This is a genomic window from Microbulbifer variabilis, assembly GCF_052468405.1.
Map to the genome: position 1 here is coordinate 3,945,758 of NZ_CP174343.1, position 57,671 is coordinate 4,003,428.

At 52.4% G+C, this 57,671-nt stretch carries 57 protein-coding genes (2 of these 57 running past the window's edge); 33 read left to right on the forward strand and 24 right to left on the reverse strand.

Features of this window, described 5'->3' with window-relative positions; translation table 11 throughout:
• The 8 genes from ACJJJB_RS17825 to ACJJJB_RS17860 form a co-directional block, all read left to right on the forward strand.
• Positions 1-1,077: the 3' portion of a tetratricopeptide repeat protein gene (locus tag ACJJJB_RS17825; RefSeq protein WP_445365252.1), read on the forward strand. 1,020 nt of this gene lie to the left of the window's left edge; 1,077 of the gene's 2,097 nt are visible here — the last part of the coding sequence; its start codon lies beyond the left edge, outside the window; its stop codon occupies positions 1,075-1,077.
• A complete protein-coding gene (locus ACJJJB_RS17830; protein WP_445365253.1) occupies positions 1,070-3,937 on the forward strand; it encodes a tetratricopeptide repeat protein in 2,868 nt (955 codons plus the stop codon). The genes ACJJJB_RS17825 and ACJJJB_RS17830 overlap by 8 nt, the downstream gene beginning before the upstream one ends.
• A complete protein-coding gene (locus ACJJJB_RS17835; protein ID WP_020414160.1) occupies positions 3,924-4,574 on the forward strand; it encodes a tetratricopeptide repeat protein in 651 nt (216 codons plus the stop codon). Before ACJJJB_RS17830 ends, ACJJJB_RS17835 begins: the two co-directional genes overlap by 14 nt.
• Positions 4,574-4,852 (forward strand): hypothetical protein, encoded by a 279-nt coding sequence (locus ACJJJB_RS17840; protein WP_020414159.1) that lies wholly within the window; start codon positions 4,574-4,576, stop codon positions 4,850-4,852. Before ACJJJB_RS17835 ends, ACJJJB_RS17840 begins: the two co-directional genes overlap by 1 nt.
• A gap of 239 nt (positions 4,853-5,091) precedes the next feature.
• A complete protein-coding gene (locus ACJJJB_RS17845; protein WP_020414158.1) occupies positions 5,092-5,760 on the forward strand; it encodes a MotA/TolQ/ExbB proton channel family protein in 669 nt (222 codons plus the stop codon).
• Between the two features lie 11 nt (positions 5,761-5,771).
• Positions 5,772-6,299 carry an ExbD/TolR family protein gene (locus ACJJJB_RS17850; RefSeq protein WP_020414157.1) on the forward strand — a complete coding sequence of 176 codons (528 nt, stop codon included), beginning with the start codon at positions 5,772-5,774 and terminating at the stop codon, positions 6,297-6,299.
• 1 nt (position 6,300) lies between these two features.
• The gene (locus ACJJJB_RS17855) at positions 6,301-6,822 is read left to right on the forward strand and encodes a biopolymer transporter ExbD (RefSeq protein WP_020414156.1); all 522 of its coding nucleotides are present in this window, start codon (positions 6,301-6,303) and stop codon (positions 6,820-6,822) included.
• A gap of 1 nt (position 6,823) precedes the next feature.
• Positions 6,824-7,828: an AgmX/PglI C-terminal domain-containing protein gene (locus tag ACJJJB_RS17860; protein ID WP_020414155.1), complete on the forward strand. Its 1,005-nt coding sequence runs from the start codon at positions 6,824-6,826 to the stop codon at positions 7,826-7,828.
• Positions 7,829-7,911: 83 nt separating this feature from the next.
• On the opposite strand, the gene ACJJJB_RS17865 is transcribed toward ACJJJB_RS17860, so the two are convergent.
• Both ACJJJB_RS17865 and ACJJJB_RS17870 read right to left on the reverse strand, forming a co-directional pair.
• Positions 7,912-8,289 carry a DUF2237 family protein gene (locus tag ACJJJB_RS17865; RefSeq protein WP_020414154.1) on the reverse strand — a complete coding sequence of 126 codons (378 nt, stop codon included), beginning with the start codon at positions 8,287-8,289 and terminating at the stop codon, positions 7,912-7,914.
• Positions 8,290-8,291: 2 nt separating this feature from the next.
• Positions 8,292-8,909: a DUF2939 domain-containing protein gene (locus ACJJJB_RS17870; RefSeq protein WP_445365254.1), complete on the reverse strand. Its 618-nt coding sequence runs from the start codon at positions 8,907-8,909 to the stop codon at positions 8,292-8,294.
• A gap of 166 nt (positions 8,910-9,075) precedes the next feature.
• On the opposite strand from ACJJJB_RS17870, the gene ACJJJB_RS17875 reads away from it, so the two are divergent.
• The 10 genes from ACJJJB_RS17875 to ACJJJB_RS17920 all read left to right on the forward strand — a co-directional run bounded on the left by ACJJJB_RS17875 (position 9,076) and on the right by ACJJJB_RS17920 (position 20,548).
• The gene (locus tag ACJJJB_RS17875) at positions 9,076-9,822 is read left to right on the forward strand and encodes a hypothetical protein (protein WP_020414152.1); all 747 of its coding nucleotides are present in this window, start codon (positions 9,076-9,078) and stop codon (positions 9,820-9,822) included.
• Between the two features lie 27 nt (positions 9,823-9,849).
• The gene (locus ACJJJB_RS17880; protein ID WP_282952188.1) at positions 9,850-10,533 is read left to right on the forward strand and encodes an RDD family protein; all 684 of its coding nucleotides are present in this window, start codon (positions 9,850-9,852) and stop codon (positions 10,531-10,533) included.
• A gap of 6 nt (positions 10,534-10,539) precedes the next feature.
• Positions 10,540-11,511, forward strand: coding sequence for a stage II sporulation protein M (locus ACJJJB_RS17885; RefSeq protein ID WP_445365255.1), 972 nt, complete (start codon positions 10,540-10,542; stop codon positions 11,509-11,511).
• Positions 11,501-13,078, forward strand: a complete 1,578-nt coding sequence (locus tag ACJJJB_RS17890) for a DUF4129 domain-containing protein (RefSeq protein WP_445365256.1) — start codon at positions 11,501-11,503, stop codon at positions 13,076-13,078. The genes ACJJJB_RS17885 and ACJJJB_RS17890 overlap by 11 nt, the downstream gene beginning before the upstream one ends.
• Positions 13,068-14,387, forward strand: coding sequence for a DUF4350 domain-containing protein (locus ACJJJB_RS17895; protein ID WP_353375488.1), 1,320 nt, complete (start codon positions 13,068-13,070; stop codon positions 14,385-14,387). Before ACJJJB_RS17890 ends, ACJJJB_RS17895 begins: the two co-directional genes overlap by 11 nt.
• A complete protein-coding gene (locus ACJJJB_RS17900) occupies positions 14,384-15,388 on the forward strand; it encodes an AAA family ATPase (protein ID WP_445365257.1) in 1,005 nt (334 codons plus the stop codon). The genes ACJJJB_RS17895 and ACJJJB_RS17900 overlap by 4 nt, the downstream gene beginning before the upstream one ends.
• A complete protein-coding gene (locus ACJJJB_RS17905; protein ID WP_445365258.1) occupies positions 15,385-16,782 on the forward strand; it encodes a DUF58 domain-containing protein in 1,398 nt (465 codons plus the stop codon). Before ACJJJB_RS17900 ends, ACJJJB_RS17905 begins: the two co-directional genes overlap by 4 nt.
• Positions 16,783-16,893: 111 nt before the next feature.
• Positions 16,894-17,511 carry a 2OG-Fe(II) oxygenase gene (locus ACJJJB_RS17910; protein WP_020414145.1) on the forward strand — a complete coding sequence of 206 codons (618 nt, stop codon included), beginning with the start codon at positions 16,894-16,896 and terminating at the stop codon, positions 17,509-17,511.
• Between the two features lie 166 nt (positions 17,512-17,677).
• Positions 17,678-18,136 carry a hypothetical protein gene (locus tag ACJJJB_RS17915; protein WP_445365259.1) on the forward strand — a complete coding sequence of 153 codons (459 nt, stop codon included), beginning with the start codon at positions 17,678-17,680 and terminating at the stop codon, positions 18,134-18,136.
• Between the two features lie 219 nt (positions 18,137-18,355).
• Complete coding sequence (locus ACJJJB_RS17920; RefSeq protein WP_445365260.1) at positions 18,356-20,548, forward strand: TonB-dependent copper receptor; 2,193 nt, start codon at positions 18,356-18,358, stop codon at positions 20,546-20,548.
• A 150-nt stretch (positions 20,549-20,698) separates the two neighbouring features.
• Here the strand turns inward: ACJJJB_RS17920 and ACJJJB_RS17925 are convergent, their stop codons facing one another.
• The 5 genes from ACJJJB_RS17925 to cysK all read right to left on the reverse strand — a co-directional run bounded on the left by ACJJJB_RS17925 (position 20,699) and on the right by cysK (position 24,051).
• Positions 20,699-21,328, reverse strand: coding sequence for an outer membrane beta-barrel protein (locus ACJJJB_RS17925; RefSeq protein WP_445365261.1), 630 nt, complete (start codon positions 21,326-21,328; stop codon positions 20,699-20,701).
• Between the two features lie 48 nt (positions 21,329-21,376).
• Positions 21,377-21,634, reverse strand: coding sequence for a type II toxin-antitoxin system HicB family antitoxin (locus ACJJJB_RS17930; protein ID WP_020414141.1), 258 nt, complete (start codon positions 21,632-21,634; stop codon positions 21,377-21,379).
• 332 nt (positions 21,635-21,966) lie between these two features.
• Positions 21,967-22,170 (reverse strand): hypothetical protein, encoded by a 204-nt coding sequence (locus ACJJJB_RS17935; protein WP_445365262.1) that lies wholly within the window; start codon positions 22,168-22,170, stop codon positions 21,967-21,969.
• A gap of 82 nt (positions 22,171-22,252) precedes the next feature.
• On the reverse strand, positions 22,253-23,092 hold the full coding sequence (gene cysQ / locus ACJJJB_RS17940; RefSeq protein ID WP_282952180.1) for a 3'(2'),5'-bisphosphate nucleotidase CysQ: 840 nt from the start codon (positions 23,090-23,092) through the stop codon (positions 22,253-22,255).
• A gap of 41 nt (positions 23,093-23,133) precedes the next feature.
• Positions 23,134-24,051 (reverse strand): cysteine synthase A, encoded by a 918-nt coding sequence (gene cysK / locus ACJJJB_RS17945; protein WP_444902479.1) that lies wholly within the window; start codon positions 24,049-24,051, stop codon positions 23,134-23,136.
• A gap of 199 nt (positions 24,052-24,250) precedes the next feature.
• On the opposite strand from cysK, the gene ACJJJB_RS17950 reads away from it, so the two are divergent.
• The 10 genes from ACJJJB_RS17950 (at position 24,251) to ACJJJB_RS17995 (ending at position 33,784) form a co-directional block, all read left to right on the forward strand.
• Complete coding sequence (locus ACJJJB_RS17950; RefSeq protein WP_282952179.1) at positions 24,251-24,913, forward strand: lysoplasmalogenase; 663 nt, start codon at positions 24,251-24,253, stop codon at positions 24,911-24,913.
• Between the two features lie 80 nt (positions 24,914-24,993).
• Positions 24,994-25,677 carry a GMP/IMP nucleotidase gene (yrfG, locus tag ACJJJB_RS17955; RefSeq protein ID WP_020414136.1) on the forward strand — a complete coding sequence of 228 codons (684 nt, stop codon included), beginning with the start codon at positions 24,994-24,996 and terminating at the stop codon, positions 25,675-25,677.
• Between the two features lie 41 nt (positions 25,678-25,718).
• The gene (locus ACJJJB_RS17960; RefSeq protein WP_445365263.1) at positions 25,719-26,096 is read left to right on the forward strand and encodes an Hsp15 family ribosome-associated heat shock protein; all 378 of its coding nucleotides are present in this window, start codon (positions 25,719-25,721) and stop codon (positions 26,094-26,096) included.
• Positions 26,097-26,181: 85 nt separating this feature from the next.
• Positions 26,182-27,675 carry a S1C family serine protease gene (locus tag ACJJJB_RS17965; protein WP_020414134.1) on the forward strand — a complete coding sequence of 498 codons (1,494 nt, stop codon included), beginning with the start codon at positions 26,182-26,184 and terminating at the stop codon, positions 27,673-27,675.
• Between the two features lie 27 nt (positions 27,676-27,702).
• Complete coding sequence (locus tag ACJJJB_RS17970; protein WP_445365264.1) at positions 27,703-28,155, forward strand: DUF4124 domain-containing protein; 453 nt, start codon at positions 27,703-27,705, stop codon at positions 28,153-28,155.
• A gap of 126 nt (positions 28,156-28,281) precedes the next feature.
• Positions 28,282-29,160 carry an Hsp33 family molecular chaperone HslO gene (gene hslO, locus ACJJJB_RS17975; RefSeq protein WP_353375481.1) on the forward strand — a complete coding sequence of 293 codons (879 nt, stop codon included), beginning with the start codon at positions 28,282-28,284 and terminating at the stop codon, positions 29,158-29,160.
• Positions 29,161-29,451: 291 nt separating this feature from the next.
• Positions 29,452-30,999, forward strand: a complete 1,548-nt coding sequence (locus ACJJJB_RS17980) for a phosphoenolpyruvate carboxykinase (RefSeq protein ID WP_020414131.1) — start codon at positions 29,452-29,454, stop codon at positions 30,997-30,999.
• A gap of 226 nt (positions 31,000-31,225) precedes the next feature.
• Positions 31,226-31,906 (forward strand): hypothetical protein, encoded by a 681-nt coding sequence (locus ACJJJB_RS17985; RefSeq protein ID WP_445365265.1) that lies wholly within the window; start codon positions 31,226-31,228, stop codon positions 31,904-31,906.
• A 15-nt stretch (positions 31,907-31,921) separates the two neighbouring features.
• A complete protein-coding gene (locus ACJJJB_RS17990) occupies positions 31,922-32,623 on the forward strand; it encodes a D-Ala-D-Ala carboxypeptidase family metallohydrolase (protein ID WP_020414129.1) in 702 nt (233 codons plus the stop codon).
• An 81-nt stretch (positions 32,624-32,704) separates the two neighbouring features.
• Positions 32,705-33,784, forward strand: coding sequence for an AI-2E family transporter (locus ACJJJB_RS17995; protein WP_353375480.1), 1,080 nt, complete (start codon positions 32,705-32,707; stop codon positions 33,782-33,784).
• 16 nt (positions 33,785-33,800) lie between these two features.
• On the opposite strand, the gene ACJJJB_RS18000 is transcribed toward ACJJJB_RS17995, so the two are convergent.
• The gene (locus ACJJJB_RS18000) at positions 33,801-34,616 is read right to left on the reverse strand and encodes a bestrophin-like domain (RefSeq protein WP_445365266.1); all 816 of its coding nucleotides are present in this window, start codon (positions 34,614-34,616) and stop codon (positions 33,801-33,803) included.
• Positions 34,617-34,782: 166 nt separating this feature from the next.
• Here ACJJJB_RS18000 and ACJJJB_RS18005 point away from each other — a divergent pair, with 166 nt between their 5' ends.
• A complete protein-coding gene (locus tag ACJJJB_RS18005; protein ID WP_020414126.1) occupies positions 34,783-35,304 on the forward strand; it encodes a peroxiredoxin in 522 nt (173 codons plus the stop codon).
• Positions 35,305-35,371: 67 nt separating this feature from the next.
• On the opposite strand, the gene ACJJJB_RS18010 is transcribed toward ACJJJB_RS18005, so the two are convergent.
• The 5 genes from ACJJJB_RS18010 to glnA form a co-directional block, all read right to left on the reverse strand.
• Complete coding sequence (locus ACJJJB_RS18010) at positions 35,372-35,704, reverse strand: PAS domain-containing protein (RefSeq protein WP_020414125.1); 333 nt, start codon at positions 35,702-35,704, stop codon at positions 35,372-35,374.
• A 158-nt stretch (positions 35,705-35,862) separates the two neighbouring features.
• The gene (gene ntrC, locus ACJJJB_RS18015; RefSeq protein ID WP_020414124.1) at positions 35,863-37,269 is read right to left on the reverse strand and encodes a nitrogen regulation protein NR(I); all 1,407 of its coding nucleotides are present in this window, start codon (positions 37,267-37,269) and stop codon (positions 35,863-35,865) included.
• A 3-nt stretch (positions 37,270-37,272) separates the two neighbouring features.
• Entirely contained in the window at positions 37,273-38,355 is a 1,083-nt protein-coding gene (glnL, locus tag ACJJJB_RS18020; RefSeq protein ID WP_020414123.1) for a nitrogen regulation protein NR(II), read from the reverse strand.
• A 331-nt stretch (positions 38,356-38,686) separates the two neighbouring features.
• Positions 38,687-39,337: a DUF4124 domain-containing protein gene (locus ACJJJB_RS18025; protein ID WP_445365267.1), complete on the reverse strand. Its 651-nt coding sequence runs from the start codon at positions 39,335-39,337 to the stop codon at positions 38,687-38,689.
• A 211-nt stretch (positions 39,338-39,548) separates the two neighbouring features.
• Complete coding sequence (gene glnA, locus ACJJJB_RS18030; RefSeq protein ID WP_020414121.1) at positions 39,549-40,955, reverse strand: glutamate--ammonia ligase; 1,407 nt, start codon at positions 40,953-40,955, stop codon at positions 39,549-39,551.
• A 320-nt stretch (positions 40,956-41,275) separates the two neighbouring features.
• On the opposite strand from glnA, the gene thiI reads away from it, so the two are divergent.
• The 3 genes from thiI (at position 41,276) to ACJJJB_RS18045 (ending at position 45,504) form a co-directional block, all read left to right on the forward strand.
• On the forward strand, positions 41,276-42,760 hold the full coding sequence (gene thiI / locus ACJJJB_RS18035; protein WP_445365268.1) for a tRNA uracil 4-sulfurtransferase ThiI: 1,485 nt from the start codon (positions 41,276-41,278) through the stop codon (positions 42,758-42,760).
• A 208-nt stretch (positions 42,761-42,968) separates the two neighbouring features.
• Positions 42,969-44,777 carry a translational GTPase TypA gene (gene typA / locus ACJJJB_RS18040; RefSeq protein WP_020414119.1) on the forward strand — a complete coding sequence of 603 codons (1,809 nt, stop codon included), beginning with the start codon at positions 42,969-42,971 and terminating at the stop codon, positions 44,775-44,777.
• A gap of 547 nt (positions 44,778-45,324) precedes the next feature.
• Positions 45,325-45,504 carry a hypothetical protein gene (locus ACJJJB_RS18045; protein WP_353375478.1) on the forward strand — a complete coding sequence of 60 codons (180 nt, stop codon included), beginning with the start codon at positions 45,325-45,327 and terminating at the stop codon, positions 45,502-45,504.
• A 782-nt stretch (positions 45,505-46,286) separates the two neighbouring features.
• On the opposite strand, the gene ACJJJB_RS18050 is transcribed toward ACJJJB_RS18045, so the two are convergent.
• Together ACJJJB_RS18050 and ACJJJB_RS18055 are read right to left on the reverse strand one after the other, a co-directional pair.
• On the reverse strand, positions 46,287-47,261 hold the full coding sequence (locus ACJJJB_RS18050; protein WP_444945981.1) for a phenylacetaldoxime dehydratase family protein: 975 nt from the start codon (positions 47,259-47,261) through the stop codon (positions 46,287-46,289).
• Positions 47,262-47,515: 254 nt separating this feature from the next.
• Positions 47,516-48,034, reverse strand: a complete 519-nt coding sequence (locus ACJJJB_RS18055; RefSeq protein ID WP_282952166.1) for a macro domain-containing protein — start codon at positions 48,032-48,034, stop codon at positions 47,516-47,518.
• A gap of 169 nt (positions 48,035-48,203) precedes the next feature.
• On the opposite strand from ACJJJB_RS18055, the gene ACJJJB_RS18060 reads away from it, so the two are divergent.
• Positions 48,204-49,286: a GGDEF domain-containing protein gene (locus ACJJJB_RS18060; RefSeq protein WP_445365269.1), complete on the forward strand. Its 1,083-nt coding sequence runs from the start codon at positions 48,204-48,206 to the stop codon at positions 49,284-49,286.
• Positions 49,287-49,298: 12 nt separating this feature from the next.
• Here the strand turns inward: ACJJJB_RS18060 and ACJJJB_RS18065 are convergent, their stop codons facing one another.
• From ACJJJB_RS18065 to ACJJJB_RS18105, 9 genes are all read right to left on the reverse strand, one after another.
• Positions 49,299-50,066, reverse strand: coding sequence for a VIT1/CCC1 transporter family protein (locus tag ACJJJB_RS18065; protein WP_353375476.1), 768 nt, complete (start codon positions 50,064-50,066; stop codon positions 49,299-49,301).
• A 27-nt stretch (positions 50,067-50,093) separates the two neighbouring features.
• Positions 50,094-50,861, reverse strand: coding sequence for a hypothetical protein (locus ACJJJB_RS18070; RefSeq protein WP_282952163.1), 768 nt, complete (start codon positions 50,859-50,861; stop codon positions 50,094-50,096).
• A 13-nt stretch (positions 50,862-50,874) separates the two neighbouring features.
• On the reverse strand, positions 50,875-51,456 hold the full coding sequence (locus ACJJJB_RS18075; RefSeq protein ID WP_020414111.1) for a hypothetical protein: 582 nt from the start codon (positions 51,454-51,456) through the stop codon (positions 50,875-50,877).
• A 128-nt stretch (positions 51,457-51,584) separates the two neighbouring features.
• Positions 51,585-53,477: a DUF885 domain-containing protein gene (locus ACJJJB_RS18080; RefSeq protein ID WP_445365270.1), complete on the reverse strand. Its 1,893-nt coding sequence runs from the start codon at positions 53,475-53,477 to the stop codon at positions 51,585-51,587.
• A 144-nt stretch (positions 53,478-53,621) separates the two neighbouring features.
• Complete coding sequence (locus ACJJJB_RS18085; protein ID WP_282952160.1) at positions 53,622-54,488, reverse strand: mechanosensitive ion channel family protein; 867 nt, start codon at positions 54,486-54,488, stop codon at positions 53,622-53,624.
• A 49-nt stretch (positions 54,489-54,537) separates the two neighbouring features.
• A complete protein-coding gene (locus ACJJJB_RS18090; RefSeq protein WP_020414108.1) occupies positions 54,538-55,131 on the reverse strand; it encodes a DNA-3-methyladenine glycosylase I in 594 nt (197 codons plus the stop codon).
• Between the two features lie 182 nt (positions 55,132-55,313).
• Positions 55,314-56,303 carry an SDR family oxidoreductase gene (locus tag ACJJJB_RS18095; protein ID WP_020414106.1) on the reverse strand — a complete coding sequence of 330 codons (990 nt, stop codon included), beginning with the start codon at positions 56,301-56,303 and terminating at the stop codon, positions 55,314-55,316.
• 15 nt (positions 56,304-56,318) lie between these two features.
• Positions 56,319-56,459, reverse strand: coding sequence for a hypothetical protein (locus ACJJJB_RS18100; RefSeq protein ID WP_445365271.1), 141 nt, complete (start codon positions 56,457-56,459; stop codon positions 56,319-56,321).
• A 72-nt stretch (positions 56,460-56,531) separates the two neighbouring features.
• Positions 56,532-57,671, reverse strand: partial view of a prolyl oligopeptidase family serine peptidase gene (locus ACJJJB_RS18105; protein WP_445365272.1) — the 3' portion only. 972 nt of this gene lie beyond the right edge of the window; only the last 1,140 of its 2,112 coding nucleotides appear in the window; the start codon falls outside the window, past its right edge — the gene reads right to left on this strand; the stop codon is at positions 56,532-56,534.

Here is a 57,671-nt window from a genome sequence, read left to right on the forward strand (position 1 = left end):
ACATTGCAGCAGCTGCAGCACTTACAGCGGAAGCTGTCTTCAGAACCGCTGGCGGATGCCAGCCAATTTAGTCAGTCACAACGCTACGGCTGGCTACAACTGGCTCAAGCCGCACCCTTACTGCGGGACAACCAGCATTTTCTCTTACCCATTTTACAGAGCGATCAATTCCAACTGCGCCTGTCGGAGCTGCGCGACCTGCAGCAGATGGATAGGGTACTCAATGACTGGTCACAAAAAATTCCACAATTGCATTCATTGATCGAAGAGCGTCACCAAAGGCGCTCCGGCATCATCGGGCAGTACCAGAGCGCAGAGTTTGACCAGCAACTGCAAATCGCCAAGCAACACTACCGCAATCTCAACGATGCCCTGGCCCAAATAGAAGGGGAGCGTGACGCACTGACTCTGCTCGAAGCTACCAGCAACGGGGAGGGTGGAAATAACAGTGAGATATTCGAGATGCTGGAGATACTCCAGGGCGCTGAGCATCGCTATCAACTACTGCGCAGTAACGGTAAGGGGTCCGACTACCAGGGCGAGACCCTGGCTAAAGCCCGTGGCATTTTATTATGGCAAGCCAGCGAACAGTATCATCACCGCTTGTGGCAACAGCGCAAAACTCTGCAACTACTCGAATCCAGCTTACGCGATGGTGAGAAGCAACTAGGTAAAACCTCTGTAGAAGTGGGCCGCGCACCGCAATTGACCCAGCTAACAGAGCGCCTGGCTAGCACTGCGGCGCAATTATCCGGCCAACGCGCAGCCATAGCCAAAACGGCTTCAAAGGTTGAGGCTGCCCTACGCCGGGATATTATTGCTGAGCTGGAGCGAGAGCAGTCGCGGATTCACAGTTACCAGGCCCACACCCGCCTCGCTATCGCGCGCTTACAGGATGCCTCCATGCTAGAGGCCGCCAGCCAGCCTCCGCCAAAAAACCCTGAGAAAAATACTCAGGTGGAAACGCAAGATGGCGAAAATACTCACGAAAAAGGCAATGCCACAGTAGAGAAAATAACTGAGGAAAAGACCGCAGAAGCTCTATTGCCCGATAATGAAGGGGGGCAGAGTGAATAGGTTTGGTTCCAGAAGCTTTTCCCTGCGTCTGCTCACTGCCGCTATCTGCTGTATCAGTACCGCCTGCAGCAATCAGTCCGCACTGACACTTGCAGATCTGCCCACGGCCACGGCTGCTTCCACTGAAGAACCTGTATCAACTCCCCCTGAGTTGATATCGGTTGATCTCGCCACTCTCGTGCAGAGCTATCAACAAGCACTGGCCAGCCAGCCAGACCCGCAGATTCGCGCACAGATTCGTTTGCGCCTGGCCGATCTGGAAATGGAGCGACTGGAGCAACATCAGGCGGATAACCCGGAAGTTTCAGTCGGTTTTGCCAGTGCGGTGCAGCACTACCAGACACTCGCCAAAGAGAGCCCCCGAGACGACTATATTCTCTATCGTCTGGCGCGAGCTCGTGCTATGGATGGCGAAATGCCAGGCGCACTGCAAGCACTGGAGCGCATCGCCCAGGGCGCACCTGAGTCACCGTTTATAGGGGAGGTTTTATTCCGCCGAGGCGAAGCGGCTTTCAATCGCAAGGAATATTCGGCAGCGGCACGGGACTTCCGCGCATTGCTGGAGAAGGGCGAAAGTCCATTTTCCGATAATGCCCGCTATATGCTCGCCTGGTCAGAGTTTAAATCCAGCGATTACCGCCGTTCCACGGAGATATTTCTCGAGTCTCTGGATATTCTGCAGCAGCGTGCCAGCGAAGCAGAGTTACCTCTGGGCCAGAAGCGCCTGCGCGAGGATAGCCTTCGTGGCCTGGCCCTGAATTTTAGTTACCTGGGCGGTGCCGAAGCTATCGAGTCCTTTAATCCCGATGGCAAACCACGAGGTTATCAGCACCTGCTGTACAGCGCTCTGGGCAATTGGTATCGAGAGAAAGAGTTATTCCGCAACAGCGCGGATACCTACCTGGCTTTTGTTAAGCACTACCCCAATAGCACTGAAGCGCCATCATTACATTTGCAAGCTATTGAAACACTGCAAAATGGCGGCTTACACGATGAGGTGCTTCCAACCAAGCGGGAATTTGTACAACGCTATGGTATTCGCAGTGAGTATTGGCAGCAGGCAGAGACAAGTCAGCGCGAAGCCCTGGCACAATCACTGCGCCCCTGGCTTGAGGAGTTAGCCCAATTTGACCACGCGCGCGCACAGGAACTTGCTCAGCTAGCAAGCAAGGCACCGGCTAATAAAAGTAAACAAAAACAGCAGCTAAAAGCTCAGTCTCGCAAAGCTTACCTAGCGGCAGCGGAACTCTACCGGCAGTTTTCACAGACTTTTCCACAGGACCCCCGCACTCCACCAATGGTCTTCCTGATGGCCGAATGTCTCGAGCAGGCTGGCGACTACGCTGGAGCCTGGCGCGCATACAGCCAGGTAGCCTGGGAATATCAAGACAAGAAGCATGGTGCGGAGGCTGGTTATGCAGCCATTCTTAGCTCGGCACAAGTGCATAAAGAAACACCGGGGCAGGATGCCGAGCAAAAAATCCTGTGGCTGGATCGCAACATTGAGGCCAGCCTTAAATTTGCCCAGAGCTGGCCGCAGGATAAAAGGGCCTTACCAGTACAACTATCTGCCGCAGATAAGCTGCTACAACAGTCACGTTTTGCCGAGGCTATTGCCGCCGCACAAGCTGCAGATCAGTGGCAGCCACCAGCGAATAAGGCTCAGCAATTAAATATCGCGATGATCCTGGCTCACAGTCACTTTTCATTGAAAGATTATATGGCTGCGGAAGAAGCCTATACCCGTGCGTTGAATATACAGCCTAAGGATAGCCATTTGCGCGAGGACACACGCAAGCAACTTCAACTTTCCATCTATCGGCAGGCAGAGTTGGCACTTGCGCAACCAGCACTCACCGAGGATGGCAGAGAGATTCCCAGTGAGGAGGCGTTGCGCCACCTGCTGCGAATCAGGGAGAGTGGACGCAGCGAAATTGCAGCCACCGCCCAGTATGACGCGATCAATTACCTGATGGAATTACAGCAGTGGCGGCGTGCCAGTGCTGAACTTGCAGACTTCCGGAGTTTCTATCCTGCACATCAGCTGGCACCTACCCTCGCCGCCAAGGCGGTAGTTATTTTTGAAGCCTTGAAAATGCCTGCCGCTGCGGCCGGCGAATTACTGCAACTTGCACAAAATGACCCCGACCGAGAAGTACGTCGCCAATCCTTATTCCTCGCGGCGGAAAGCCTGCAAAAAGCAGGTGAGCATCAAGGTGCCATTGAGAGTTACCGTAACTACAACAAGCTCTGGCCAAAGCCTGTTGAACAACGTCTGGAAGCGCAATATCAGTTAGTGCAACTGTACGCGCAAACCAATCAACCTAATAAACAGAATTATTGGCTACAGCAATTAGCAAAAAATTCAGAAAAATCCCCTCGGGGCCGCTACCTGTCCGCCTATTCCCAAAGCGCATTGGCAGAGCAGAGCTATGAAAAATTCGCTTCATTAAAATTGCACTTGCCGCTAAAAACCAGTCTCGCCAATAAAAAGCGCGCGATGAAAACCACCGTGGCCGATTATCGCAAGGTTCTCGAGCTGGAAATTGCGGAATTCACCACCCAGGCCAATTTCCGTTTAGCTGAAGTTTATCGACAGCTCAGCCATGACCTGATGGAATCTCAACGCCCCAAAAACCTGAATGACCTTGAGTTGGAGCAGTACGAAATCCTACTGGAAGAGCAGGCCTTCCCCTTCGAGGAAAAGGCTATAGAGCTGCATCAGGCCAATATTCAGCGCACCAGTGATGGAATTTACGACGACTGGGTCAAACGTAGTTTTGCCTCACTCGGCGAACTGTTACCCGCACGCTATAAAAAACCGGAAGCAACCCTGGAGTGGAGCCATGCACTGCATTGATTTGCGCAATTGCCCCAGTGGTATTTTTCGCCTCACAGCAACACTACTGATTCTGGCGACACTCAGCGCCTGTGGCAGCCTTCCACTTGGTAAAAATGCTCAACAGAAGGACGCCTCAATTGAGCATGTAATTACCGAAAACCCCTATTTGGCGGATGCCAAGCGGGTTCCCAAAGAGGCCAGCGTCGCTATGGCTCAGGCACACGAGAGCTTTAACAACGGAGATAGCTCAACCGCAGTGCAGCAGCTACAGCAGGTCATTGAACGCTGGCCAGAGCTCTCTGGCCCCTGGCTAAACCTCGGGATAGTACAGCAGAAAAGTGAACAGGCCGAGAATGCGGAAAATAGCTTTCGCAAGGCGATTGAGGTCAATGACGGTAATGTATTTGCCTGGAATCAGTTGGCTGCACTACTACGCGACGCTGGCCGTTTCGAAGAGGCCGAACAGTGCTACCTGCAGGCGCTGAACCTTTGGCCCGACTTTAGCGATGCACACCGCAATCTGGGTATTCTCTATGACCTCTATCTAAACAGGCCGGAAGAGGCATTACAGCAATACCGTTTGGCCCAGAGCAGTCGAGAACAAGAAGACAAATTACTCGGCGCTTGGATACTGGAACTGGAGCGTAGACTCTGATGCGAGATAAATTAATCATTCTAATGTCCGTAATATGCACCTGCTTCACCGCCCGTGCCGAAGAAATCACCACATTGGAATCCACGGTAATCGGCAGCCAGGAACAGCCCAAGGTGCTGTATATCATCCCTTGGAAGCAAGCCGACAGCCTGCAGCGCCTTGATAGTTCTCTGGCTCAAAATTTTAATACCGTTTTCAAGCACCAGGAGTTCTCAGAATTGAAACGGGAAATTCAACTGCTCAGTGCCAAGCCGGTTATTGAAGCAAAAAATGAATAGAAAAAATAATAATACTCATCAAGCACCACAAACTAATGTAATCGTGCTTTTTTGCTGAAACTCAGCACTCCAGTGGAGCAGGGATAAGCCACCACAGGTATTTCACTTATCAGGAGATGATTGTCGAGCCCTCATCAGGCCCCACAATATTCATCAGTATCATGTCCGATGTCCATGGAATGGCCGTTTGGCAAAAAAATATCGCTAATTAAACACTTTCTTCTGTGGAGACACTCATCATGGAATTTACTCAGGCGTTATTGCGCTTTTTCCAGACTGGCGGCCCTTTTATGTACCCTATTGCCCTGGTGCTGGTTATCGGCCTCGTCATGGTAGTGGAACGCTGGATTTTTCTTTCCCGCGCTAAGAGCGCCAATCGCCGCGCTTATCTGCAGGTATTACCACTGCTACAAAAACGCAGTTACCAGAATGTATTACAACTGGCCCGGGACAACGATGCTGCGATGGGTCGCATTGCCGCCGCCGGTATTAATACCCTGCAATTCGCCAAGCGCGAGGAAAATATTGCATTGGCAATCGAAGAGGGCATCCTCGAAGCAGTACCGCGCCTGGAAAAGCGCACCAACTACCTGGCTACCCTGGCCAATATTGCTACCCTACTCGGTTTGTTAGGCACCATTATGGGCCTTATCGCAGCATTCACCGCTGTAGCCGCTGCCGACCCTGCGGAAAAAGCCACTATGTTGTCTACCAGTATCTCCGTAGCAATGAATACCACCGCATTCGGGCTTATCTCAGCAATTCCCCTTCTGCTATTTAATTCCATGCTACAAAACAAGACCAATGAAATTGTAGATAGCCTGCAGATGGCCGGAGTAAAGTTCCTAAACCTTTTGACTATGGGCCGCCCACAAAAAACGGAACAGCAGCGCGCAGTGAATGCCTGAGGGCTCTCGCCATGTTGAAATTAAATATTCGTCGCCGTGGACACGAGGAAGCAGAGCTGGACATCACCTCTTTTATGAGCCTGATGACTATCCTGGTTCCTGTACTACTGCTCAATATGGTGTTTTCCCATATTTCAGTTTTAAAACTCAATCTTCCTGGCATCAGTGATGGAAGCAGTAGTGCAACTGAACAGGAAAATCGACAGTTGGAACTGGTATTACGCACCGCACATGTTGATATCAATTACCCGGCCGGGCAACTAGTCAGGCGAGTGGAGAATACCGATGGTGAACCAGATATGGAAACTGTTTCCCTGATACTGCAGCAGATAAAGCGTAACTTAAGGGAAAAATCCATCGAGAAAGACGACTTGGTCATTCTTTCGGAAAAAGGTACATCCTATAAAACCCTGGTGGCAGCAATGGATACCGCACGCAGTTATCGAGCAGTAGTTGCCGCTTCAGTCGTCGATGCCGAGTTGTTCCCACAGATTTCCCTGGGCGATGCCCCCCAGCAAACAACCGTAGCGGGGAAATAAAATGATGCTTAACGCAGCCGCCAAATTACAGGAGCGGCGTCAGCGACAGAAACGACAGCAATCGAAGCTCAATCTGGTTTCTCTAATGGACATTTTCACCATCCTGGTATTTTTCCTGTTGGTGAACTCCACTAGCGATGTACAGGTTTTGCAAACAGACAAAACCATCAAGCTACCCAAGTCCACTTCCCAGCAAAAGCCGGAGGTCACTACGGTTGTGAGGGTCAATAACCAGCAACTATTCGTTGGTGATCGCATGATCGTGGGCATTAATAATATTGATGCTGGTAAGGAAAATATTGAACCCCTCTTGAAGGAACTGGAGTACCGCGCCGAACGCGCCGGTGAACTCAGCGACGAGCAAAAGCAAAGGGGACGCTCGGTCACCATTATGGGCGACGAGCAGGTTCCCTATGAGTTACTCAAACAGATTATGCAGACCTGCGCCCAGGCAGATTACCGCGATATCTCTTTTGCTGTAGAGCAGACAGCACCAATAGATCCTGCGGGGGTGGAAAGCTGATATGAGCACTGCAACCAGCCGCTATGCCCCTTGGCAACTACAGGAAACCCTGTTGCCCTGGTCTGCTTCCAACCAGGAAGACCAGCGCTTTGTAAAATTCCTGCGTGCAGGGCTTATTGTCTTCGCCGTTTGTGGTTCCGTCATTACCTTTGCTCCAGTGCCGGAGCTGACCAGAGAACAGGCAGAACGAGTGCCACCACAACTGGCCAAGGTTATCCTGGAGAAGAAGGAACTCCCAAAGCCTAAGCCCAAACCCAAGGCCAAACCCAAGCCTGAGGAAAAAAAGCCTGAGGCAGAGAAGCCCAAAGAAAAACCGGAACCAAAAAAAGTCGAGAAGGAAAAGCCGAAACCGGCTCCCAAACCCGAGCCCAGCAAAGTAGAGGCACCCCCTGTTGCCACTATACAAAAGGCGCGGGAAAAAGCGGCGAGCAGCGGCATCAACGCCCTGGCCGACGATCTATTGGATATGCGTGAGAGTTTTAACACGGGTGAGGTTACCCGCGGTCAGCTCAGTGCCGGTAACGCCACTGCCGCACAAACACAGCGCAATATGATCAGCGACAAATCCAAAACTTCGAGCGGCGGTGTCAGGGCCGGGAGCATCAGCACTGACACGGGAGGCGTCTCACTGGCGGGCCGACAAACCACCCGGGTTGAGCAGGCCCAGGCGAAGGGCTCCGCCAAGCAGGCAGCCAGGAGAGTCAGGGGTGAGAAGTTGGCGCGAACCGACAATGCCATTCGCGGCATAATGGAGGCCAACAAGGCGGCAATCAATGCGATCTACGATCGTGCCTTACGCCGTGATCCCACCCTGCAGGGTAAAATTACCGTGCAGCTGGTCATTGAAGCAAACGGCACTATTTCGTCCATCAAGTTGATAGAGAGTGAGCTGGACAACCCCGCCCTGGAGCGCAAGCTGCTGGCGAGAATCCGTATGATTAACTTTGGTGCTGCGGATGTTAAAGCCACAACCCGCAATTACTCTATCGACTTCCTGCCATCCTGATCAGGATTATGGATAAATGACATTGGCACAGCGCAGCAAACCTTTAAAGCTTGTCCGCTGTGCCAATTTCTCTTACGCACTGATTAATTCAAATCTGCAGCGTATTGTCGCAGTAGATGCAGAGGTACTATCTTCAGAGCTTTCACATGGGTACGCTGTAAAAAAACTCTCGGTGCCCTATCCTGCTGCTGGGCCTCCAACCAGCGGGCGGCGCACAGGCACCAGCGATCTCCCGGAGCCAATCCCGGAAACCCGTACTCCTCAATCGGTGTACTCAGGTCGTTGCCACGGCTGCGGGAAAACGCCAAGAACTCATCATTCACTTCCACACAAACCGTGTGGGAGCCTTGATCCTCTTTACAGGTGTTGCAGCAGCCATCGCGAAAAAAACCGGTCGTCGGCTCCAGGCTACAAGGAACTAAGGGGTCACCGAATACATTAACCGAGCTGTCCATTTCCATAATTAACCCTCCCGGCCCTGGTCACTGATTAGTTCGATATCCACCAACTGCCAGTGCAGCCCATTGCGCTGCATAAGCACACGTAATTCGGCGCGATCGTTCTCGCCATACTCGGCACTCAGGTGATTGATATCAGTAAAGCGCCAGCTCATGCGTTGCCAGCTACTATTGGAAGTGCCTCCTGTTTCCTGGTCATTTTCCAGGACAGGGGCAGCCTCTTGCTGAGAATCCTGGGCGAACAGCTCCCGCTCAAAAGCCTGCAAGTCCTCACCACCACGCAGTAATCTGGCAACACCTTCCGGGGTAATAAACTGTTGCAGCAATGGCCCCATAAAGAAATTGGCCCCAGCAGTCACTAGTTCATCAAATTCCTGTGGTATCGAATTGCCAATGGAGGAGCGCAGCTGACTTTGCAGGCGAAGCTTTAAATTGTCACGTAATACCGGAAAATCCACATAGCGTTCCAAGGTATCAATACTCTCTCGCCTTGTCTCAGGCTCATCTGCCACAGCCAACTGAGCTGCCCGCTGCAGCTGTTCGAGCGCATAAAAGGGCAACATCACGTAACCCGCAATCAGCAGCACCAGTACCACAGCCCCAGACCACAGTGTTTTCTTCATTATCACCTTCCTCTCAACCTATAAGTCGATTTTATGCTGAGAAAGGTTCATCACCTAATCCGCCACTGTGCTGGCGTGGCATTGTTCCCACATCGCGCCTGTGAGATATTCGCATCCAAGACTCTGCACGCCTACAAAATAAACCTTTAATGAGGACAATATAAGGATGAGTGATATCTACAAAGCTCCCGAGGCCGAGCTTGCTGGAGAGGGTGGAACTGGCGACTCTGGATCACTTGAGAAAGGCATTGCCGGGGATTATTCATTTTCTATTGGTGAAGCCATCAGCGAGGGCTGGCAGCTATCGAAAGGCAAGAAGCGCACAGTATGGTTTGCCATTATTCTCTATGTCATCGCAATTGCTGCAATCAGTTTTGTTGCCGGCCTTCTTACTGGTTACCCGGCATTTGATCCAGTAGAGGCCGGCAACGCTTCTCTCTCATCAACAATCATTTATAACCTGATCACTGCAATCGTAGGGGTTCCTCTGGTTGTGGGGATGATGATGGTGGGCATCAAGATCGCTCGTAAAGAAGAGACCTCTGGTACCGAAGTCTTCGCCCACTTCGACAAAATAGTGCCCTTGTGTGTGACTTACATCATCATGAGTATCCTGATGGCTATAGGTTTCCTTTTGCTGGTGATTCCGGGAATTTATCTGGCTGTTGCCTACATGATGGCTCTCCCCCTGGTAATAGATCAAAATCTGGGGCCCTGGAAAGCTCTGGAAGCCTCCCGCAAAGCCATTACTAAAAACTGGTTTGCTTTTTTAGGTTTCTTTATCGTATTGCTTCTTATCTACCTTGCGGGTGGTCTGGCACTGTTGATAGGTCTGATCTGGGCTATACCGCTGGCTTCTATTGCATACGGCGTCGCCTATCGCAAAGTCTTTGGCGGCCCCCAAGGGACATAATCCATTCGACCTGACAGGAGCGGTGGCTTGCTGGATACCACCTACAACGTCGAAACCCCCGAGGGAATCGACTTGCGTGCACGGGCCGCGGGGCCCGTGCCGCGAATTCTCGCCTTTGCGGTGGATTTGTTTTATCGCACATTGATACTGGCTGGGCTCGGTATAGCCCTGGCCTTTGCCGATACGGCAGGCATTGGTATCTGGCTCGTTTGCTCCTTCCTGTTGGAGTGGTTCTACCCGGTATTTTTTGAAGTGCTGCGCGGCGGTCAGACACCGGGGAAAAAAGCCTTTGGTCTGATAGTGGTAAACGACAACCTGACCCCTATTTCCTGGGGCGCCTCCATAGTGCGCAACCTGCTGCGCTTTGCTGATTTTCTCCCCTTTGCCTATGCTACCGGTGTTATCGCCATGACGATTGGGCGACACTTCCAACGCCTCGGCGACTTGGCTGCGGGCACCCTGGTTGTCTACCGGGAAGAGGACAAGGCACCCATAGCCCTGCCGGACAGCTCACCTGTGCCGCCACCACGCAACCTAAAACAACAAGATCAACGGGCCCTGGTCAGCCTGTTGGAACGCCACAATGACCTCAGTGAAGCCCGCCAACAGGAGCTCGCCAATTTACTCGAACCCATTACCCATAAGAGGGATGGCGCCGCGCTGGGTTATCTGCGCTCAGTAGGCAGTTGGCTATTGGGTGGCAGGGGCTAACGATTTATGCGACAGAGAGACTTCGAAAACCGCTATCGCGATAGCTGGGTGCAATTGGAAACCTGGTTAAAAGGCAGTGGCAAAAATACTGATGCAGCCACACTGGACCTACCCGCAGCCTATCGCGATTTATGCCAACAGCTGGCAGTGGCCAAGGAGCGACAATACTCCAACCGTCTAATTGACCACCTCAACCAGCTGGTAATGGCAGCCCATCACCAGGTCTACCGCCAGCAGACCCTGCGTCGCAAAGGCTGGCTGCACTACTTACTGTCGGGCTTCCCCCAGGCAGTGCGCGCCAACGGCCGAGTCGTAGCACTGGCCAGTGCCCTGTTCCTGCTGCCAGCACTGGTCATGGGCATCGGCACCTACAATAACGACGCACTGATTTATGCAGTGATGTCACCGGGGGACGTGCTATCCCTGGAGTCCATGTACGATCCAGGCAACCGCGTGCTGGGTCGCGAGCGTGGCTCCGACACCGATCTGGCCATGTTCGGTTTTTATATCAAGAACAATATCGGTATTGCTTTCCGCACTTTTGCCGGTGGCATCCTGTTCGGCCTCGGCTCCATTTTTTTCCTGGTTTTCAACGGTGTCTATCTCGGCGCGGTTTTCGGCCACATAACGCGGGTCGGCTTTGTCTCCACTTTTTATCCTTTTGTGATCGGCCACGGCGCCTTTGAACTAACCGCCATAGCCCTGGCCGGTGCCGCCGGTCTGCTTCTCGGCCGATCGCTGGTAGACCCAGGGCAACACCGTCGTGCTGTAGCCCTGCGCCTGGCCAGTATCGAGGCAATGAAAATCATGTATGGCACCTTCTTGATGCTGGTCATTGCCGCCTTCCTCGAGGCCTTTTGGTCATCCAGTACGGCGACTCCGATCAGTATCAAGCTGGGTGTCGGCAGCCTGCTGTGGTTACTGGTTTTTGCTTACTTCACCCTGGCTGGGCGCAGGGAGGAAAACAATGCAGGTTAAAAACCTGGCTGTGCAGGCGCGCCTACGGTCTCAGTGGGAATCCATCGACCTGGGGACGGCGCTGGCGAGAAAATATTGGCTGCCTTTATTCCTGGTGTGGCTGCTACCGGCCGCCCTGTTAATGGGTGCACTGGCAATGCTATTTCCCGGTGCTCCCGGTTGGTCGATGTTTGCTGTGTGGTGGCTTAAACCGGTTTTCGATCGCCTGCCTTTGTTTATGATCAGCCGCGCCCTATTCGGCTCACCGATATCGGCCTCGGCCGCTCTCAAACAGTTTTTCACGCAGAACCGTCACGACTGGCTGCTTTGGATTACCCTGCGCCGCCTGAGCCCAACCCGCTCTTTTGATCTGCCAGTCACCGTATTAGAGCAATCCAGTGGCAAAGCGCGTAGCACCCGTATCAGCATGTTGCACCGCAAGCATTCCAGCGCTGCCACCTGGCTGACGTTGACTGGTGTCCACCTGGAAGGGTTCTTCCTGGTGGCTGCATTTATCCTGATCTACCTGTTTATTCCCGAGCAGATAGCGGCCAACATCGATTGGCAGCCGATATTTAGAGGCGAAACTCTGGGGCTGGAGTGGATCTCTAACGTGCTCTACCTGTTTATCATGGCAGCGGTAGCTCCGTTTTACATCGTCTCGGGTTTCTGTCTTTATATAGGCCGGCGTATTGAACTTGAGGGCTGGGATATTGAAATCCAGTTCCGCGATTTGGTTCAGCGCCACCAGCGCGAACATCGGCCGCGTCAACGCGGCATTACCGGAAACTCGGCCGCATTACTCCTGGTTTTTACGCTCTCCTTCGGCTTCCTGGCTTCAGCACCGGATATAAAGGCAGACGCATTGGAGACATCTCAGCAAGCGCAACAGCACATCGATGAGATTCTCGCAGGCGAGGATTTTCACCGGGTGGAGGAGATCAGTGGCTGGCGCCTGAAGGAGAGGGAAAGCAGGGAACAGAAAATTCCCGAGTGGCTGATTGAATTTATTGAGTGGTTGTTAAACCGCTCTCCTGATGACGACAATGCCTCCACTTCCAGCTGGGGCCCTACTATTGCCCGTATCATCGAGATCCTGTTATGGATTGGTGTAATCGCAGGGGTGATCTACCTGGGCTGGCGCCATCACGACACCATCCTGAAGAATCTGCGCTGGCAGCGCAAACCCAAGCCAAAAGCCGCCGTGCCAGAAACCCTGTTCGGACTCGATGTACGCCAGTCGAGCCTGCCCGACGATGTGTGCGCAGAAGTGCTGCGCCTGTGGCAGACAGGGGAACAGCGAGCTGGCCTCGGTCTACTGTATCGAGCCACCCTGTCCCACTTGATTGAGGATTTCCAGTTTCACTTTGGCGATCATCTCACCGAAGCAGAATGTGCCCAGCTGGTACACCGGCGCCAGAGCGAGCCCGCGGAAGACCTGCCTTCAGTGACGGCTCCACTGAGCCAGTTTGTACAACAGCTCACCAGCGATTGGCAGCAGCTGGCCTATGCCCACCGTAGTCCGGTCGATGCTCGAATGAGGGCATTGTGCCAGGAATGGCAAGAGGTATTCCGCAATGACAGTTAAACGTCTGTTGATCGGTATCCCACTGCTACTCTGTGCGCTGATGGTATGGGGGTTTTTAACGCTTTTTGAGCGCTACACCGAAGAGCGGGACCGCGGTTGGGCCCCGGAGGCGAGGCGCAACTGGTTCCTGGCAGCGGAGCAGTACCTGGCAGCTTTAGGATTGGAGCCTCGCCAGGCGGAAAACATTTCCGTATTGAATGAACTCTCCCCGGACGCCACCCTATTTATCTCCGATTCATCCCAGGTATACAACCCACAACGAGTGGATGAGCTGCTGGATTGGGTGAGTAGTGGCGGCCATGCCATTGTAGTGGCACGCACGGAGGGTTTTGATTTTGAGGAGCAGCGCAGCGAGGAGCGCGACTGGCTACTGGAGGCATTGGATGTCTCCATCATGGAGGGGCATGGGGAGTACTTCTTCGACAACCCTCTACAACAGCTGCTCGGAGAGGACGCAGAGCTGAGCCCTGAACAGAGCCCTGGCGAAGCCATGCGCGAATACAACCGCAGAATTGACGAAGGCGATTTCCCAGAAGAGAAAAAAGCTGAGACCAGTGGAAAGAAACCCCGCAATCCGGATGTAGGGCCGGAAGACCTGGTCAATCTACCCACAGATAATAGTGGCGAGATCCAATTGCATTTTAATGCCAGCCACCTGCTCTATCACCCAGGGCTGGACGACAATACTGTCGCGGGGGCACCGGTATTCTGGGCCAGGGTGTGGCGCGACGACGAGGCTGTGCCCTTTATACAATTCGAGCGTGGCCGCGGAGTTATTACCCTGCTGACTGACAGCGAAATCTGGCAATCTCACCGTATAGGACACTTCGATCACGCCTATTTCCTACAACTGTTAGCAGGTAATGGGGAATTTGTCTTCCTGACCCGCCCGCGCTTTGATTCTCTCAGTTACCTGGCGCGCAAGTATGCCGCAGAGTTTTTCCTCGCCGGTGCCCTGGCCCTGCTCGGTTGGCTGTTATTGCGCGCGCGCCGCTTTGGCCCCCTGCAACCGGCACCGGAAACCGCGCGTCGGTCCCTGCTGGAACATATCTCTGCCTGTGGCCACTATTACTGGCGCCATGATCGCTGCGAACAGCTATTGCGCGGTCGGCGCGCTGAACTTTTACGCCTCCTAAGGGCCACTGATGCCGATTCCACGGACCGGCACAAACTGGCTGTGAGACTCAGTGCCGCTACGGACCTAAGCGAACACAAAATCATCGCCAGCCTGTGGGGCTCACCGGCTACCAGCGAAGAAATTTTTACTGAACAAATGCGCAATCTGCAGCGAATCGAGGCAGCCCTATGAGCGATACTACCCTTCAACCAGAACAGCAAACCCACCGCGACACGCCTGACTGGCAGGCCGCCTCAGCCCAACTGCAGTTACTGCGCAACAATATCAATCGCCTGCTGATTGGCCAGGAACAAGTCGTTGACCAGGTATTGGTGGCCCTGCTGGCTTCCGGCCATGTACTGTTGGAGGGCGTGCCCGGCCTCGGTAAAACCCTATTGGTACGTACCCTGGCCAACTGTTTTGGCGGCAGTTTCCGCCGTATTCAGTTCACCCCAGACCTGATGCCAGCGGACGTCACCGGCCACGCCATGTACAACATGGGCGAGAGTCGCTTCGAAGTGCGCCGCGGCCCGGTCTTCACCAATCTGCTGCTGGCAGACGAAATCAACCGCGCGCCGGCCAAAACCCAGGCGGCTCTGCTCGAGGTGATGCAGGAGAAACAGGTCACTATCGACGGCACAGCGCTGCCTGTCCCCAGCCCCTTTATGGTGCTCGCCACACAGAACCCTATCGAGCAGGAGGGCACCTACCCTCTGCCAGAGGCGGAACTCGACCGTTTTCTGCTCAAGGTCCTGATCGATTACCCCAGCCTGGAGGCGGAGCTGCGACTGGCTGCTGCTGCCAGTAGTGGGCGTATAGAACAGCGCCTGCAGGAAAAGCCGACCGGTGAAATAACCATCGAGCAGCTGCAGCAACTACAAACACTGGTCCCCCAGATAGCCTTGGACCAGCAAGTACTGGACTATGCAGTGCGGTTGGTTCGTGCCACACGGGAGGCCACCCAGCTGCGCAGCCCAGCGGGCCCAAGAGCGAGCATTGGCTTGTTACAAGCGGCCCGCGCCAGCGCCCTGTTGCAGGGACGCGAGTTCGTTCTGCCCGACGATATCAAGGCGATGGCAATTCCGGTAATGCGCCACCGTGTCAGCTTATCCCCGGATATGGAGATCGACGGTGAAACCGCTGACAGCGCCCTGGCGCAGATTGTCGACAGTGTCGAGGCGCCTCGGCTGTGACCCAAAGTGCTGCCGCCACAGAGGCACAAACTGCCCCAATTCAGCATGGTCATCCGGGACCCAGCCAACGCCTGGTGAAACTCCTCAGTTACTGGTGCCTGGCCGCTCTGGTGATCAGTATTGCGCGCATCTGGATACCCGCAGCAACGGCACTGATCGAGACAGCTTGGTGGACAGGCGGGACCCTGCTGATCGGTGCTGCACTTTTGGACTTCCTTACCGGCCGCAGAATCACCGGGCTTGAGGGCGAACGCCGGCTGCCAAATAACCTGGCCCTTGGCGTGCGCAACAGCGCACGCTTGAAATTGCGCAACAACGGCCCGCGTACTTTACAACTCTCCGTCTGTGACAGCGTGCCACAACAACTGGCAACTACTGGTCTACCGCGGAGGGCAAAGTTACAGCCGGAACAGGAGGTCTCTGTTGAATACTCCCTGGTACCGCATCGCCGTGGTAGTGCCAATTTCGGTCGGATAGAGATCCTCGCTGATTCCCCTTGGGGCCTGTGGCAAACCCGACTATGGCTTGGTCGAGAGCAGTCAGTAAAGGTTTACCCCAACTTTCTCGGTATCTCCTCATTGCAGGCCCTTTCCACAGAGCAGACCCTGCGTATGCTCGGTTTGCACCAGCAACAGCGCCGTGGAGAGGGCATGGACTTTCGCCAATTGCGTGAATACCGCCAGGGTGACAGCCAACGCCAGGTGGATTGGCGGGCCAGCTCACGCCTGCGCAAGTTGATCAGTCGCGAATATCAGGACGAGCGCGACCAGGAAATTATCTATATGCTCGACTGCGGTCGACGTATGCGCGCCAAAGACGGGGGGCTGAGTCATTTCGACCACGCATTGAACGGTTTATTATTGTCCGCCTATGTGGCAATTAAGCAGGGAGATGCTGTTGGTCTGCACGCCTTCGCCGCAGGCCAAGACAGCTCTGGGGGGCAGCTGCCACCAGTCAAAGGGGAAAACGCGATCAATCTGCTGCTGAATAATGTCTACGATCTGCACTCCGGAACCGGTAGTGCCGACTACAGCGGCGCAGCCCAACAGCTCCTGACCAAACACAAGCGTCGCTCACTGATTATCCTGATCACCAACTTGCGCGATGAAGACAGTGTGGAGCTACTTGCCGCAGTGCGGCTTCTCACCCGTAATCACCTTGTGATGGTGGCAAGTTTAAGGGAAACCGCTGTGGACCGCCTTGCCCAAAAACCTATCGAAGACTTTTCCGGAGCTATAAAAGGGGCCGCTGCACAGGATTTCTTGCACCGACGCGCTCGCCTGCTTCAACAGTTACAGGCCTGCAATGTACTGGTTGTAGATTCACGCCCGGAGCTTCTCCACCAAGCCTTGGTGGAAGCCTACTGGTGCCTTAAGCGTAGCGGCAAAATCTAATCGGTAACCCTTTGGGGAAATTTTCCGGCCTGAGACAAGTAGCGCCAGTTAAGGGATAATAGCGATGTACTAAAAACAACAATTCCCAAACGCAGGGAGCGTAACACAAACATGTCCCGGCTCACTATCGACCAACTCGACCGCGCAGAGGTAAAAACCTCCCCTTATCCTCATTTCTACCTGGAGCGATCTCTGGCCTCTGACGATGCTACTGCTCTTATCAAAGAGTTCCCATCATTACAAAAGGGCGGTAGCTTCAATATCGCAGATGTGGAGGCCTCGGATCGCCTGCGCCATTTTATCCAACAGTTCGACAGCGCCAAGATACGAAAAATACTTGGGGAAAAGTTCGATCTGGATCTTTCTGATAAACCCATGATGGCAACCCTGCGAGGATATTCCCGAGCAAAGGACGGACGGATTCATACAGATTCGAAGAGTAAATTAATTACTGTGCTTATTTACCTTAACGAGGAATGGCCATCGCCCACCGGGCGACTGCGTATTCTACGCAATGGGGATGATATGGAGGACTATACCGATGAGCTGATCCCTGGCCCGGGTTCTCTACTGGCTTTCAAGGTGACAGACAATTGCTGGCACGGCTACCCAAGCTATGAGGGCAAGCGGCAGTCAATCCAAATCAACTTCCTTACCGGCGATAGAGCAAAAAACAAGCACCAGTTTTTCCATGGAATCAGTGCAAAATTGAAATCCATATTTCGCTAATTTAGCAAAAACATTTTTATGAACTGATAAATATCAAGTCAAAGGATAAAAACGGCGATAACATTATTTATCCGGTGATGGAATTTTCCTCTCCAGCAGGAAAACCTGTTGCCACTTGGCACCGGGAAACTAAAATAGATCCCGGCAAATCACAGATCCGCTATTTATGAGCCGTAAACGCACCCTTCAAAGCTGTCCGCGCCTGTCCCGATGGCAGACGTTGTTGCTTTTATTGGCATTTCTCAGCGTTCGCGGCTTGGTACCGGCTGGATTTATGCCAGCTGCTTTTGCAGCTGGTACGCCCTATGGCCTGTGCCATGGAGATAGTCGCAGCGCCTTGCTTTTAAATGCGCTGGCTACCCCACCTACCCTTGAGCACCATCACAATCACCAGGCTGAACACAGTAGTGGCCATAATCACGATGCGTTGACCGCGCATTCGTTTGCCGACAATCACTGTAATTTTTCCGCCGCTGCTACTGTTGCCAGTGTCCCAGTAGCAGACTTGGATTTATTTTCTGAAGGGCAAACACCTCGCACTTCAACCCCCGGCTTCAACTTAGTTTCTGCCGTCGCCTACACTTTACCCCTTATTCGCGCCCCTCCCCGGCCATCCATTATTTAAATATTTTTCGACTGTTTATGTCGTAATTTCCTGAGGCTCCGTAATTCATAACCACTGCTTGTCAGTATGTGGCTTTGACCTGCGTCCGCACATATAGCCTCAGAGGAAAAGGAGCTCCAGCTGGCCCTATTTGCCAGCAGGGAGAAACCCGCGCTCACCTGAAAAATGGGTGCGCCAATGCCTGTGCTCACGATGCAGGCAAATGATGGATAGATCAGAATGCAAAAAGTGATTAAAACCAAGCCTCTCAAGAAAAAAACTGCAGAGAAATTATCCGATGGATTTCACCTGCCCACTCCGCTCGCACTTGCGATTTTTGCCAGTTGTGCCTACCCAAGCAGTCTGTTTGCCAGTGAGACAACTGAGAGCAAGGATAAGGAAATGGAGCAGATGGTTGTTACTGGGGTAAAAACTGAGCTGCCCTTAAACCTGGTGACAGATCCGAAAAAACCGCGTCAGCCATTACCTGCTAATGATGGTGCCGATTATCTGAAAACCATTCCCGGATTTACTGTAGTGCGCAAAGGCGGAACCAGTGGCGATCCATTGCTTCGCGGCATGGGTGGCTCAAGACTGGGGATGCTATTGGATGGTGAATCCATGATGGGAGGCTGCCCTGGCCGTATGGACCCCCCTACTGCTTATATATTTCCCGAGAGTCTCGATGAAATCGAAGTAGTAAAGGGACCACAAACTGTCTTACACGGTCCCGGTAACTCCGCGGGGGTAGTGCTGTTCAAGCAATTGCAGGAACGCCCCACAAAAAATGAATGGGATATGCACGCGAGTCTGCTCGCCGGCAATGCTGAGAGAAAGGATGGGCTACTCGATATCGCCTATAAAACTCCACAGTTCTCTCTACGTGGGTCAAGCTCTTCAGCCTCTGCTGACGATTATGAAGATGGCGATGGTAACAAAGTGCATTCCAATTATGAGCGATGGAGCGGCATGGTAAACCTTGCCTGGACTCCTGATGACGATACCCGCCTGGAATTTGACAGCGCTTTTAGCGATGCCGAGGCGGCCTATGCCGACCGTGGCGTGGATGGCAGTAAATTTGCGCGTGAAAATTATAAAGCCAAATACCGCCACAGTAATATCGGCGATCTGTTGAATGCCATCGAAGTGCAGGTGTATTACAACTATATCGACCACATAATGGATAATTACAGTCTGCGTGAACCCTCGGGAATGACTGCTAACCCCATCGCGATGAATTTAGACAGCGAAACACTGGGAGGCAAAGTAAGCCTACAACTTACCCCTGTAGATAATATCGAACTGGCTACTGGGCTGGACATGTGGAAAAACCGCCACCGTGGTCGTATGAGCATGAACCAGGCGAGGCTCGATTACCGCCAACTCAACTGGGATGCGGATGCGGAATTTTCCCAGCTGGGCATTTTTTCCGAAGCCAGTTGGCAGTTTGCTCCCGATCAGCGCTGGATCGCCGGTGCCAGACTGGATGATTGGGAAGTGAAAGATCTACGAGAGACCATCTCGGTCTCTATGATGTCCAAAGTAGATAACCCGACCGCTGGAGAGAGTCGCTCCGAGCAGCTACATAGCGGTTTTATACGCTACGAATTGGCGCTGCCGAGTGCCCCCAACAGTTCTACCACTCTTTATGCCGGACTCGGATACAGTGAGCGTTTCCCGGATTACTGGGAAATATTCGTCCGAGAAGGAGAAAACTCCTACAGTGCGCTCGATATTAATTCGGAAAAAACCACCCAATTGGATATCGGATATATTTATCGTAGCGAAAAGCTATCCGCCAGTATATCTACCTTCACCAGTGACATTCGAGATTATCTACTGGTCCAAAACGATTATCAGAAAGCAGCTGTACCCATGGGGATGGGTGACATGACTTCTATGAGCAGTGATATGGACATGGGGGAAAGCACAGATATCCGTACCACTGCCGTAGTCCGTAATGTGCAAGCCCGCACCTGGGGGCTGGAGCTGGATGCCAGTTACCAGCTGAGTGAAAACTGGCGCACGGAGTTAACCCTTACATCTGTACGCGGCGCCAACGACACAGACAAAACCACCCTGGCCCAACTTCCACCACTGGAAACCCGCCTGGGCCTGCATTATGAGCAGCCCCAATGGTCTGCTGGCGTATTGTGGCGGGCCATATCCAGTCAGGATCGCGTGGATATCGGCAAAGGCAATATTATCGGCCAGGATTTTGGCACAACGGATTCTGCCGATGTTCTCTCTATTAATGCAGGATGGCGGCCCGGTAACAGTTTGCTGATCACTACCGGTATCGACAACCTACTGGACGAAACCTACGCGGAGCATGTCAGCCGTGCCGGTGCAGAAATTCCCAACTTTCCACAGATATCAAGGGTAAATGAGCCTGGTCGTACTTTTTGGCTAAAGGCAGTTTATCGAATCTGAGATTCGGGGCTCCTTGTGAGCCCCATCTCTCTACCTGATGTTTGCAAAGCCAGTCACATGATTACGACTTAATACAGGTGGAAAAGAGGAAAATAGCAGCCGGCATTAAGTTATTGATAAGGTATTGCAAAAACGAATAAATTTATTGTTTTAAAAACGATAGGAAAAGTTCAAAGTCAACGTGCGCAGGTGTCCTAAATTTACTCTGTAAACAGAACCAATATCGTTATAGTTGTACTCCAGTGAAGTATCAAAATCCTGGGTCCACATAAAACGGTAACCAACCCCTAGATTCCAGAAGGTATCACTGCCACTGGCATCGATGACATGATAATAATAACCATCGTAATACCATTCATCATACCGATCCCCAAAGTGCCATTTGTCTTCATGGTGATACCAGTAACCATATTTGCGCACATCATTTAGATCAATATCTGCATAATTCCAGCCCGCCATCCAATAGAGGCATTGCACATAGCAGTTCAGGGTGAAATCAATCTTAAAATTAAGCCCAATTTGGCTGATATCCACATGGTTATCATCGAAGCGTGAGGCACGTAGTTCTACCTGCCATACCCCCACTGCCGGAGTAATACCAACGCTGGCATATCCAAAGAAATCCCTGTCACTATTGAGTTGCAGCTCTCCAGAGCCCAGTCCCAAGGTGCCAATAACCCGGTACTCCCCAGATTCAATTCCATCGAAGGGGTTGTTCCACTCTACCGCACTGACTAAAGGGGCAAGCAGCATGGATAGAAAACACAGAACCACTCTCATTACCACCATCCTTGTAAGGCATCCCCGATACAAGCGCATAGTAAAAATCTATGCACTTTCGACATCAATAATGGCCCAAATGCCACCGGCAAAAGCCGGGTTTTCCTTCAGACTGTCCATCTCCTGAGGCTTGGGCACCGGTTCTCCTGCTCGACGCAGCTCCTCAAGGCGCTGAAAGATAGTCTCCGCCATTTTCTGCAAAGCGCCATCAAGAGTTTCGGCATAGCAATGACAATGCGGAAGGTCTGGCGCTATGGCACCAAAGCCGGCGTATTCAATATTGTGAAGCACAACCGGATAGCGCATTGGAAATTACTCTTATGCATTAACTTTCCAAAGCGTAGACGGGTTTCTATTGCCTGGAGTTTTTTTGGTAATAGAAATCAACGATTTTTTCAGAAAAATTTCTGGCTGTTTTTCCGTACAAAAACTGAGAGGAATAAGGAAATAATTCCACTATCAAGCCTCCATGAAACCCCTTACAGGAAAAATAAAACAGGATTTCCAGAAATCTATCCAGTACTTTTTTATGACTACCAAGGGAGTTTATAAAGGGGAAACTATTGATAAATATTGCCCGGTCGAAAGTGCAAATATGTCACTAAGGGGATTTTAGCAGTTTGAAATCAACGTAATATTCAACGGGGCATACGCCCCAGTAAGGCTCGGCGGAAAAAAACCATGCCATTGTAGGTTCGTTTCAGTAAATCCTGAGTTTCAGAAAATCCATCCTCAAGTGTTTCTGAGCGACGCTGTAACCAATCAATTTCCTGCTCCAGTTGCCGTCGTAGACAGCGTATATCATTAATTTGGCTAACCGCCGATTTCACCTGGTTGGACATGATGACGGCCTTTTTGAAATTGCGCACTTACGCATAAATATTCTGGAAGCGCCCCGCTACAGAAACGCGGGGCAAAGCAAGATTAGTTCACCGAGGATTCACTCGCGAGTAGTTCCTGCCAGTCAAAAGATTTATCTCCAATGACATAAAAGAACGGGTTAAGCAGGGAGTCCTTGCTGTTGTAGCGCAAAAGCTGAAATTGCTCGTCAATCACAGTGCCACCAGCGGCCTCAACTACAGCCTGCGCCGCTGCGGTATCCCACTCACAAGTTGGAGCCAGACGCGGATAGAGGTCCGCTGCGCCCTCTGCCACTAGGCACAATTTCAGGGAGCTGCCCATATTTTTGCAAGCCACTGTTCCCAGCTTGGCCTCTATACGCTCCACTAACTGATCCACGGCGCCAGCACCATGGCTGCGACTGGCAACCAGTTCAACTGCCTCACCAGCATCCAGGCGCGGTTTCAGCGGCCGTACATGGATTTCTGATTCGCCCGACTCGGTGCGTTTGAAGGCTCCCGAATCCTTGCAACCGGCATAGGTAATTTCCAAAACCGGCACGTGCACCACCCCCAGAATTGGCTCACCATTTTCAATTAAAGCCACATTTACCGTGAATTCTCCAGTACGGCGAATAAACTCTTTGGTGCCATCCAGAGGGTCGACAATCCAGTAACGTTGCCATTGGCTGCGCTCTGCAAAAGAAGGCATTTCCTGTTCTTCAGATAGTACTGGCACACCCTCGATCAGCTCTGCCAATGCCGGGGCCAGTATTTTGTGCGCAGCGAGATCAGCTGCAGTAACCGGTGAATCATCCGCCTTGGTGTCGATCTCCAGTTCAGCATTGCTGTGGTAAACCTCTAAAATCGCCTCACCGGCGCGTTTGCAGCTTTCAATCACCTGCTCCAATAATGCCTTATTCATTAAAAAAACTTCCTATTTTCAGTGACCGCCATAATAGGGTTTCAGGCGGAAAACAAATCTTTTACTGAAAGGTAGCGCTCCCCGCTATCGTAACTGAACACCAGTACCCGGCTACCCGGAGCAAACTCGCCCTCACGCTTTTTCACTGCGGCCAGGCTGGCGCCGGAAGAAATACCAATGAAAATTCCTTCCTTCACCGCACATTGACGCGCCATTTCAAAGCTGTCTTCCTCACTCACGAGAACAGTGCCATCGAGTACTTCGGTATTGAGCACCTCCGGAATAAAACCAGCGCCAATGCCCTGCAAGCGGTGTAAGCCTTTCTCCCCACCGCTGATTACCGGTGACTTGTCCGGTTCGACCGCAAAAACCTGCAATTTGGGGAAACTCTCCTTCAGGACTTCACCACAACCGGTAATATGACCACCAGTACCAACACCGGTAATCAGGTAATCCAAACCTTCGGGAAAGTCTTCCAGGATTTCTTTCGCAGTGGTACTCCTGTGCACCTGAGCATTTGCGCGGTTGCGGAATTGCTGTGGCATCCAACTGTGTTGATGCTGGGATAAAAGCTCCTCAGCTTTGGCAATAGCGCCTCCCATACCCTGCTCCTTGGGCGTCAGGACCAGCTCAGCCCCCATCGCTTTCATTACCTGGCGGCGCTCCAAAGACATGGACTCAGGCATGGTAAGGATCAGACGATACCCTTTTACTGCTGCCACCATCGCGAGACCTATACCGGTATTGCCTGAAGTGGGTTCGATAATAACGCCGCCAGGCTGCAAAATACCGCGGCGTTCTGCATCCTCAATCATCGCCAGGGCAATACGATCCTTAATACTGCTCCCCGGATTAAAGCGCTCCACTTTCATCCACACCTCAATATCGGGGCGGAACATATGGTTAATTCTTACATGTGGGGTATTGCCGATGGTTTCCAGAATATTGGCTGCCTTCATCGATGAAGCTCTCCGTTAATGACGTCCACGGCATACAAACCAACCTGCCGGGACAATAAATGTCAGTTCGCGAATATTAACCCAGATGCTGCGCATCCTGAGATTTCACAGGTAAAAATCCAAGACTGCTGAGAAAGCTGTTAGATTCCCTCCGGGGATTACATCGGATAACAATAAACAGATCTCAAAGAGTACCGCTATGACCATCAATGCCACTACCACTTCACAGTCAGAGTATCTGTCTCCGGCCACATTCATACTTTGCGCAGCCCTCTTTATGCTGCTAGAAGGCTTAGGGGTTCAGGGCCTGTGGATGGCTTCGCTGAAAGCCCTGCCTATTGCGATACTCGGTCTCATGGCACTGCGCCATCTGGGTGGGCTCACCCGCCGTCTAACCCTCGTGGCCCTGTCCTTTTCCGCCCTGGGCGATGTGCTGCTGGAAATGGATTTTCATAATCAGTTTGTCTTTGGCCTTGGGGCTTTCTTATTAGCGCAACTGGTCTATGCCGCAAACTTCCTGCGCTTTGCGAACTTCCGTAACAGGCGCAGCCTGCTGCGTATTGTGCCAGTAATCCTTGCAGCGGTATTGTTGGCACAACTGATTCTTCCAGCTACGGGAGAGCTGGCGCCGGCGGTATTGGTTTATTTGCTTGCAATCGTCGCTATGGCTCTCGCAGCCGCAGCTCACCGTGGGCACTCTGGCCTGCTGTTCACTGGGGCACTTGTTTTTCTGTTGTCCGATACACTGATCGCCCTGAATAAGTTCATCACGCCGCTACCCTTTGCCGATACGGCAATCATGCTTACCTATTACAGTGCGCAACTTGCCATCCTGTACGGAGTCCGTCGGGCGCAGGCATAATAGGCCCTGTCATTGGGAGGAGACGCAAGCCAGCTACACTTTGGCTTCCCGCCCTCACCATAAGGAGGTAGACAGGCCGCATGCTCGACTGGCGAAGTATCAATACCGTATTACTGGATATGGACGGCACCCTGCTGGATTTGCACTACGATAACCACTTTTGGCTCGACCATCTGCCAAAGCGCTATGCGCAGGTACACGGTCTGGACCCAAAGCAGGCACAGCTAAAGCTTGAGAAGGAGATCGATGCACGCCGCGGCACTCTCGAGTGGTACTGCCTGGACTTCTGGGCTGAAGCGTTGCAGCTGGATATCCTGGCCATACTGCGTGAGATTGAAGGACGTATTGCCCTGCGCCCTCACACAGAGGCCTTCCTACAGGGCCTGCAACAGCTTCAAAAACCCACCTTCCTCGTCACCAATGCGCACCGCCTGGGGCTCGACCATAAGCTGGAGATCACCGGAATCGGCCGCTGGTTTGACGATATTATTTCCTCCCATGACTATGGACATGCCAAGGAAAGCGAGCACTTTTGGCACGCCCTGCGCAAAGAGGTGGGATTTGATCCCGAGCGCACTCTCTTCGTGGATGACAACCAAAGTGTGTTGGCTGCGGCACAGGATTATGGCATCGCCAACCTGCTATGCATTCGCCAGCCGGATAGCCGGGGGCCCAGGCGGGAAGTAACCGACTTCCCGGCCATCCATCACTTCGATGAAATAATGGCCCTGGAGACAGGCGCCACTCATACCGGCCAGGGATAAAGCAACACCCAGGCAACGCACTCAGTAAAATTTCGGATTAAATGGAAAAAGTACGTATCGACAAGTGGCTCTGGGCCGCACGTTTCTTCAAGACCCGCAGTATCGCCAAGCAAGCTATCGATGGGGGCAAGGTGCACGCCGATGGCCAGCGAGTCAAAGCCAGTAAGGAAGTCTCCGTTGGAGCCGTCCTGAGTATTCGCCAGGGCTGGGACCAGCTTGAGGTCGAAGTTATCGCACTATCCGACCAGCGTCGCAGCACCGACATCGCCCGCACCCTTTACCGCGAGACCGATGAAAGTATCGACCGACGTGAACGCGAGCGCAGCGAGCGCCAGGCAGCCAATGCGGGTATCCAGCGTGAACGCCCCAATAAGAAGCAGCGCCGCCAGATTCACCGTTTCCTGCGTGAGCAGAAGTAGGCCCAAATAATCAATGTGGTGAAAATTCCGCCATCATTTTTTATAGCTGCTACACTGGCCCAACTTAACCCGATAGAAAACAGCCATGATGAAACGACTGATCGCCATCTCCCTGCTGCTTCTGCTCGGTATGCAGACCGCTGCCGCAGACAGCCGCGAACACGAACAACTAAAACGCTCAATCATCAAGATTTACACCACTGCCGCTGCCCCGGATTACTTTAATCCCTGGGCCCTGTTAAACCCCAAGCAGCTATCCGGTTCCGGTGCAGTTATCCGCGATCAACAGATCCTCACTAACGCCCATGTCGTGGCCAATGGCAGTTTTATCCAGGTGCAGCGCCATGGGGATGCGAAGAAATTCCGCGCACGAGTAAAGTTTGTCTCCCACGACGCCGATCTTGCACTGCTGACAGTGGACGATGAAAGCTTCTTTACCGATACCCGCCCCCTAACACTGGGCAAGCTGCCAGATCTGCAGGAGGAAGTGACTGCCTATGGTTATCCCATCGGTGGTAAATCCCTATCGATTACCCGCGGTGTGCTATCCAGGGTAGAGCACCAGTATTACGCCCACGCAGAAAGTTACCTGATGGCCGGCCAGATCGATGCCGCCATCAACCCCGGCAATAGCGGCGGTCCAGTCATTTCCAATGGCCGTATTGTCGGTGTGGCCATGCAGACCAACCAAAGCGCCGAAAACCTGGGCTACTTCGTACCCCCAAGCGTGATTGCCCATGTGCTCGAAGATGCGAAAGATGGCGTTCATCAGGGCTTTCCAGAGCTGGGAGTAGTTACCCAAAGCCTCGAGAGCCCCTCCATGAAAAAAGCCGCCGGTCTCAGTGAAGATCAGGATGGCGCCATGGTAGTAAAGGTATTCAGTGATGCCCCGGTGGCGGAAGTGTTGAAACCTGGCGATGTGCTGCTGGAAGTGGATGGCTTCAAGGTGGCCGCCGATCGCACAGTAGAGTGGCGTGAAAATCAGCGCACCAACTACCACTATGCCGTAGACCGTCACCACGTGGGAGACGCGCTGCCTGTGCGCTTTTCCCGAAACGGCGAGGAGCAAACCGCTCAAGTGACTCTGGCGGCTGCCCCCCCTTCCCGTGCACTGGTACTCAGTGAGCAATTCGACCAACAGCCGCGCTACTACATTTTTGGTGGTGTGGTATTCGTGCCCCTTAATATGAATTTGATCAAGCGCTGGGGGAACAACTGGCACTCCAAGGCCCCTATTGATTACCTTTATGCGCGCAACCAATGGAGCGAGGAAAACCGTCGCGAGCTGGTGGTAGCCCTTAAGGTACTGCCCGCTAATGTCAATTTGGGTTACCACGACTGGAAGAACTGGATTATTGACTCGGTGAATGGTCACAGCGTCGCTGACTTCGACGAATTCGCCCAATTAATGGAAACCAATAAATCCGACTTCGTGGAGCTGCGAGATCGCTCCGGCTACCGCATGGTACTGGATGCCGCAGAGGCCCAGGAACAAGAGCCGCTGATCCTACAGACCTATCATATCCCCCAGCGACACTCGCAAGGGCTGTTCAGCCAGCTGGCCAATAAAGAAAAATAAGGCCCTTACCTGGGCCAGGGAGATACAGTGAAGCCGCTAAGAGGAACCTTTCTATTTACTGTCTGGCTCGGCGGCATGCTAATAGCTGCCGCTGTGAGCTCTGCAGAACTCTACCGCTGGGTAGATGAGGATGGGCGAGTGCACTTCAGTGACCGTCCCCCCGCAGCGGGCAAGGCCGAGAATATCTCCGGTAAACTGGGGCCCATCAACTCAGCCGAAGCCACACGGAAACGGGAAAGTCTGTTCAACCCCAGTTCAGCCAGTATTGACCGGGAGTACGAACAGCGCCAACAGAAGGAACAGCAAGCCCGCCAGCAGGAAATGGAGCAGCTTTGCGCCAAGGCGCGCCAGCGCCTGGCGACCCTCAACGGACGAGTTGCCTTTATTGACAGAAATGGTAAAGAAGTACACGTTACGGGGCTCGAGCGCCAGGAAATGGCCAAAAAGCTCCAGCGCCAGATCGCCAGTCGTTGTGGCTGAGCACTTTTCAGGCTATCGCATTCAGCCGGTATTCCCTGTACCGGCGCCATAATTGCCCAGGCCAGCTACCATTTAGGGATATCCACCTCTAAAATCCCGCGGTTTAAACACCGAGGCATTCGATCTATGTCCGATCAGCTGGAACGCTTTATCTTCTCCAAACACGATATTCGCGGGCAGATGGTGACCCTAACTGAATCCTATCGCGAAGTGCTGGAGCACAACCCCCTACCGGCACCGGTAGCGCGTCTGCTGGGTGAATTCCTGGCCGCAGCCTGCCTGCTTTCAACCACTCTTAAATTCGATGGTGTACTCAGCATACAAGCCCGTGGAGAAGGGGATTTACCTTTGATCATGGCTGAATGTACCCACCACAGCGACTTGCGGGGTATCGCCCGAGTGGCCGAAGATGCACAGATTGACGATGACGCAACCCTGGGCCAAATGATCGGCAGCCGCGGCGCGCTCGCTATTACTCTGGAACCTAAACGGGGTGAACGCTACCAGGGCGTAGTGCCCATGGAAAAAGAGAACCTGGCTGGGTGCCTGGAAGACTACTTTACCCAGTCGGAACAACTGGATACCCGCTTCTGGCTGGAATGCGATGGCAGCAGTGTTGGCGGCATTATGCTGCAGGTGTTGCCAGGCAATAATGCCGCTAGTGCAGAGGAAAACCGCGATGCCTGGGAAACCGCTCTGCACCTTGCCGATACGGTAACTGATAAAGAGCTGTTTACAGTTCCCCACGAGGAACTGATTCACCGCCTGTTTCATCAGTTGGAGCCGGCCACCCTGGGTACCGACAGCATCCGCTTCAAGTGCAGCTGTTCACGGGAGCGCAGCGCGAGGGCATTGATGTCCCTGGGTGCCGAGGACGTTTTCAAACTATTGGATGAGCAGAACGGCGAGATTGTTTCAGATTGTCAGTTTTGCAATGCCCAATACCGCTTCGATCGCGACCAGATTGAATCCCTTCTAAACGCCCCCCCCCACACTCTGCACTGAGTGGGCTGCCCGGGCGGGGGCTCCATCCCCCGCCAATTACTATCTACAAAATAGGGTTATTAGCACCACCATTATTCACAAAACAAATTCTACAAGAATAACCCATACATAAAACTGATGAATGATTGCTAAATTTATGGTGACAGCGCTGTCAAAGAGCAAAAAATGACCGTCTTTGCTATCCGCTTATTTTGAATTTTGCCATAATGCGCCCCCCAAATTTTGCCTGGCTGCCTAATACTTGGGCAGCCCTAATATTTTTACTATCCAACATTCACGGGTAATCGACGAATGGCACAGATCGACGACACCGCGCTGGTTTTCAAGAACCTATCACCAGCACAATTGGTAGAGCAGGCTCTTACGCGCGGCGAGGGCAAATTATCTGACACAGGCGCGCTGGTCACTGAAACCGGCGCCCGTACCGGCCGTTCCCCAGCGGACCGCTTCGTTGTGGAAGAGCCCTCCACCGCCGACAGCATCGCCTGGGGCAATGTGAACCGCCCCTTTCCGCAGGATAAATTCGATGCCCTGTGGGACCGTGTAGAGGCATTTGTCTCCGGTGGTGACAGCTTCGTGCAACAGCTCCATGTTGGCCAGGACGAAGATCACTACCTGCCGGTTGTCGTAACCACCCAGACCGCGTGGCACAACCTGTTCGGCCGCAACATGTTTATCCGCGCTGAGAAGTACAACCCCAAGGGCAAGGAAGAATGGCGTATCCTGCACGCACCGAACTTCGTGTGTGAGCCCGAGCGCGACGGCACCAACTCCGAGGGCTGTGTAATTATCAACTTTGGCCAGCGCAAAGTTCTGCTGGCTGGCATGCGCTACGCCGGTGAAATGAAGAAGGCAATGTTCTCCGTTCAGAACTTCCTCCTGCCGGAAAAAGACGTAATGCCCATGCACTGCGCTGCCAACGTTGGTGAAGACGGCGACACCTGCCTGTTCTTTGGCCTGTCCGGCACCGGTAAGACCACCCTATCCGCCGACCCGGAACGCTACCTGATTGGCGACGATGAGCACGGCTGGACCAAGGGTGCAGTATTCAATATGGAAGGTGGTTGCTACGCGAAAACCATCGACCTGAGCCAGAAGAATGAGCCGGTAATCTGGGATGCCATTCGTTTCGGGGCCATCGTTGAGAACGTGGTAACCAACGAACACGGCACTGCTGACTACTGCGACACCAGCCTCACCGAAAATGGCCGCTGCTCCTACCCACTGGAACACGTGGAAATGCGCCAGCTGGAGAACCGCGCCGGAGAGCCGAAAAATGTAATCTTCCTCACCTGTGACGTATCCGGTGTATTGCCCCCGGTATCCATCCTCTCCAAAGAGGCTGCGGCATACCACTTCCTATCTGGTTACACCGCGCGCGTGGGCTCTACCGAGCTAGGTGCAGAAGCCGGTATTCACCCGACCTTCTCCACCTGCTTCGGCGCACCTTTTATGCCGCGCGCTCCTCGCGAGTACGCCGACCTGCTGATGAAGCGCATCGAGGACTTCGGCTCCAAGGTTTACCTGGTCAATACTGGCTGGACTGGTGGTTCAGGCAATAATGGCAAACGTTTCCCGATCCCAGTAACCCGCGCAGTAGTTGCCGCTATCCAGAACGGCGCGCTACAAGGCACCGCCACCGAGCACCTGGAAACCCTGAACCTGGACATTCCTTTGGAAGTACCGGGTGTAGACAAAGCCTACCTGAACCCACGCGAAGCCTGGGATGACAAGGCAGCCTACGACGACCAGGCCGGCAAGCTGGCCAAACTTTTTGCCGAAAACATTGAGAAATTCAATGTGAACGATGAAGTGAAGAACGCCGGTCCCAAGGCCTAAGTTCCACTTCCCAGAACACTCCACAACGATATCAAATCGCTGAGGAGTCTAAAAAGCCCCAAGGCCGCAAGGCCTCGGGGCTTTTTTATGCACAGTTCAGCCCACCCTACGCAACTGCCCCGCCGAATTTTGCAGCTATAGTGTTTAAACAAACGCCGACGATTTGGGCGCCTGCGGATCGAAGCCCCGCTTCGCAGTACAGCTCCAGGAGCAGAAGTCTCAGCTCATGTCCGCTGACAAATTTTTGATACGTTTCAACATACTGTACCCATACCGGCCGTCCGGTCGCAGGGTTAACCGGGTGGTGGTTGTATTCCTGACACTGCTGCTGGCTTCAATATTGCTGATACTGTGGCTTTTTCTCTACCAAAAGTCCCTGGATAAGCCCTATGTGGAGATAAGGGGCCATCGTGTTGCCAGCGCAGATAATTTTGATGGATTCCTGCGCTACGGCGACAACCGGGAACGGGTACAGGCTCTCAGTCGCTACCTGGCGAGCCGGGGTATAGCAAATGTTGTCCCGGTAAGTAGCTTGCTACGCCAGGGCGGCGGATGGATAGAATTGAGAGAACCTCCTTTTGCTATTCCACCCCAAAGCGAGTGGCACAACATAGTCAAAACTTTGACACTACTGCGGGATCAGATCATTCCTCTAATTGGCTCTGTAGATGTGGTCGCAGGATTTCGCAGTGACGCTTATAACCGCAAGCTGGAACACAGTGACAAGGCCCATCATCGAGACTTTTGTGCCCTGGACCTGATCCCCAAATCGAATATCAGTCACCGGGAGCTAGTGGAGGAATTGCGCGCCCTTCACGCGCGCCTCGGCCCGGAGAGCAATTTCGGCCTCGGCCTCAGCGATGGAGTGCGCTTCCATATCGACACCTGCGGCTATCGCATCTGGTAATTGGCGGAGATGCCCATGGATATTCAAGACAACAAAGCTACCGAAACCAATAGCCCGCGTCGCCGATTACTGCTGCTTGCTGCCATTCTCATCGCAGCCATTATTACCGTATTACTTTTTACTTCAGAGAAAACACGGGAGCTCGGCGAGCGTTTAATCAGCCCCATCGATTTACTACCATTACCAGAAATCCCGGATATTTATGATATTCAGGGGTATCCAGCGGCATCTGAGCGGCTCTTCAGCCGCTTTCTTAAACAGGAAGACAACAATATCCTGTTTTCCAAGCTGAAAGATTTCCTGCGCATTAATCAGGTAGACCAGGTTGTGCCCCCGTTTGAATTGTTGCGCCAAGGCAGCGATTGGCAGGATCTGGATGAACCGCCATTTGCCATTCCCCCGGTAGGAAACTGGGGAACCATGGTATACACCCTGCGGGCAGTGCAGCGTGAAATCGTTCCAATTATCGGCCCCGTCACCGTAGTCTCCGGTTGGCGCACCACCAGCTATAACAGTAAGGCCGGCGGCTCCAGGGGCAGCAAGCACCTGCACTTTTGTGGACTGGATATAGTTCCGCAGAAAAAGTTCTCTCGCGAGCAACTGGTACCGGTACTGAAGAATATCCATAAGTACAACGGCCAACAGTGGAATATGGGCCTGGGCATCTATAAAGGTATTCGCTTTCATGTGGACACCTGCGGTTACAGGCGCTGGTAAATCCCTCTTGCTTCTGCTTAGATAGAGCGCAAATAAGGCGCCCGATACCACAGGGCTTTTGCAGAAGCAGAGGAAGTTCCCGTGCAGGAAAAATTGGAAAGGCGCTCGTTTATCCTTTCACTTCTATTGGTTTCAGTAGCCTTCCTGCTACTTGTAAAACCTTTTTTCACACCGATTTTCTGGGCTTGTGCCATCGCCCTGATCTTTTACCCGGTATACCGCGTTCTGATGCAGCGTTTTCCAAACTCGCCCAATTCCATGGCACTGCTGACCCTGTTCATGTGTATTGTGCTGCTGGTGATACCGGTACTGGTGGTGGCCACTTCTTTTATCAATGAGGCGGTAACGCTTTATCACAAAGTACAAAACGGTGAGATTGATATTTCCAAATCTCTGGAACAGGTGCGCAGCGCCTTCCCACGGGTCAACGATATGCTTGAGAGCATAGGAGTGGACATTGAGGAGGCCAAGCAGCGCCTACTCGGCGGAGTAATGAATGCGGGCAGCTTTGTCGCCAGAAATGCTATCGAGGTGGGCCAAAACACTGTTAACTTTTTTGTCATGCTGGGTCTGATGCTCTATCTCACCTTCTTTTTAATCCGCGATGGTGAGCGGCTAGTTAACCTGATAATACACGCGCTTCCCCTCGGCGATGAGCGCGAGCACCTGCTTCTGGCCAAGTTTGCCGAGGTCACCCGTGCAACCATCAAGGGCAACCTGGTGGTCGCCATTACCCAAGGCACCCTGGGCGGTATTATTTTCTGGGTCCTAGACCTACCTGCACCGCTTTTGTGGGGGGTCCTGATGACACTGTTATCACTGCTACCAGCAGTAGGTGCAGCATTGATCTGGTTCCCCGCATCCATTTACCTATACGGGGTAGGGGAACCCATTAAAGCCACTATATTGCTCGCCTACGGATTTACTGTGATCAGCCTGGTAGACAATATACTGCGCCCGATTTTAGTTGGGCGGGATACCAAGCTGCCAGACTATCTGGTGCTGTTTTCCACTGTGGGCGGCCTGTTTATGTTTGGTGTCAGCGGCTTTGCCATAGGCCCGCTGCTCGCCGCGCTGTTCATCGCCTTTTGGGAAATTTTTATGCGGGAGTTTGTGCACCCGGAAGATATGCTGATGCCACCCAGACCTGATAGCGAGTAAAACTCACCTGGACTCTTTAACGCTCTGTGGGAGCCTGAGACTCCCTTTGACGTAGCGCTTTCAGGCGCTGGTTGAGATCACTCATCGGCGCCTGGTCAACCAGTAACACCCCCTGGTTGGCCCTGTCTAAATCGGCGATCAGCAAAATCACCGTGGCAAAGGTGAGAGCCAGTGCCAGTACAACCTGCACCGAACCACCGCGGCTGATCCCCAGCTGGTAACCAATCGCCAGCATGGCCAGTATTGTCATAAAGTACAGCGCCAGCCACAGGGGGGCGGGAATACGATACTGCAGGCCCACCACCACCCTTGCGCGATGCAAGTCCATCAGGGTGTTTACCGGATCGGAAAATTGGCGCAGGTAATCCGCATTGTAACCCTGGGCAATATGGCTCTGTACCAGTTGCCACAGCTGCCGCTGAATTTCCTCACTGCGTTTGATATCAGCAGAGCTTACCGGTGTAGAGGGATCAAAATCACGCAGATCCACATATTCCGCAAGCAATCCACGGGCGCGCTCACGTTTCGTTTTCTCAAGAAAGTCCGCATTCAGGTAGGCCGCCAGGATAGTATTAACCTCCTGCAACAACAGAGCCTTGCGCTCATTAAAGCGGTCCGCGGTCATATTGAAGGTAAACGCTAAAACAAATGCCACCAAACCAAGCGTTGCCGCAACAGCACTGCCAATCGACGGCTCACCAGCAACACTCTCTCTTCTCTGGCGCCTATGCCCCCAGAATACCCCTAACGCCAAAGCGCAGAGAACCAGTGCCACTGTAATCAGATATATCAGGGGCAATGGCAGCAAATAGAAAATATTACCCGAGTGCATAAGAGTCCCCACAGACTGAGGAAAGTCTGGCCCAGCGGGGTATCACTGGCCAGTTTTTCCAAGCTCTCTGCAGGGCTAAAGAAGTGGCGTATTTATAATGAACCTACTAGTTTGTACCATATGGCAGCGGTAGCATAGGCGCAACATATCCGAGAGCAAACATACTATGAAATACTGGATTACCCTGGTTTTAACTACGCTGATCAGCCTGCCATTGATGGCCCTTGAGGTTGGTGACAGAGCACCGGACTTCTCTCTTCAAGGATCAGACGGCAATACACACAGACTCGCTGAACACAAAAATAGAAATGCAGTAGTAATCGCCTGGTATCCACGTGCCTTTACCAAGGGCTGCACGATAGAGTGCAAATCACTGGCAAAAAATGGACACAAGATTCGCAAGTTCAATGCTGCCTACTTTATGGCAAGCACCGATGATATTGATGAAAACACACGCTTCGCTAAGCACAATGAAGCCGACTTCCCTCTCCTGAGCGATCCTTCAGGTGAAGTCGCCAAGGCTTACGGTGTGCTAGTTCCAATGATCAATATTGCCCGGCGTATTACTGTCTATATCGGTAAGGATGGGAAAGTCCTGAAAATTGATAAAGACGTTAACCCTGCCACCAGTGCAGAGGATATTGCCAGAAACCTGGCCAAACTAGGCATAGAAAAGAGTGAGCCCTAAAAATATTAATAAATCTGGCCCGAAGCACTCAGGGCCAGATTTATCCGACTCAACTTAATTTATGACATCATTCTATTACGAAAGAAATGCCAAAGCAGCACTTCTCCCCCTCAAAATCCCCAAGCCACTTGCAAACACTTAACGTAGCCTCACCTCGACTGGATTTAATTACGTGCTCTAGTAAATAATCCGGCTCACCGGAAGCAAAGACGCGCTTATCCGCCTCTCGCAGAGCTTGAGCATTTTCCGCCCAAGTTAGTTGAGCGTCGGTTTTTCCCACTACATCCTCACCGGCCAACTCGCAAATTTTGCGATTACCCCAAATATATTTTTCATCTTGATCTTTCACCCAAAAAAGAAACGGCACATTATCAACAACTCTAAGCTCTTCAGCGTTCATAGAACTCCATCTCCAGCCACTACATTCATATTTGAACTGCATTAATAAATGCAAGTGTAAAAGCCAAAGGAGGTTTTGCCTTTATCATTCATTGAGTATTAACATGAAAATTCTTATTTCATCTTTGTCAGAAATAGCCGGAGGCACAAAAATAGTTCTTAATTGCCGCTTATCTCCAGCTCTTTTAATTTTCTTGTCAGGGTATTTCGTCCCCAACCAAGTAAATCTGCGGCATCACGCTTGCGCCCGGCCGTATGCTTTAAAGCAATCTCGATCAGGGCACGCTCAAATGCGGGAACTGCCTCACTGAGTATTTCGCGCCGCCCGGATGACAGGGCCTGATCAGCCCAAATACGTAGGGCTTTTTGCCAGTCCAGTGGGGTTTCGCTCTCCTGCCCTTGTTGGTGCAGTTCCTGGGGCAAGTCTTCGATATGTACTTCACGGCCAGAGGCCATAACGGTAATCCAGCGACAAGTATTTTCGAGCTGCCGTACATTTCCAGGCCAATCCAAACCTGACAGGTAACCCTCTGTTTCCTTAGTCAGGATTTTTGGTTCCACCCCGAGGTCTTTTGCGGCAGCATTGAAGAAGTGACGCACCAGCCTTGGGATATCTTCACGGCGATCGGCCAACCTTGGAATATGAATGCGGATTACATTCAAGCGATGAAATAGGTCTTCGCGGAATTTATGCTGCAGTACCAGCTCCTCAAGGTTTTGATGGGTGGCGGCAATAATCCGCACATCCACTTTTACCGGAGTGTGTCCGCCAACCCGATAAAACTCCCCATCCGCCAATACTCGCAGAAGCCGCGTCTGGGTTTCTGCCGGCATATCACCAATTTCATCCAGGAAAAGGGTACCGCCATTGGCCTGCTCAAAACGCCCGGCACGCTGGGAGCTGGCCCCGGTAAAAGCGCCTTTCTCATGCCCAAACAATTCAGACTCCATCAAGTCTTTCGGAATCGCGGCCATATTCAGGGCGATAAAGGGTTTTTCCCTTCGTGGACTGTGATTGTGCAACGCCTGAGCCACCAGTTCCTTACCAGTGCCAGACTCACCATTGATTAATACAGTGATATTTGAGTGAGAGAGCCTGCCGATCGCACGGAAAACTTCCTGCATCGCCGGCGCTTCACCAATGATTTCTTTATTCTCGGTGCCATTATCCTGTTCAATGCGCTCTTCCTGCGCCTGCTCACTGGCGTGCACCAGGGCGCGGCGTGTAACCGCCACAGCCTCATCAATATCAAAAGGCTTAGGCAGATATTCAAAGGCACCGCCCTGATAGGCGGCGACAGCACTATCCAGATCCGAGTGGGCAGTCATAATAATTATCGGCATGTTTGGACGTTCCGCCTGGAAGCGCTGAAGCAACTTGAACCCATCGGAGCCCGGCATACGAATATCGCTAATCACCACGTCCGGTGAATCGCTGTAAAAATCATCCAGGGCACGGTCGCCACTCTCGTAGCATTGGGTTTCTATCCCCTCCCGAGAAAGCGCCCGCTCCAGCACCCAGCGGATAGATCTGTCGTCGTCAATTATCCAAACGCGATTACTCATTCTCTAGGTTCCTGTATTGGCTAATTCGATAGTCAACGGCAAATAGATCTGGAATACCGTGCGACCGGGACGGCTGTCACACTTAATTAGGCCGCGATGCTGACTGATAATGTTCTGTGATATGGATAGCCCTAAGCCGGAGCCCTCCGCGCGCCCTGATATCATCGGGAAGAAGATCCGCTCACGGATCTCCTCGGGAATACCGGGACCGTTATCTTCAATTTCGATACGGCATACCAGTGGACAATTGCGACGACCAATTGTGAATTGGCGCTGGACCCGTGTGCGCAATACCATCTCCCCACTGGCGAGACCGATACTCTCATTTATCGCTTGCATTGCATTGCGGGCGATGTTCAGCAGTGCCTGGATCAACTGTTCGCGATCCGCTGGTACATCCGGGATAGAGGGGTCGTAATCCCTGCGGATACTCAGTTCACCATCACATTCCACCTCTAGAAGCTGTGCCACTCGCTCCAGGATTTCATGGACATTGGTCTCCGCCAGTTTCACCGGCTGACGCGGTCCCAACAAGCGGTCCACCAAATTGCGCAGGCGGTCCACCTCCTCAATGATGATCTGTGTGTACTCTTCCAGAGAGGCATCTGGTAACTCTCTCTGAAGCAGTTGTGCCGCACCGCGGATACCGCCGAGGGGGTTCTTCACTTCATGTGCCATGCCCCGCACCAGGTTACGCGCAGTTTCCTGGGTACTGAGCAATGCATCTTCACGTGCAATGCGCAGCAGGCGGTCCATAGGTTGCACCTCAAGCAGCAAAACACCTAGCTCTGGCACAGGACTCACCGAGTAATCCACAGTGCGCGTATCCAGGTTGTGCAGACGCCAACGAGCGCGGCGCACCGTATATTTTTCACAACTGACCAGCGCATCACGCATGGCTTTTTGCGCAGCTGCAGATTCTCGCACGACCTCTTCCAGCGGCAATCCGCTGACCCTTGCACTGGATGCCGCCAGCAAATCCTCGGCCGCATTGTTCAAGTAACAGAGTGATAACGTGTCATCCAGCACCATAACGGCTGAAGTGAGACTGTCTAACAGCTGGCGCAGCTGGCGATCATTGAGCATTCAGTGGTTTCCGGTTCTCTGCGGCGGCCGGGGTAGGGTTAGCACCCGGCGCGATAAGCCCTTGTATCTAGCCAGTGCAAAAAGCAAACCAAAATGGCGCACAGGGCTATTCAGGCCCACATTGGTTGCTTCTGATGGGCATTTACAGTGCGCAATCGATAGGATTTGCCTAATCACCCCCAAGAGCATTGGAGCTGCACAGCTCAGCCAGGAGAATGCACCACAATGGTGCGAAGGTCAAAATTTAATCAGCCTGGGGAGGGAAAGGCGGGCTGTGAATTGTTAGCGGAGACCCGCTGACGCCCTTGACGATAGCGGTAATACAAACCAATCAGGGCCGAGACTGGGCCAAACTGGGCCCAAGTGACACTTTGGTTGACTGAGGTGCCCGAAGGATAGAGCTATCCGATTGGGCAACGCTGGGGCGCTGCACATAAACAGTAATGACTTTTGATTGAGCCAGAATGCGCCCACTGGCATCGATAAGTACCGCCTGCACACTGTGACTACCGCGCTCCAGCGCTGAGATATCCAAGCTGGAGCCGGTTGAATTGCCGCGCCAGGGTTGACCATCCACCACCGCATAAAAGCTGGCACCCTTTGGATATGACGGTTGCACATCCACTTGTAGCGGAATAAAACGCTGTCCCGGGGGGATAGTTGCGCCATCCAGGGGGCTCACAATCTGGATTGACATCGGCCCTGCATAGCTCTCTTTGCCGCCGTCATCCTCTACATCATCTTTAGGGGATAGCTTGCGTGAAGGCAGAGGGCGAGGCAGGGTGATAGGCTGGACATTGATTGGGGCCAGCTCTACCTTTTGCGCCTCTCCACTGGCTGGTGGAGTATCACTGAAAGTCACGCGCCCGTCGGGGCCGACAGTCTTGTAGATAGCACCGGAGCTGCTGCCACCATCGGTACCGGCAAAAGCCATCAGGGGGGCGACAAGGAAAAGTGCCTGAAACGATCTCAAAAATCCCATAACGTGATCGACCGCGACGCGGACGCTCCTTTTCTCTTGCCCCAGTCGGGGCCTCAATTGAATGGGGCAACTGCTTCTCAAAGTACCAGATTCGCAGTCGGTAGAATCAACCTCCCCAATAGACAGTTTACCCGCAATAAAAAAGCCCGCACCAGGACGGCGCGGGCTTTTCGCGAACAACTCGGCGGCACCAGTGTGATGCCGTTCGCTATTACACGGAGTAGTACATGTCAAACTCAACCGGGTGAGTAGTCATGTTCAGGCGCTCTACTTCTTCGCGCTTCAATTCAATGTAAGCGTCGATTGCATCATTGGTGAAAACACCACCCTCGGTCAGGAAGTCACGATCCTTATCCAGGGCGTCCAACGCTCCTTCCAAACTGGCAGCTACGGTGGGGTACTCGGCCAGCTCTTCCGGGGGCAGATCGTACAGATCCTTATCGGCGGCATCTCCGGGATGAATCTTGTTCTTGATACCATCTAGACCTGCCATCAGCAAGGCAGCAAACGCCAGGTAAGGGTTGGCAGTCGGATCCGGGAAGCGCGTCTCGATACGCTTGCCTTTAGGCGATGTTACGTAAGGAATACGGATGGAAGCGGAGCGGTTGCGCGCAGAGTAGGCCAGGATAACCGGCGCCTCAAAGCCCGGTACCAGACGCTTATAGGAGTTAGTAGACGCGTTACAAATCGCGTTCAGGGCGCGTGCGTGCTTCACAATACCACCGATGTAGTAGAGAGCAGCCTCAGACAGACCCGCGTAAGCATCGCCGGCAAACTGGTTTACGCCATCCTTGGTGAAGGACTGGTGCACATGCATACCGGAGCCATTATCGCCAACAAGGGGCTTGGGCATAAAGGTTGCGGTCTTGCCGTAGGCGTGCGCTACATTATGTACGGCATACTTAAGAATCTGAACCTCATCCGCTTTCTTGGTCAGAGTGTTGGCTGCAACACCAATCTCACACTGACCGGCAGTGCCTACCTCGTGGTGATGTACTTCCACCTGTAGCCCCATTTGCTCCATAGCGGAACACATTGCGGCACGCACATCGTGAAGGGAATCAACCGGAGGAACGGGGAAATAGCCGCCCTTCACACCAGGGCGGTGGCCGATATTGCCCTCACTGAAGTTATGACCGGAGGACCAAGCCGCTTCTTCGGAATTGATTTTGTAAAAGGCGCCGCCCATTTCGGCACCCCAAGTGATATCGTCAAATACGAAGAACTCGGGCTCTGGGCCAAATAGCGCGGTGTCACCCAGACCTGTGGACTTCAGGTATTCCTCGGCGCGCATTGCGATGGAGCGCGGATCGCGCTCGTAGCCCTGACCGGTGACCGGGTCTACGATATTACAGCGAATAATAACGGTGCTCTCATCGGTGAAGGGATCGAGGAAAGCCGTCTCGTCATCCGGCATCAGGATCATGTCGGATTCATTAATGCCCTTCCAGCCGGCGATGGAGGAACCATCAAACATCTTGCCTTCTTCGAAGAACTCTCCGTCAATTTCCGATACGGGGATGGAAACGTGTTGCTCTTTACCCTTGGTATCGGTGAAGCGCAGGTCCACCCATTTTGCTTCACTCTCATTAATCAAACCGAGCGTTTTCGCTGACATTGCTGTCCTCCAGGTCTTGAAAAGTAATTGGTCGCTATGCCTTTGCTGCCGGCATTCACTCTTTACCTGGCGTGAAATAAAGCAAGGAGTGTGCCAAATTAGGGCAACTGCATCGCTGCGGCGGTTGGCGCCGGTGCGGTCGACAGCTTTGGGCCGACTGGGGCAGGATAAATGCATTGTGGCCGAGCGGCCACAGAAAAGCGCACCATAATGACGCAACTTTACCCCAGTATCGCCCGGTAACGGTGCACAACCAAGTTGCCTCCGGCTAGTTTATAATGCCGCACCTTCTATCAACATGCGGTACCCGACGGATTCCCATGCACTTTGTCGTCAAGTTTTTCCCCGAGATCACCATTAAGAGCAACCCTGTGCGCAAACGTATGTCGCGCCAGCTCAAGGACAACCTACAGCGCCTGCTGCGTCAGCTGGACGACCGTATCCAGGTGCGCAAGGACTGGGAAAAGATCGATGTGATCGCCCCGGACGCTGTAGCACACCTGGGCGACCGAATTGAGGAAGTTCTTTCCCACACCCCCGGTATCGCTAACTTCTCCCGTGTACGCCAGTTTCCACTGGGCGATCTGCACGATATGTATGAAAAGACTTTCTCTGTATGGGGCCCGGCCCTGAAGGGTAAGACTTTTTGTGTGCGGGTAAAACGCACCGGCAAGCACGATTTCCAGTCCCTGGATGTTGAGCAGTATGTGGGCGGTGGCCTCAACAAAAATACCGAAGCGGCTGGAGTGAAGCTGAAGAACCCCGATATCACGGTGAAATTGGAAATTCGCCACGACAAGCTCAATGTGATTGAGGAACAGCACCCCGGTCTCGGCGGCTTCCCCCTGGGAACCCAGGACCCAGTCCTTTCATTGGTATCCGGTGGCTTCGATTCCACCGTGGCCAGCTACCTGACCATGAAGCGTGGTATCCGCACCCACTTCCTGTTCTTCAACCTCGGCGGACGCCAGCACGAGCTGGGCGTTAAGGAAGTAGCCTATTACCTGTGGAATAAATATGGCGCATCCCACCGGGTGCGCTTTGTCACTGTGCCATTCGACGAGGTGGTAGCGGAAATCCTCGAACGCGTCGACGATTCCCATATGGGTGTAATCCTTAAACGCATGATGCTGCGCGCTGCCAGTGTAATCGCCAAGGAACTGGAGGTGGACGCGGTGGTGACTGGTGAAGCTATTGCCCAGGTATCCAGCCAGACCCTGAAAAACCTGGCAGTAATCGATAGCGTCACCGATACCCTGGTGCTGCGCCCACTGATCACCTCCGATAAAACCGACATTATCCGCACCTCTCGGGAGATCGGCACAGAGGAATTTGCCGCGAATATGCCCGAATACTGCGGTGTGATTTCAGTAAAACCCACCACACGCGCAAAAATCGAGAAAGTGGAATCCGAAGAGAACCGCTTTGATTTTACCGTCCTTGATCGTGCTATCAGCAATCGCTCTATTCAAAATATCGATGAAGTGATTGAAGAAGTAGACGGACAGGCACCTGAAGTTGAGATTCGCGAAGAGCCCGGTAATGCGATGGTAATCGATATTCGCCACCCGGATGAAGAGGAAATGGACCCGCTGGAACTGGAGGGCTGTGAAGTACAAACTATCCCCTTCTACCGTCTGAATAACGGCTTCGCTCAACTGGACCAGGAGCGCGAATACCTGCTTTACTGCGCCCGTGGTGTCATGAGCCGCTTGCACGCCTCCCACCTGATGGATGAGGGATACCGCAACGTGGGCGTGTTGCGCCCACAGATCCCCCACAGGCCGGAAAGCATCAAGAAATAATTCCCGAGCGCGGACAGCCCCGCTATCCGCGCTCCCCTCTTAGCCCCTCAAGCCGACACTTCCACAGTGGGCGGTGATTTTTTACTCAAAATCACTCCCAATTGTCATGCGCCCCCCCTATAATCGCCGCCTTTGGCCGGAATGCTGCTGTAGAAACCCCGCAGGCCCCCGCCCCGATTTACCAAGATTTAACGCCCAGAGGCCCCCAGTGATAGAGAATCTGCGCAATATTGCGATTATCGCCCACGTAGACCACGGCAAAACCACCCTGGTGGACAAGCTGCTGTCCCAATCCGGCACTCTCGACCGTCGCGATGAAGGCGCCGAGCGGGTTATGGATTCCAACGACCAGGAAAAAGAACGCGGTATTACTATCCTCGCCAAGAACACCGCCATCCGGTGGAATGACTACCGCATCAACATCGTCGATACCCCAGGACACGCCGACTTTGGTGGTGAGGTAGAGCGTGTACTCTCTATGGTGGACTCGGTACTACTGCTGGTTGACGCAGTGGACGGCCCAATGCCACAGACACGCTTCGTAACCCAGAAAGCGTTCGAGCAGGGTCTGAACCCTATTGTCGTCATCAACAAAATTGACCGTCCTGGCGCGCGCCCCGACTGGGTGATGGACCAGGTATTCGACCTGTTCGACAGCCTTGGAGCCACCGATGAGCAGCTGGACTTCCCGGTTGTCTACGCCTCCGCCCTCAACGGTATTGCCGGCCTCGACGATACCGACCTGGCCGACGATATGACGCCGCTGTTCCAGATGATTGTGGACAAGGTAGAGCCGCCCAGGGTAGACCCCAAAGGCGCCTTCCAGATGCAGATTTCGGCCCTGGATTATTCCAGCTACGTGGGCGTTATCGGCGTAGGCCGCATTACCCGCGGCACTCTGACCCCCAACCAACAGATACTGGTACTGGACCGCGACGGCAACTCCCGCAAAGCCAAGGTTCTACAGGTTATGGGCTACCTGGGCCTGGAGCGCACAGAGGTTGAGCAGGCCAGTGCTGGCGACATCGTATGTATCACCGGTGTGGGCGAACTGAATATCTCCGATACCCTGTGCGACCCGGAAACCCCGGAAGCCCTACCCGCCCTGAGCGTGGATGAACCCACCGTGAGTATGACCTTCCAGGTGAATGACTCTCCCTTTGCCGGCCAGGACGGCAAGTTCGTCACCTCACGCAATATCAAGGAACGCCTGGACCAGGAACTGATCCACAATGTAGCCCTGCGCGTGGAACAAGGCGATTCCCCGGACAAATTCCGCGTATCCGGCCGCGGTGAATTGCACCTGTCAGTGCTGATCGAAACTATGCGCCGTGAAGGCTTCGAGCTGGGAGTCTCCCGCCCGGAAGTGGTTCAGAAAGAAGTAGACGGTGAAATCCATGAGCCCTACGAAGAAGTGGTGATCGACGTTGAAGACCAACACCAGGGCCCGATTATGGAAGAGCTGGGACTGCGCAAGGCTGAGCTCACCAATATGGAGCCGGACGGCAAAGGACGTGTGCGCCTGACCTTTATTGTACCTTCTCGCGGCATGATCGGTTTCCGCAACCAGTTCCTGACCCTGACCAGCGGCTCGGGCATCATGACCAGCATTTTCGACCACTACGGCCCGGTAAAACAGGGTGAAGTGGCCAAGCGCATCAACGGCGTACTGGTCTCCATGGTCAATGGCAAGACGCTGGCCTACGCCCTGTTTGCCCTGCAGGATCGCGGACGCCTGTTCCTCGGCCACGGCGAAGATATTTACGAAGGCCAGGTTATCGGTATCCACTCTCGCGGCAACGATCTGGTGGTCAACCCCACCAAAGGCAAGCAGCTCACCAATATCCGCGCTGCCGGCACCGATGAAGCCCTGACCCTGACTCCGCCCATTCGCCACACTCTGGAGCAGGCGCTGGAGTTTATCGAAGAGGATGAGCTAGTTGAGGTAACCCCCAACCATATCCGCATACGCAAAAAAATCCTTCAGGAAAATATGCGCAAGCGTGCGAAGAAATAACAGGTATTCTCTTCAGCGTAAAAAGGGCCCTGATAGGGCCCTTTTTATTTTTACTCTTGAAGACAAGCCTTGCGCTGGAAATTTAAGCAACCTCGAAAAAATTCTTTATTCGGATAGGCAGTGTTTATTGCCATTTATTTTTCACCAGCACTTAAATTTTTACCTGGAAAATTGCCCTTGTGCATAACTCCAATCAATACTATTGTTATTTTTTTGCTCACATCATAAAAATTAATTCTTGAATCATTTTAAGAGCTCACCATATTGCCCTCAATGTCGTAGAAACTGATTTTATCTTGAAATAAGTAGTTTACTTTTTTGTTTCTTCACTTTCCTTGCACAAATTATCGAGAAAAATTATCTAATTTCAGCGCTTTCCCTAGCTTCATTCGGAACTTTTATCCCCCAATTTTTTCCAATTTTCTCAACTATAAAGTTCACTTCTAAAATACTTGGTTTCATCATCACCAAGGCTCTTGGGAGGTCATTGTCATGTTTTCTTCTCTGCAGTCTCAGGAACGAATAGGGATATTGGAGGGATGTCGCAATGCTTAAAAAAGTAGTAACGCTTGCCACGGCACTCACTTTAACCGTCAATATCAATGCTCAGGAGATCAAACGTATTTCGGCCTATTGGGCCAACTGGGAGTATTGGGCCGATTCCTCCTTCACCCACGACAATGTGGATTTCTCCAAACTGGCCCATGTGCAATACGCCTTTGCCTAGAATGACGAAGAAGGCACCATCTACTTCACAGATCCACATGTCTTCTACGGACTGGGGGCCCAGTCTTTCTCCAGCGGTGCAGGCAATGGATGTACCTCATATAGACAAAAACTCCAAGTAAGCCACCCATGAAAGCTTTCGTTACCACAGCTCTCCAACTACGGTATATCAGATATTCACTGTTTTGCAGCGTAATACCTAATCTCCATGCCTTTGTACCTGAAGGATCTAAACATCACATACTCACCTTAATTTGTTTCACATATCAGCAAGCAGTATTTACTTTGCATATCCAATTTAAGTCTAGACATATATCCTCGTCACTCATTTCTATCATATTTTTTACAAAGGCAAGCTCATTAGTAAATTCCAATAATAAAAAATTTTAGAGCTTAAATTGAATATCTGCACTCCGATAGATAGGACTCATTATTCAGCAAGTAAAAATCTGAGAGTTTTTATTCTCGCTAAGATTCCATGCACTTTTAATGTGACCAGGGTCAAAATTTATTCCCAGATAAAAACTCGAGACGGCCTCCAGAATCTTAAGATGACGACAATTACCACAACCGAACTCAATAAGCGCTGAGCGCTCTTCGACCGACTCTTGCAGGCAACGGTTTTCCTCATCAAGATATTCACCGAGGTTTAAGTATTTATACACTTTTTGAGCTATATCATCGATTTTATAGGGATCAATCTTAAGCCTTATAAAAAATCACATTGAGCACACCCCAGTCACCTTCTATCCCAAGCTACTAAGTTCAGCGTCAATTATTTTATTACCTTAAAAAACGTCGCAACCCTGTATCGGGATGACAATCCTTGTAAGCGGCCCGCCCCTTACCAGGAGGCACTACGGCTACTTCGTGGCTCAGCAGCAATTGCATTCCAGGAGAAAATCGATTCGCATATTGCTGTGCGGAGGCGTAGATAGCCTTATGAGTGGAGTGATGGTGCACCCAGTTTTCAAGGTCTTTTAAGGAGGCAAACCAGGCAATTGTTTCAGTATCTGGTCTACCCGGTGCCGGCTGCTCATCACTTAACAGTCGAGCACTGAGACAACGCGACTGAACCGGATGTTTATTCAAGTAGTTTACTCCCTGTTCATATTTCTGACGCAGAGATTTTTGGTAGGCATTCCGTTCTTCAGGGCTGGCAGCAGAATAGCCCTGTACCGTGCGAATCATACATAAATTACCGGGCAGGAATATTTCCTTGTCCGATCGCTCTGCGGCAGGTAGCAACTGTAAGCTTTGTAATTGGCCTGGAAGCCCACTATTTTCTGCAGCGCTTATTCGATCCCGCATCGCACCCCAGTAGGCATGATCATGCTGATCACAAGTATCAAAGTGGCGAAAGATCCCCCAGTCAGCTTCAGGTGTAGAGGCAGAAACCTCGAAATGAGTACGTGGAGCCGTCAATGCCTCATACCATGATCCCGATTTGCCCCGAACTACCCCCTGCAAATCAGTAAAACCTTCCCTCAACCAAGTCATCATGGACTCTTCACAGGACCAGTAGGCAATCGCAATATCGTTATACGCACCCCAAGCATCAATGTGACCTGCCCGCTCATAGTGCATTAGGCCTCGGGTATTGGACAGAGATTCAGTCAATAGCTGAAATAGTGAATCGTCCCGATGGCCACCAACAAACTGTAAGGCAACTTGGCACTGTACATATCGGGAAGTCGGCGGAAGATTCAGTTCCCAGGCTGGATATGGAGGCACAAAATTTTTTGGACGATTTTTCAAACTGACAGATCCCTTTCACAATTTCTCTGTGAATGAAAAATCCCTGTGGATGAGCTTTCCTACTGTCATATTCCAGATTCGTTTTATCAGTAAGAGAAATATGCCCTCCCCAGGCGACATTTCAATACCTTTACTTACAACCATAAAAGCGATGAAAAGTATACTTAGGAGCTGAGGCCTCTTTCATCGTTTTCAGCGAATACTCTAGCCACCTGCTTACTGGCACCATCGTACATTAATAATGTTTGATTAATTCACACGGTGAAGAAACGCCGCTCAACCCGTTTCCACTCTCCGAGGGCAGCGGGAGAGTGCAGGCAAACAGTAAGTTGATCAAACTGACTGGAATATTCATTAAGAACTTCCAGGGCTTCATGCGCGGCAATTGCATGGGGAAAACGGTTGGTGCCGGCACCCAATGCCGGAAAGAGAATATGTTTTAAACCTTTTTTCCCCGCCAAGCTCAATACACTTTCATAACAGTAGCGGAGCTGCTTAATCGCTTGAGCCCCCCATTGATCACCACTGCTCCACTGTGGAGTAACAGTGTGAAGCAAATAATCTACCGGCATATGGAAAGCATCGGTGATACGCGCCTCCCCCACTGTACATTCCGGTTGTTTTTTACACTGCAGCTCGAGATCTTTACCTCCCAGAGCAAAAACCTGGGCAGAGAGCCCTCGACCGCAAATAAGATGTTTATGTGCAGGACACACAAGCGCATCCCCGCGCAATGTCAGAATATCGCCCCAAGTCAGAATAATTTGTGTCACAGTTTCTCAGTTCTAAAGTTTGGTTTACAGATACTGTAGCTTGCTACTTTGGTCGGTGAACGAATCCTCCTATACTCAGCGCTGCTTCACTCCCCGATGAATATAGTGACGCTACCTGGCGCTTTATCGCCAGCAGAAAGCCTCAGCCTGAAGAGCAATCGAGATAATTATGATTCCAGGGTATAACCAACATAATCCCGCACTGGTCTCACCGGTGGAGGAATTGGAACGTATAGATTTACGTCGTCGTATCATGGCATCTTCCTATATGCTGATATTTGCCATGGCAGTAACGGGAGCCATGGCAGTCATTGCACTGACAGCAGCCGATATCCTTCAGGCAATCACCCTCTCTGCAGCGGCAGTAGTAATCCTGTTTTCCTATGTGACAATCAATGTAATGGGTCCCAGTGAGAAGACGCCTCTCCTGGTAGGTATCCTGTTGTTAGTACTCTATTTTTATTTGCTGTTATCCGGCGGAGTAAATAATACCGGTTTGATGTGGGCGGTAATGCTGGTACCTGGCTTTATTAATCTATACGGTTACAAGACCGGTACCGCCGCACTCATCGCCATTGGCATAGTTACAGCCACTGTCCTTTTCTACCCAGATTTTCCAGGCCTTACCGCCAAATATGATACCGCCTACCGCGCGCGCTTTATCGCCGTTTTTGGTGCTCTCACGGCACTGACAGCACTACTCGACAGCAGTCGCCATCACACCCAACAATTGCTGGAAAAATTAACCGGGGAGCTGGAGAAAAACGCCTCCACCGATACCCTAACCGGCCTCGCCAATCGCCGTGAGGCCTATCGTGCTATCCACGATATGGAGCGCCGTAACAAGGAGTTGCGTGACCGGTATGTGATCCTGATTGGCGATCTGGACAACTTTAAAGCGATTAACGATACCCATGGACATGCTTTTGGCGATCGTATTTTACAGGATGTAGCCAAGATCCTTCGGGACAATACTCGTACAGAGGATATTGTGGCACGCTGGGGGGGTGAGGAGTTCCTGCTGCTGCTACCCAATACCGACGTATGTGGTGGCAGCGTATTGGCGGAAAAATTGCGGCGAAAGGTAGAGGCCCTTAGCCGTCGCTATGTACAGTCAGTGAAAGTCTCTATCAGCTTCGGCCTGGTTGAAGGCAGCAGTACTGGCAGCCCTCACAACCAATTACTGGCTGAAGCCGATAAACGCATGTATCGAGCCAAGAACAGTGGCCGCAACCGGGTAGTGGCCGCCTGAGAACGATACCTCTCAGCTGATGATATCTCGCAGGAAAAAACCGACTGCCAGGGCTAGCAGGGCCGCACCCCCACCAAACACCAGTGTCTTGACGCCCGCTGCCAGTACCCGCTGTGAGAACACCAGCCCCTTACAAAGGCCTATGGCAAAAAAAGTGCAAGCAGCCAAAGCGGCACTGCTATAGAACTGCTCAGAGGTTTCCAGCGGACGGATAAGATAGGGAAGTAACGGGACTGCGCCCACACCAATAAAGGCCAGAAAGGTCACTATCGCAGAGCCAAGGGGCCTTCGTGCCGAGCGACTAATGCCGTACTCTTCCGCCAACATGGTATCAATCCACAGCTGGCGATTGGCAGTGATAGTTGCGACAACCTCATCCAACACCTGCCCTTGGAAGCCCTTGCGCTGAAAAATCTGGCGGATCTCCTCTCGCTCTCCCTCCGGCACCAAATCAATATGTTGGCGTTCCGTGCGGGCAGCCGCCGCTGCCTGATCCCGCTCTACACTCACTGCCTCGTAGTTACTAACCGCCATACTAAATCCATCAGCGATCAGATTGGCAAAGCCCATTACCAACACCACCGACTCAGTGAATCCAGCACCAAAAGCGCCTGCAACTATCGCAAAGGTGGTAACACAACCATCGATAGCCCCGAGGACAAAATCCGACACTCTCTGGGACCTGGGCTCCTTACCCAGGCGGGCGTGAATTCGCTCGGGGCGGTGTTCTTCGAGCAGTGCGCGACGGGATTGTTTAGATTTCTCCTCCCTGCCTTTCATACTCGTAGCGCCTCCCTACCAATTGCTTTATTTCACGATAAAACTACTCCTATCGACACCGGTATTCCCGGTCCTTGCATCATAGGCGTAAACCAATATTTCGTAGGCGCCGGGTAAATCGGTGGGAAAAGGCGCACTGAAGGTATTCATGGTGTCCTGGATTTTCAGCGGAACTGTAGCGAATTTCCGACCATCCCTCTTTACCAGGGCAGTAACCTCTATCTTGCTACCATCCCACAGACCACCATCCGTAAGGGAGCAGCCGCACATCATCACTACATTAGCGCGTATTTCGAATGGGCTCTTATCCAGGCCGGTATAGAGGTGAGTCTGTGGACTGAGCAAGTCCACTACCATACCCGGTATCTCCACGACCAAGCCTTCACCGCTGATAGGTTTGCCTGGCACAAGCCAAGTCTGTGTTTGTGCTACCACACGAGCCTGCTTCTTAATGTAAGGGGCCAGTACTTCTACAGTAAGAAATACCGGTTCACTGATATCCAGCGCAGCAGTAAAATGCGCAGCTCCCCCGGCGATAGGAGCATAACGTTCGCGTGGTGTCTTCATGATCTTGCCGGTATCACCGGTACTGCCCTGGGTAAGCCCCTTGGCCAGGATTTCTCCGGTATCCGCCTCACGGATAATCACCATAGCCCCCCCGATTGAGGAGCCAATAAATTTGGCATCTTTGGCCTTGGCTCGCACAGTAATTTCAGTTGAGGTCACTTCAGCCCACAGATTAGTGGTAAAAAACTGCACTACTAAGGCACACACTAAAATAACGATTCTTCTCACCTCTAAACTCCTTTTATTCGCCACTGATGACAATGTAAGCTCCAAAAACCACTATGGCCCACAATAAGGCCCCTACTCCTAACCACAAAAAATTCAACGGCGTTAGTTTTGCATTTACTTTGCCCGAGATATCACCACTGAGAGTATTTGCTGCCTTCTGTCCCTCAAAGAGAGGCCAAACCGTCAGAGGCAATAACGCCGGACTAAAAATATCAATCAAAGAGAATTCATCAGAAAGATACGAAATTCTATCGATAATTGAGCCCAGAATCGCAAGAACTATATAAATCGCAGCCATCAGTTTAGGGCGCCATTTATATTCTATTTCTGCCTCTTCTAAGTGGCTCTGTATTTTAATAAAAAGTGAATGGGTAAAAAATATTGAAAAAATCGCACGCATAACAGGCCATAAGCTTTCACCACTTGCGCGCTTGTATTCCCTCCATTGTCGATAAAACCAGTAGACAGAATACAGCCCCATAGTGCCAAGGTTCATCACCCAAAATTTAGCGCTGGACACTACGTAGAAATCAAATTCCTCCGTGAACTCTGTATGTAATTCAGCCTCTGGTGCGCTGTAAATATTTGTATCCATTAAAAACTCCCCAAACCCCAAACGAAGGAAAACTAAGGTTTACCCCCTTCCATTAGTAAACGATTATCAGATGAGAACACACAAAAAAGCCGGGCATAGCCCGGCTTTTTTGCTGCTAGCAGTATCTATTAAGCGCGCTTAACTGACTCCACCCAGGCAGCTACACGGCTTTCCAGAACCGGTACCGGTAAGGCGCCGCCACTCAGAACGGTATCGTGGAAACCGCGGATATCGAACTTATCGCCCAATTGCTCTTCAGCCTGCTTACGCAACTCCTGGATCTTCAACATACCAATTTTGTAAGCGGTAGCCTGGCCTGGCCATACCAGATAGCGACGCACTTCAGAGCGTACAGCTGTTTCGGGTATTGCGGAGTTTTCCAGGAAATACTCTACAGCTTGCTCTTCGCTCCAGCCCTTGGCGTGCATACCGGTATCCACTACCAGTCGGATAGCGCGCCACATCTCAGCGGTCAGGTGGCCAAACAGGTTGTAGGGGTCCTCGAAAGCACCCATTTCCTTGGCCAACTTCTCTGAGTAAAGCGCCCAGCCCTCTACGTATACAGTAAAGTGCGCCTGGGTGCGGAACTGTGGGATACCCTCAAGCTCTTGGGCGATGGAGATCTGCATGTGATGGCCGGGGTTGCCCTCATGGTAAGCCACCGTCTCCATATCGGTGGTAGAGTAGGCACTCATATCGGAAAGGTGCGCATAGTAGATGCCCGGACGTGAGCCGTCTGGAGTGCCCGGGTAATAGTGCTGGGCACCACCATCCTGCTCGCGGAAGGATTCCACCCGCTTAACCACCAGCTCGGCCTTAGGCAGCAAGCCGAAGTATTCCGGCAGTTTCTTGGTGATATTGTCGAGAAAAGCCGTGGAGTCATCCAGGTAACCCTGGCGGCCTTCGTCGGTATTAGGGTAGTAAAACTGACCATCTTCACGGATAAAGGTGAAGAATTCCTGCAGGTTGCCCTCGAAGCCCACCTGCTTCTTGATGGTCTCCATCTCGCTGCGGATGCGCGCTACTTCCTTGAGGCCAATACTGTGGATTTCATCGGCGGTCAGGCTGGTAGTGGTGGTATTTGCCAGTCGCTGGTTGTAGTAGGCCATACCGTTCGGCAGGCTGCTGGCACCCTGGGGCTCCGCGGAAGCCTTCTGCACATCTTTCTTCAACCAGGCGATCAGGTTTTCATAAGCGGGCAGGAACTCACTTTCCAAAGCCTTGCGAGCATTTGCCGTCAGCTTATCAGCCTGCTTCTGGTCAATCTTACCGGCTTCGAGCAACTCAGCAATCTTGCCCTTGGCACCGGCCCACAGGGGGGCGTCCTCACCATTGGAGAAGGGGGCACCGTCGATCAGCTTGCTGGACTGCTCTATCGCACCCTCGTAAGCGAAGCGCGGCGGACGGATACCCTCTTTAGAGGACTGTTCTGCGCGCTCTCGTAACTGGTTGATAGCGCGGGAAATGCCGCCGATACGGGCGATATACGCCTGCATGTCCTCAATATTGTCCACCTTGTGGAAGTTCAGCAGGAAGTTTGGCAGTTGGGACTGTACGCCGCCCATCTGTTCAAAAATATAACCGTGGCGCTTAAAGGGCTCGGCCGCTTTGGACTGCTCGAACTGGTAGATCCAGATATCGTAGGAAGTTTTCCCCTCCTGGCTGAGCTTTTCGTAGTCAAAATTCTTCTTGAGTTCCGCAACGGCCTTTTCCTTCCAGGCCAGCTGGCGCGCCTCGGCAGCTTCGCTCATATCGTCGATCTGGTCGTACTGCTCCTTGCGGCCGAGATAGGATAGCTGCATGGGACTGAACTGCAGCTGCTCTTCATAGCGCGCATCCAGCCACTCCGTCAGGCGCTTGGTCTCAGCCACCGCATCAACGGCTATAGGGGCTTCGGCAACGGCACTTTGAGCTTTGTCGGCATTCGCTCCTGCCTGAGCGGCCTTATCGCCCTGACAGCCCGCGAGGATAGCGACAGCCAGCAGGCTGGGGATCAAAGGGTTGTTCAGCTTAATCGGCATTTTCCTATCTCGGTCAAAAGTTGTACAAAAAAACGCCGCTAACTTTGACACGAAATCTTTGAACTGTCGATTCTGGCTCTTTCAAACGCCATATCTGTGCGTTGAGCCGTGGGAGAAGAGGTTATTTCACCCCAGTAAAAGGCGTTATCCAGGTCCCGTGTTAGCGCCCCGCGAATTCGCGGGACGACTCCTGCTCCTGGACACATCCTCTCGCAGTATTCGCAGCTCTCTCTGGGGAAAGGGAATAGTTAATCCAGCCTCTTCCAGCGCCGGCTTAAGGCGCTCCATCAGCTCCCAGTAAACACTCCAGTACTGGTCAGTTCCAGTCCAGGCTCGCAACTGCAGGTCCACAGAACTATCGGCCAATGCACGCACCATATAACTGGGTTCCGGTTTAGCGATAATTCGAGGCTCCTGCTCTACCAGCTTACGCAACACTTCCAAACCCGCCTCTATATCATCCCCATAAGCGATACTCGCCACTATCTCAATACGGCGGGTCTTGTTATGGCTGAAGTTAGTAAGTACCCGCCCCCAGATCACGCTGTTGGGCACACTGACATGCAGGCCGTCTGGGGTATCCAGCTCGGTAGTGAAGAAGCCTACCTCACGCACGGTTCCCAGAGTCTGCTCGAATTGAATGACATCACCCACACGGAATGGACGGAGCCCCAACAGGATAAATCCTGCGGCAATATTCTGAAGGGTATCTTTTAGCGCAAATCCCACTGCCAACCCAGTGGCGCCGAGCAGGGCGATTAGGCTGGTGGTGTTGATACCAAAGATATCCAGTACCACCAGCGCTCCAACAATATAAATCGCCCAGGTGGTGATATTTCGCAACACCGGCACCAGGGTGGCATCGAGGCGACTGGGGAGGCGCTCAATGGCACGGCGGACCAAGTGCACCGCAACCAGAGTCAACGCAATCACCAATAAAGCGGCCCCCAGGCGCAGAAGGCCGGTGATCGCCAGGGGCCAGTATTCTGTAACCAGATTATCCGGATTCATGGGCGCCTTCCTGGTGAGCGTGGCGCACTCACCCCCTGCTGTTATCCCCCTACAAAAGCCCCGCACCCTCCGCCTCGTTTACACAGCGTTGGTGGGCGGGGCAGGATTGCAGGTGATCGTTCACCATTCCTGTTGCCTGCATATGGGCATACATAATGGTAGAGCCTACGAAACTGAAACCGGCTTTTTTTAGCGCTTTGCTCATAGCATCAGATTCTACCGTACTGGCAGGTACCTGCTTGAGGGAGGCCGGACGATTCACTATGACGCGGCCATCAGTAAATTGCCACAGGAACTCCGATAGGGATTGCCCCTTTTCTCGCAAAGCCAGGGTGGCGCGAGCATTTTTTACTGCGGACTCCACTTTCAGGCGGTTGCGAATAATGCCCGGATCCAGTAGTAACTTTTCCACTTTTTTGGGTGTATAGCGCGCGATTTTTCCCACATCGAAATCATCAAACAAGCGGCGGTAATTTTCCCTTTTATTCAAAACTGTAATCCAGGAAAGTCCGGCCTGGGCACCTTCCAACAATAGGAATTCGAACAGGGTTTTATCATCTGTAACCGGGCGCCCCCACTCCTCGTCATGGTATTGCTGATACAATGGCGTTGACAGACACCAACCGCAGCGCTTCTCCTCCATTATCGACTCCTAAAAAATTGCCATTAATACAAAAAAACCAAAAATCGGGAGATGAATCATTGGATACTGGCGTTTGGTAGATACAGAGGTGGGGCGCTAATGGGCGCCCGAGAAAAAGTAATACTGAATTAATTGCAGAACCAGTAATAAGGCGACCAAAATAAAAATAATATTACCGCGATTCACTTTGACTCCAATAAATTTTGCTGTACTAACCAATCACGACATTCGCATAACATAGTATCCAATGCCACCTGTGATTGATAATCGAGTTCGCGTTCTGCCTTGGAGCTGCTGGCTACAACCCGGCGTGTAACCAGGGTAGCCTTTTCCGGGGTAATGACCGGCTCATTGCCGCTCACTCGCGACCAGAGATCAGAAAACCAGGCAATAGACTGAATAACAAAGGCGGGAGTAGTACGCTTGGGCACAGGCTTGTGTAACAACTCGGCTATTTTTCCGAAAAATTCCAGGAAGCTCGCGTCAGTACCAGCGAGAATATAATTTTCTCCGCAGCGACCCTTTTCCACTGCATTAATATGTGCCCGCGCTACAGCGCCAGCATGGCAAAAAGAACCCCAACCAGGAGGCACTCCCGGTAACTGGTTTTTATCTATCAGAAAAAAAGTCTGAGCCCAACTGGAAGTATCGTATTTACCCACAATTGCACAGGGGTTGAGAAATACCGCATCAAGCCCCTGATCAATTTCCTTGCGTACGGCAATTTCCTCTCGCTTCTTGGTATATAAGTAATGATGACGAGGATCATCGGCCAGTTTTGCACTCTCCTCCGTGATCTTATCTTTGTGGTAGCCGTAGGCAGAAATAGAGCTGGTGACTACCATACGCCCTACATTTTTTTCCCTAGCCACTTTAGCAATATTTGCTGAACCCTCGACATTGTCTCTCCATTGCTGGACATTGCCACCGCGCCACATACTGGTGTTAGCAGCCATATGGAACAGAGCATCGACACTGTCCGGGATAGCCGAGCGAAGAGAGTCGAGGTCTTCCAACGAGGCCTCTACCAATTCCGCCCCCATAGAGCGCAACATATCCGTATTTGAGGTTCGCCGGTGCATGGCGGTCACCCGCCAGCCATCGTCAACCAGCTGCTCCACCAGATTGGCACCGAGGAAGCCACTGCCCCCGGTTACAAACGCATGTTTCATAAATCCACCGGATGATTAGTTATCGTTATTCATACCCAGTGATGTTCTCTGCAGAAACCGCCACCCTCCGGAAGGGCAAACCGGCTGGCGGTACCGCTGCTCCGGCAGAGCGGGCCGCACACCTAATCCTTCAGTGATACGACCCCAGAAATTCATCCAACTTTTCTTTAATACCGGGAGCCTCAATAAATGGCCTCGGTATCGTTTATGTCGGATTAATTGGAAAGATTACTCGATTTTCATACCGAGCTGGTAGGCGAGGAAGCTCCACTGATTAGCAAAGTCTTCCACCTGCATCCATATCGGTTTGCCTGCGCCGTGCCCCGCCCGGGTCTCCACCGCGAGCCATACAGGTTTATTACAGCCCTGGTCCCTCTGCAGGGCGGCAGCAAACTTGTAGCTATGCCAGGGCACCACTCGATCATCGCGATCGGCAGTGGTAATCAGAGTGGCTGGATAGCAGGTACCCTTGCGGGTATTGTGCACTGGAGAGTAAGCGTGCAACGCTTTAAATTCCTCACGATTTTCACTCAAGCCATAGTCGCTTGACCACTGACGCGCATTGGCGGAAGCCGTATGATAGCGCAGCATATCGAGTACACCCACCACAGGTAATGCCGCAGCAAACAGGTCTGGGCGCTGCACTAGAGTCGCACCCGCAAGCAGTCCACCGTTGGAGCGGCCACTGATACCCAGTTTCTCTGGAGAGGTAACTTTTTCCTCAATCAGCCACTCAGCTGCGGCAATAAAGTCATCGAATACATTTTGCTTTTGGGTTTTGGTGCCCGCTTGATGCCAGGCATTGCCGTACTCACTACCACCGCGCAAGTTGGCCAGTGCCAGGGTACCGCCCATATCCAGCCAGCCCACAAAGCGATTGTAGAAGCGTGGCAACTGAGCGGAGTTGAAACCACCATAACCATACAGCAGCGTAGGGTTGGAGCCATCGCGTTTCATGCCCTTCTTATGCACCAGGAATAAAGGTACGCGGGTGCCGTCTTTGCTTTTATAGAAATGCTGGCTCACGGTTAAGCCAGAGAAATCTGTCGCGTATTTCGGCCGCTTGAACAACTTGGTTTCACCAGTCTGCACATTCAGGTGGTAAATGCTCGGCGGGGTTATAAAATTGGAGAAGGAATAAAAGGTCTCCACTTCATCCGGCTCGCCGTAAAAGCCCTTCACGGAACCCACACCGGGTAGCTTCAGCTCGTACTGTTTCTTGCCATTGGTATCGGTCACCAATACCCGCGACTTGGCGTCTTCCAGGTAATGAAGTACGAAGCGATCGCCGATATAGCTGGCACTCTGCAGGGCACTGTTTGTTTCCGGCACCAGGTCACGCCAGTTCTTGCGTTGCGGCCTATTCAG

Bases quoted from the DNA above. Each gene is read 5' to 3' on its own strand.
- ACJJJB_RS17835 (WP_020414160.1), top strand. From the start codon at position 3,924: ATGCACTGCATTGATTTGCGCAATTGCCCCAGTGGTATTTTTCGCCTC.
- ACJJJB_RS17840 (WP_020414159.1), top strand. From the start codon at position 4,574: ATGCGAGATAAATTAATCATTCTAATGTCCGTAATATGCACCTGCTTC.
- ACJJJB_RS17845 (WP_020414158.1), top strand. From the start codon at position 5,092: ATGGAATTTACTCAGGCGTTATTGCGCTTTTTCCAGACTGGCGGCCCT.
- ACJJJB_RS17850 (WP_020414157.1), top strand. From the start codon at position 5,772: ATGTTGAAATTAAATATTCGTCGCCGTGGACACGAGGAAGCAGAGCTG.
- ACJJJB_RS17855 (WP_020414156.1), top strand. From the start codon at position 6,301: ATGATGCTTAACGCAGCCGCCAAATTACAGGAGCGGCGTCAGCGACAG.
- ACJJJB_RS17860 (WP_020414155.1), top strand. From the start codon at position 6,824: ATGAGCACTGCAACCAGCCGCTATGCCCCTTGGCAACTACAGGAAACC.
- ACJJJB_RS17865 (WP_020414154.1), bottom strand. From the start codon at position 8,289: ATGGAAATGGACAGCTCGGTTAATGTATTCGGTGACCCCTTAGTTCCT.
- ACJJJB_RS17870 (WP_445365254.1), bottom strand. From the start codon at position 8,909: ATGAAGAAAACACTGTGGTCTGGGGCTGTGGTACTGGTGCTGCTGATT.
- ACJJJB_RS17875 (WP_020414152.1), top strand. From the start codon at position 9,076: ATGAGTGATATCTACAAAGCTCCCGAGGCCGAGCTTGCTGGAGAGGGT.
- ACJJJB_RS17885 (WP_445365255.1), top strand. From the start codon at position 10,540: ATGCGACAGAGAGACTTCGAAAACCGCTATCGCGATAGCTGGGTGCAA.
- ACJJJB_RS17890 (WP_445365256.1), top strand. From the start codon at position 11,501: ATGCAGGTTAAAAACCTGGCTGTGCAGGCGCGCCTACGGTCTCAGTGG.
- ACJJJB_RS17895 (WP_353375488.1), top strand. From the start codon at position 13,068: ATGACAGTTAAACGTCTGTTGATCGGTATCCCACTGCTACTCTGTGCG.
- ACJJJB_RS17900 (WP_445365257.1), top strand. From the start codon at position 14,384: ATGAGCGATACTACCCTTCAACCAGAACAGCAAACCCACCGCGACACG.
- ACJJJB_RS17910 (WP_020414145.1), top strand. From the start codon at position 16,894: ATGTCCCGGCTCACTATCGACCAACTCGACCGCGCAGAGGTAAAAACC.
- ACJJJB_RS17915 (WP_445365259.1), top strand. From the start codon at position 17,678: ATGAGCCGTAAACGCACCCTTCAAAGCTGTCCGCGCCTGTCCCGATGG.
- ACJJJB_RS17920 (WP_445365260.1), top strand. From the start codon at position 18,356: ATGCAAAAAGTGATTAAAACCAAGCCTCTCAAGAAAAAAACTGCAGAG.
- ACJJJB_RS17925 (WP_445365261.1), bottom strand. From the start codon at position 21,328: ATGAGAGTGGTTCTGTGTTTTCTATCCATGCTGCTTGCCCCTTTAGTC.
- ACJJJB_RS17930 (WP_020414141.1), bottom strand. From the start codon at position 21,634: ATGCGCTATCCGGTTGTGCTTCACAATATTGAATACGCCGGCTTTGGT.
- ACJJJB_RS17935 (WP_445365262.1), bottom strand. From the start codon at position 22,170: ATGTCCAACCAGGTGAAATCGGCGGTTAGCCAAATTAATGATATACGC.
- cysQ (WP_282952180.1), bottom strand. From the start codon at position 23,092: ATGAATAAGGCATTATTGGAGCAGGTGATTGAAAGCTGCAAACGCGCC.
- cysK (WP_444902479.1), bottom strand. From the start codon at position 24,051: ATGAAGGCAGCCAATATTCTGGAAACCATCGGCAATACCCCACATGTA.
- ACJJJB_RS17950 (WP_282952179.1), top strand. From the start codon at position 24,251: ATGACCATCAATGCCACTACCACTTCACAGTCAGAGTATCTGTCTCCG.
- yrfG (WP_020414136.1), top strand. From the start codon at position 24,994: ATGCTCGACTGGCGAAGTATCAATACCGTATTACTGGATATGGACGGC.
- ACJJJB_RS17960 (WP_445365263.1), top strand. From the start codon at position 25,719: ATGGAAAAAGTACGTATCGACAAGTGGCTCTGGGCCGCACGTTTCTTC.
- ACJJJB_RS17965 (WP_020414134.1), top strand. From the start codon at position 26,182: ATGATGAAACGACTGATCGCCATCTCCCTGCTGCTTCTGCTCGGTATG.
- hslO (WP_353375481.1), top strand. From the start codon at position 28,282: ATGTCCGATCAGCTGGAACGCTTTATCTTCTCCAAACACGATATTCGC.
- ACJJJB_RS17980 (WP_020414131.1), top strand. From the start codon at position 29,452: ATGGCACAGATCGACGACACCGCGCTGGTTTTCAAGAACCTATCACCA.
- ACJJJB_RS17985 (WP_445365265.1), top strand. From the start codon at position 31,226: ATGTCCGCTGACAAATTTTTGATACGTTTCAACATACTGTACCCATAC.
- ACJJJB_RS17990 (WP_020414129.1), top strand. From the start codon at position 31,922: ATGGATATTCAAGACAACAAAGCTACCGAAACCAATAGCCCGCGTCGC.
- ACJJJB_RS18000 (WP_445365266.1), bottom strand. From the start codon at position 34,616: ATGCACTCGGGTAATATTTTCTATTTGCTGCCATTGCCCCTGATATAT.
- ACJJJB_RS18005 (WP_020414126.1), top strand. From the start codon at position 34,783: ATGAAATACTGGATTACCCTGGTTTTAACTACGCTGATCAGCCTGCCA.
- ACJJJB_RS18010 (WP_020414125.1), bottom strand. From the start codon at position 35,704: ATGAACGCTGAAGAGCTTAGAGTTGTTGATAATGTGCCGTTTCTTTTT.
- ntrC (WP_020414124.1), bottom strand. From the start codon at position 37,269: ATGAGTAATCGCGTTTGGATAATTGACGACGACAGATCTATCCGCTGG.
- glnL (WP_020414123.1), bottom strand. From the start codon at position 38,355: ATGCTCAATGATCGCCAGCTGCGCCAGCTGTTAGACAGTCTCACTTCA.
- ACJJJB_RS18025 (WP_445365267.1), bottom strand. From the start codon at position 39,337: ATGGGATTTTTGAGATCGTTTCAGGCACTTTTCCTTGTCGCCCCCCTG.
- glnA (WP_020414121.1), bottom strand. From the start codon at position 40,955: ATGTCAGCGAAAACGCTCGGTTTGATTAATGAGAGTGAAGCAAAATGG.
- thiI (WP_445365268.1), top strand. From the start codon at position 41,276: ATGCACTTTGTCGTCAAGTTTTTCCCCGAGATCACCATTAAGAGCAAC.
- ACJJJB_RS18045 (WP_353375478.1), top strand. From the start codon at position 45,325: ATGCTTAAAAAAGTAGTAACGCTTGCCACGGCACTCACTTTAACCGTC.
- ACJJJB_RS18060 (WP_445365269.1), top strand. From the start codon at position 48,204: ATGATTCCAGGGTATAACCAACATAATCCCGCACTGGTCTCACCGGTG.
- ACJJJB_RS18065 (WP_353375476.1), bottom strand. From the start codon at position 50,066: ATGAAAGGCAGGGAGGAGAAATCTAAACAATCCCGTCGCGCACTGCTC.
- ACJJJB_RS18075 (WP_020414111.1), bottom strand. From the start codon at position 51,456: ATGGATACAAATATTTACAGCGCACCAGAGGCTGAATTACATACAGAG.
- ACJJJB_RS18080 (WP_445365270.1), bottom strand. From the start codon at position 53,477: ATGCCGATTAAGCTGAACAACCCTTTGATCCCCAGCCTGCTGGCTGTC.
- ACJJJB_RS18085 (WP_282952160.1), bottom strand. From the start codon at position 54,488: ATGAATCCGGATAATCTGGTTACAGAATACTGGCCCCTGGCGATCACC.
- ACJJJB_RS18090 (WP_020414108.1), bottom strand. From the start codon at position 55,131: ATGGAGGAGAAGCGCTGCGGTTGGTGTCTGTCAACGCCATTGTATCAG.
- ACJJJB_RS18095 (WP_020414106.1), bottom strand. From the start codon at position 56,303: ATGAAACATGCGTTTGTAACCGGGGGCAGTGGCTTCCTCGGTGCCAAT.
- ACJJJB_RS18100 (WP_445365271.1), bottom strand. From the start codon at position 56,459: ATGAATTTCTGGGGTCGTATCACTGAAGGATTAGGTGTGCGGCCCGCT.